Source organism: Polyangium spumosum (genome assembly GCF_009649845.1).
GTDB classification, from domain to species: Bacteria; Myxococcota_A; Polyangia; order Polyangiales; family Polyangiaceae; genus Polyangium; species Polyangium spumosum.
On the sequence record NZ_WJIE01000018.1, the window covers coordinates 57,672 to 115,342 of the forward strand.

Sequence of the window (57,671 nt, forward strand, 5' to 3'; positions counted from 1 at the left end):
GGCGGGCCATTGGATACGCGCAAAAAGCGGTCATGGGCGCGATGCAACGGTCGGCCAACCGGGAGGCGATCGTGCACGCCAGGCAGGCGCTGGGCTGGCTTTCGGCCGTCGAGGACGCGCGAGAGCGGGCGACCGTCGAGCTCGAGCTGAATGGGCTGTTGATGCCTGCGCTGATGGCCACGCGTGGCTACGGCGCCACGGAGCCCCTGTCGGTCGCGCGGCGCTCCCAGGACATCATGGCCGAGCTCGGCGATCACCCGCTCGCCTTCGTCACCTCGTGGACCTTGTTTTTTTATTATCACAACCTGGGGTCCCGCGAGGAGCCGATGTCGATGGCGCAAGAGCTGCACACCGCGGCGACACGCAGGAAGGAGCCTGCGGAGGAGGCGGCCGCCCTGATCGCGCTGGGGGAATGCTTCTTCTTCGCGGGTCGCTTCGAGGAGGCTCGGGCCCGGCTCGAGCGCGCCGTGTCGCTCTATGATCCCGCGGAGCACCGCCGGTATGCCGTGATCCTCGGCGCCGATCTCGGGGTCCATGCCCGAGCGATGCTCTCCCTGGTGTTATGGCTCCTGGGATATCCGGAGCAATCGCTCGCGCAGGGTGAAGCCGCCATTGCCTGGGCTCGCGAGCTCGAGCACGCCAACAGCCTAGGCCTCGCGCTGCTGTACGTCGGCGGCCTCTGGCATTATCGGCGCGAGCCGGAGCACGTCCGGGCGGTGGCGACCGAGCTCGTCGAGCTCGGCGAGCGGATGGGCCTCGAGCCCTGGAACGTCGGCGGGGCCGCCCTCGGCGCGTGGGTCGAGCATGACCTCGAAGCGGCTGCGCGCTGCCTCGTGAAGTTCGGCTCCTTCGGCGGGGATGCGGCGATCCCCTACTGGAGCTCGCTCGTGGCCGAGTCCGAGGCCGCGCGGGGGCGGCTCGACGACGCGATCGCGCGCCTCCGGCAGGCGCTCGCGCTCGCCATGAAGTCGCGCGAGTTTTATTACGTGCCCGAGCTGAACCGCTTGCTGGGTACGTACCTGCTTCGGCGCGGCGGCGACGCGATCGGCGAAGCGGAGCATCGCTTTCGGGAGGCGATCGACGTCGCCCGCGCGCAAAGGGCGCGAATGCCGGAGCTACGCGCCACGATGGCGCTCTGCCGTATCCTCGTGCCCCGGGGCCGGATCGACGAGCCGCGGCGGAGGCTGGAAGAGGTCCTCGGGGGGTTTTCGGAGGGCTTCGGGACCGCGGATCTGAAAGAGGCCCGCGCGCTCCTCGTGGAGCTCGGCGGCTCCTCGCAGCGCCGCTGAACCCGAGGAAACGGAATTCGAGGTCAAACGCTGGTCGCTTGACCGGCGGAGGCGCCGTCCCATGTTCGGCCCAGACGAACGAGCGGGCGACGTGGGGCGCAGCCGTTCGGAGACCGTGGAAAGGAGAGCTGTCATGAGAAGGAAGCCTGACCTCTGGGCGCTCGCGGCGATGGCGCTCGTGTTATCGTCCTCTGCCTCCGCGTCGGACACGGAGAAGCTCGAAGCTCCCGAGGGGGGAGCGGCCACGGAGACGGACATCGAGGACGTCGCGGTTGATGATTTCTCCGAGGTATGGATCAAGGCGGTCGTCAAGGCGTGGGACGACGAGACCTTCAAGCAGGCGCTGATCGCGGACCCTGCGAAGGCGCTCGAGGAGTACTTCGACTACAAGCTCCCGCGCGACATCCATCTGGAGATCGTGGACAGTCAACCCGGAAAACCCGCCCCCTACAAGCTGGCGCTGCCGGCGAAGCCCGACCTCCTTCCCCCGGGCCCTGACAGGAGGCAGAGGGCGCCGATGAAGGCGGCGATGGTGGAGATGGACATGGATATGATGAGGGAGGTGCCGGGTTTCTGGGTCCCCTGCTGAGTCATTGTACGCTGTAAAGGCGGGCCGGATTGTCCCACAGAATTTTCTCGAGCACGCCCCCGGGGAGCTGCTGGCCCAGCGGGGCGAGTTTTTCCGTGATGTCGCTGTCGTGATCGAGGTGGGGAAAGTCCGTCCCGAAGATCAGGTTGTCCTCGCCGAGATACCGGACCAGCTCCGGGAGATAGGGCTCGTCGGGCTCGATGGCGACGAAACACTGCCGCCGGAAATACTCGGAAGGTCTTCGGCGGACGTTCTCCGCGACCTCACCCGAGAGGTTCCGGTATTCGATCTCGTCGAGCCGCCACAACCAGTACGGCAGCCACCCGCAGCCGGCCTCGAGGAACGCGACGCGCAGGGCCGGGTGCCGCTCCAGCACGCCCCCTTCGATCAGCGCGAGCAGCGCCATCATTTGCTCCATCGGGTGCGAGCATGCGTGCAAGGCGAAGCGGGTCTCGAATCGATCCGCCCCCGCGCTGGGGACACGCGCGTGCGCGCCTTCGTGGAGGGCGACCGCCACGTCGAGACGCTCGCACGCGGCCCAGAAAGGCTCATGGGCGGGATCACTCAGGATTCGCCCCTTCACCGGGTTCGGCCGCAGCACCACCGCTCTCCACCCCCACGCCGCGAAACACGCGAGATCCTCGACCATGGCGGCCGGGTCGTGGACGTTCACCACCCCGACGCCTCGGAGCCGCGCCGGATCGTGAGCGCAGAAATCGTGCAGCCATCGATTGTATGCGCGGGTGATGGCGCCGGCCAAGGCGGGGTCGAGCGTGTCGATCCCGAGCAGGGAGAGCGTGTTCGTCGGAAAGAGGAGGGCGATGTCGACGTGGGCTCGATCCATCGCCCGTAGCTGCGCGGCGGGGTCCCTGCCCGCCCATAACTCGGGGCCTCGTCGTGTCCCGACGGCGGCGAGCTCGCGAACGGCGCGCTCGGAGAGCTTGTGATGGACGGGCTCGCCATCGAGCATCAGCCTGCGCGTCTGGAGGCCGCTGCCGACGTCGAGGAAATAGGGCGCGCGCTCGCGGAAGGGCTCTTCCAGGTAATGCGCCCACATGTCGATCGGCTCGATGACGTGACGATCCGCGTCGATCAGCATGCTCCCTCCTCAGGTCAAGAATGGAACCGGGTTGAGCTCGGCCTCGTCGAGGGCGCGATCTCGCCACCCCAGGCGCACCGGCACGTCATAAAGCCGCCCTGGCCCGAAACGAGGCCAGAAATGCCGGAGCCCGGGGACCGTCACCTTGACGACGCAGAGGCCGAGGTCGGGCCGCGTCTGGTCGAGCACGAGCGTCTCGAGGCCTGCGCGGGCCGCGATCTGCACGCAAGCAAGGACGTCCGCGGCGAGGTCGCTCCCCTCGAGGGCGCGCGGGGCCTTTTTGCCCCTCCGGGGCGGCGTGTCGTCGGCGGGGATCAAAAAGCTCCGGTCTTCGAGCATTCGCACGTCGAGGAGCGGCGGCCGTTGACCCGCGGGGTCGTGGACCTGGTTCAGCTCCGTGAGCGCGCGCTGCGCGGCCACATGGACGTCGAGATGACAGCCGAAGCCGGCATCGAGCCCTCCGTCTTCCCGCGCGGCCGAGAGCGCGGCGAAGACCGGGATTCCGAGGTCGGTCGTGATGTCGAGGACCCAGAGCGTCCGACCCGACGAACGGTATGCGGCCTCGACCTCCTCGAAAAAAGGATCACCGAAGCTCGCCAGATCGACCCCGGGTCGGCGCAGCCGGTTGTACCACCAGATGGCGACGGCGTCGCGCTCGACGAGCTCGAAGAAGCCGTGCAGGACGGCCTCCTCCAGGCAATTGCCGGCCGCGTGACCATTGGAGCTGTACACGCAGAAGCGCTCCCCGGGGGCGACCGGGACCTGATCATAACAACAAGCCGTCGGCAGATACCGTCGCCGCTGCGTCGCGAGGGACCATACCGGCGTCCAGTCGATCTCGCGCCGCTCGTCGAAGGGCAGCGGGACATGCCATCTGGCGCTCCGCGCGGCGGTGTTCCACGCGTCGCGCGTCCGGTACTGGGAGTCGCTGAAGCCGAGGAGCTCGTGCGGGTGGACGCCCTCGTCGCCCAGATCGGCCCATCGGGCGCGGAGGGTGGGCTCGTCTCCCTGGAAGATGGCGCTCACCCGCTCGATTCCCTCACAAAGCGCGCTCGTCCGCGCCTGCGCTGCGTTGCGCCCCTTGCCACCCGCCACGGCACGAAAGTACCTCGGAGCCCGCGCGCCTGTCGCCGGCGCCACGGGATAATGTGCCGCGTGGAGGAACCACGGCGGACCGTCGCGCCCGGCGACGGGCTCCACGCGGGAGAGGACCCCGGTCACGGGGCTGATCAAATGCCGATGACGCGCGAAGGTCTCCTCCGGCGAGATCACGCGGCTCCCCCCGTCCCGAGCGGCGAGCCGCGCGCGGCGCTCGAACACCATCGGCGCAGCGGCCCGCCGCTTCACGAGGCCCGGGTCTCCGCAGGTCGGGCATTGCGGGCGCCTCTGCGCGGCGTGTTTCTCGAGCGTGAGGCGACCAAAATCGAGGACGCAGACGTGGTCTTCGATCTCGCTCCACCCGCCGCCCGTGATCCATCGGGCGATCACGAGCGCCGCGAACGCGTGCGCCGCGGCCAGGCCGGCGGAGCTCGCCGGGCGCGGGGAGGACGACGCGGGCAGAGCGCCGTCACGCTCGAGGGACGTCTGGACGGGGCGATTCGCGCGAATCCGGAAGGCAATGCAATCCCAGCACGGTCCACCCGCGTGGAAGACCGGCCCCATCCAGGGCGCTGCCCCGGACGGCTTCACGGGCACCCAGCAGAGGCCCTCGGCGAGGGCCTGCCGATGGATCTCCGCGAGCTCGGGCGCGAGGTAATCCCCGACGAGCACGACCCGCAGCCGAGCCCCGGCCCCGACCCTCGCGCCCGCCGCCCGCAGCGATTCACAGAATGGACTCGAATCCAGGCCTGCGAGCGCCTCGACCGTCACGGGCGTCCCCGAGAGGCGCTCGGTCGCGGCTTCCCCGGAGGCCCCGAGCGAGCGCCAGAAGGCGTCCTCGCCCGGAGGCACGAGCGAGGCAGGGGTCAAATATCCGCTCCGCTCGAGCAGCGTGAGCGTGTAATACACCTCGACCGCAGTGGCCCTCCCCCGGAGGGCCGCGATGATCTGCGCATTCGTGCGTATACCGTCCACGAGGGGCGCGACGAGCGCGTACAGGCGCCCCTGCAGGATCTCCTCGTCGTGCTCCCCGAGGAGCACGAGCCCCTCCGTGCCCAGGCGCGCTGGGCGAACGTGCGGCGCGAATCGCAAGACTCTGTTCATATCGCCCATCCGTCGCAGATGGCGGAAGCAAGAGCGTGGTGACCCGAATACGAAGGCGGGGAGCTTAACAGAAATCGTGTCCCTCGCGAGGGCGGGGCGCGCCATTCTCGCCGAGGAGAACCTCCCCTGTGCGGGACGGTCTCGGGCCGTATGTCGGCGTCGCAAACCCTAGCCGTTCACCGGCTCGCCTCGCAGGAGGAAGACCTCGACGAGGCGGCCTTGCCCCTCGACAGGCAACGTCCCGCCACACACGAGCGCGAAATGGCCCCCGAGGAGCCGCGCGGTCGTGCTGCTGAGGACGATGGTGTCGGGGACCGCGAGCGCGCTCAGGCGCGCGGCGATCCCGGGGGTGGTGCCGAGCGCGTGTGCTGGGCCGCCGATGTCGCGGGTTCCTACGAGGCCCGTATGCAAGCCGATCCGGACCTCGAGGCGGATCCCTCGTTTCGCCGATAACCACGCGCTCTGGCTGCGCACCCTCGACAAGATCTCCTGCGCGGCGCGACAAGCGCGCAAGGCGCCGTCCTCCGGCGTGGTATCGCAGCCGAAGTAGCTGAGCACCTCCTCGCCGAGCGAGCCCGCGAAGCGCCCGTGGTGGCGGCGCACGACGTCCGCGCAGCTCGCCTGCTCGAGGCTGATGAGCTCCTCGACCTCCTCGATATCGATGGCTTCGGGGCCCGGCCCGAGCGCCGTCAAGCCATGACAGAGGGCAGTGAGCTGCCGGCGCTCGGCCTCGGGCGAACGCGCCGACGGGACGAGCCTCACGCCCGAGCCGCGGACCTCGGCCCGCATGGGCAGGGTCGTCGGCGGCTGCGCCCGCCCGGCGACGGGCTCGATGAAATCCTCCCGCTCGAGCTCGTTCACGTCGCAAGCCTGGAGCCTCCAGAAGAGCCCCTCGGCGTCGACATTACGCTGCCGGACGTCCTTGAGCGTCGCCTCCCGCAAGAGCTCGCCGAGGGGGTGGCCCCAGAGCGGCCTGGGTATCGGGACAGGCGCGCGGCTCATCTGCTTGAAGAGGCACTCTTGCAAGGAGCCGCCGGTGATGACCGGCTCGCCCGTGAGGCATTCGAGAAAAACGAGCCCCCAGGCATAAAGGTCGGAGCGAGCGGTCGGCCGCATCGCCTGAATCTGCTCGGGCGCGGCATACCCAGGCGTGCACACGGCGTCCTTCGTGGCAGCCGTCCTGTTCACCCTCGAGCCCGTGATCGCGTCGACGAGCGCGCCGATGCCAAAATCGAGCACCATCGCGTTCCGCCGCGCGCCGGTCGGGACCACCATGATATTCGCCGGCTTGATGTCCCGATGAACGACCCCCTGGGCATGCGCGCAGCTCAGCGCATCCAGGACCTGGAGCATGAGGTGCCTGGCCTCACGCGGATCGAGCGCGCCCTCCCTGGCAAGGACATCCGCGAGGTTCTCCCCCGGGACGAACTCGAAGACGGTATAAAGGAGCCTCTCCGCCGTGGTGCCCGAATCAACGAGCCGGACGATGTTGGGATGGTGGAGCCTCGCGCAGAGCCGGATCTCCCGCTCGAAGCGCGCGACGCGGCGATCATGCTCGCCAACCAGCCCCGTCTGCAAAACCTTGATCGCGACGAGCTGGCCCGTCGCGACCTGACGCGCCTGATAAACAGTCCCAAACCCACCCTGGCCGAGGACACACACGATCTCATAACGATCCTGGAACAACGAACCCGCCCCGATCGTCGCCCCAGCAGCACGCTCGACCAACCCGAGCCGAGGACGCGGGTGCTCGCTCTCGCGCCGGCCAACGCTCACCCGCTTGGGAGTCACCTGGAAAGTATATGCGGCGAAGCGCGAGACGAAATGGGCGGGGCGAAGGTCCTTGGCCGTTACGCTGGGGCGTTGCCCCAGGCCCCACCAGGGGCTGTCCGCCCCTGGACCCGGACCAGCCAGGGGCTGGACCCAACGTCGATGAACTGCGCTCCGCGCAGTTCATCGAACAGCCGCAGTCAAGACCAGCGACGACCCTGCCAGCCAAGACAGCCGCGCGGCTGGTTCTGCTGGCAACCCGGCCTCTTCGTCGGCCCGTTTGAAAAACTGCGCGGAGCGCAGTTTTTCAACCTGAGGTCCAGGGCTTGCCCTGGTCCGGGTCGAGGGGCGGACAGCCCCCGCGGGGTCCGGGGCGGCGCCCCGGCGAAACGTGCGCCCCTCGCGAGGCAACATCCTTGCCTCGCCCCTGCCTCTTCCCTTACCCTCCCGTGCATGCAACTTCCTCCTCCTACTTCTGCGTCGAAGGAGCGTGTCCGGACTGGGCGTTACGTCACGCGCATGTTACGCCGCGCCAAGCGTATGTCCCTCGCTGCCGACGTCGAGGCTGCCACCCTCAAGGTCCTCGCGCTCGCCCGCGCGCATGAGGACGCCAATGGCCCTGTGCAGGACGCCCTCGCCGATCGTGATGGCGCTGATGACGACCTCGACCTGACCGCGAAGAGCGCCCGCGGCACGCTCGCTGGTCGCGCTGTCGACGCTGCCCGCAAGGGGCCTTATACCCTCATCTTTCCCGACGGGATCGATTATTATACTGCGGCGCCCCTCGACAAGCAGGTCAGCCGTTATGGTGAGCTCATCGATCGCCTCGAAGAGCACCTGCCCGGCGGCGACCCGGTCCGTCTGGAGGCCGTCCCCGCGCTGAAGACGGGCATCGCCGCCTTCACGGGCGCGGTCGAGATGCTCGCCAAGGCCCGCACCGACGAGGCCCTCGCCGGCACGCGCCTCGAGGCTGCCGAGGATGAGTGGGCTCGCCTGCTGACGAAGGTCTACGGCTTCCTCCTCGCCGAGCTCGGCCGTGCCGCCGCCGAGCGTTTCTTTCCGAAGGCGAAGAGCGGCACCAAGAAGCCCGGCGGCGACCGCGGCTGAGTCGAGAGAACCCCCCCAGAAAGCAAAGCCGAAACGTCGATGCCGGTCTCCCGGGGGCCCGGAGGGCGAGATCGAGGTGTCGATGGCGGTCTTCGGGGGGCCTGGAGGGTGGGATCGAGATGTTGATGGCGGTCTCCGGGGGCCCGGGAGGACGACATCGAGAGGTCGATGCCGGGGATCCGGGGCCGGGGAGAGTGGGATCGAGGGGGCGATGGGGCTTTTCCGGGGGGGTGGGGAGCGGGCCGGCGGCCCCGTTGCTTGACCCCCTGGGGCTTCCCGTGTAGGGAATCTCGCGTGATCACCTCGATCCGTGTCGCTTCCTTTCGAGGCATACGAGCGGGCGGCCTCGAAGGGCTCTCACCCCTGACCGTGATCCTGGGCCCGAACAGCGCCGGCAAGAGCACGCTGCTCGATGGCATGGTCATCGGTGGCAGCCGCTCTCCCGGCGACGCGGTGGGGCGGGTCGTCGCGCGGCGCTCCGAGCTCTGGGACGGGGCGCGGTGGCTGTTCTGGCGGGGCGGGCGGGACGGCACCCCGGCGACGATCCAGGTGAACATCAAGGACATCGGCACGCGCAACGTGACGCTCTCGTTCTCGACGGATGTCTCCTCCGGGCTCGAACAGAAGCTCGACGAACGACGCGCGAGGCGGCCCTTCGTAGGCGAGGTCCTCGCGATCGCCCAGCTCGAGGGCGCGAGGGCCCGCACCGCGTTCGCGCTGGACAATGAATACGTCTTCGAACAGGAGGGCGGTTTCCGTCGTGTTCCCCTCGTCAAGCTCGTCGATCCGCGCCCGGGCGCTCGGCATGCGCTGCTCTCCCGCGTATATACCGAGGCTGTCGAGAGTGGCCTGCTCGACGAGAGCGTGGCCCTCGTATCCGCCGTGGTGCCGGGGCTCCGCAATATCGTCCTGACCGATCCCGGCGGGGCCACGGTGGTGCAGCTCCAGTTCGCCGACCACAGCGTCCCGGTCGCGCTCGCGGGGGACGGGGTGCAGAGCCTCGTCCGGATCTGCTTCGAGCTCGCTTCGCCCGCGGGCAGCACCGCGCTTCTGGAGGAGCCCGAGGCGAGCCAGCATCCGCGCGCATTGCGACAGACCGCGCGCGCCATCCGGGCGGCTGTCCAGCGGGGCGTGCAAGTCGTACTCTCCACGCATAGCCTGGATCTGCTCGACGCGCTCCTCCTGGAGTTCGAGGCCGAGCGCCCGGCCCTGACCGTGTTTCACCTCGCGCTCCACGACGGCGAGCTTCGGAGCACGCGGTACGAGGGGGCTGAGGCCGCCTTTGCGCGGGAAGGCGTGGGGGAGGACCTTCGATGAGCGCGATCGAGGCGATCGTGTTGTGCGAAGGCTACGACGATCGGTCCTTCTGGCAGGGCCTCCTGCTCTCCGTGGGCTGCAAGCCGGCGCCGCAGGCGAACCCGGTGCACAGGTTCCAGGGCGATTACATGTACGAGACGCCGGGCGGCGGGCTCCTGCACGTCGTGCCCTGCGGCGAGCAAAAACAAGTACGAGACGATCCGGCGCGGAAGCGGGACGCCGTGCGCACCATGGGGCAGCTCCTCTTGAGGGCCCGCGCGACGAGACCGCTCGCGCGCCTCGTGCTGAACCTCGATGTCGACACCAAAGCGCCCGCCGCCGTCCTCGACTCCCTTCGTTCGCTCGTCGGGGGTGATGCGAAGGAGACCTCGTCGGGGGAATTCGAGCTCGACGGCGGGCAAACCGTGGTGTCTCCGATTCTCTGGTACGTCCCCGATCCCGTGGTGGACGGCGTCCCCTCGCAGCAGACCCTCGAAAGAATCGTGTGCGCCGCTCTCTCCGCGGCCTTCCCCGAGCGGGGCCGCGAGGTGAAGGCATGGCTCGCGTCGAGGACCGATCCGCGAGGCAAGGAGCACAAGGCGCACGCCTGGTCGTTCATGGCCGGATGGCATTCGGATCACGGCATGGGCGACTTCTATGCGAGCCTCTGGCGGGATCCAGGCATCGAGAAAGAGCTTCGAGGGATCCTGACGAGCACGGGCACGTGGGCCGCGATTGAACGGCTGCTTGGTTCATGAAGATCCACAAGCTCGTGCCCCGCGCGCCCGAGGTGTGGGCTGATCACCACCACTCCTCCAGCTTGCGCCACTCGGCGGAGAGGGGCGCGTTCGTATCCAGCGGTGGGGTGCGGGGGAGGTGGAGGATCATGATCTCCTCGTCCGGCGTCGGGACGAGCCCCTCCGGGCCGCGGATCGAGAGCGGACCGCGCCAGAACACCCAGCCGAGCCGCTCGTAAATTCCCGCGGTCTTGGGGCTGAGCGCGCCGAGGTCGAAGTCGCCGATGGCCTCGGCCAGGCGCCGCATCACGGCGCTCGCGTGGCCCTTTTGTTGTTCCTCCGGGGCGGTGGCGACGAGCTCGACGTACGCCGTGCGCAGGAGCGGACCACCTTCGGGCTCGAGCCAGCGCGTCACCCACATGGCATGGCTGACCAGCCTGTCCCCGAGATATCCCATCACGTGCGTCCCGCTCCCGACGTCCCGGAGGTACGCCTCCAGATCCTCGCCATAAGCGCGGCGGCACAGGTCGATGAGGGCGGCTCGATCTCCGGAGCCGAGCTCGTCGGAATCGACGACTTCGATGCGCAGCATATCTCCCCTTCCCTAGCACCACCGGCGCCGCGCGCGCCACGAGCGCATTGACGGGGGGCTGCGAATGATGGAACGTCCCTGATCACAGATGGCGAACCCCCGTGGCCCGACGTGTACCGCGCGCGCCCTTGCCCCTCTCCTCGCGTCGATCGCGCTCTTCGCGTGCAGCGGTCCGCCCCTGCCTCCTCGCGTGGAGCCGACCCCGCCCAGGATGCCCGCGCCCGAGCCCCAGGCGAATGCACCACGAGCGGGGCCGCCCAGGCTGAGCCTGCTCGAAGACGACGGACTTGTCGCCATGGCCCTGGCCCCGGACCTGTCCGCGGGCACGGTGACCACGTTCGCGGGCCGCTTCGAGCCGGTGGCGCTGCCGCCCCGGATGCCCACGATCGTCGACGTGGAGGGGCGGAGCGAGCGGGACGTCTGGATGCTCGCGTCGGATGGCCATGTCCTGCGCTGGGACGGCGCGCGCGTGACCGATCGGGGCAGGCCTCGGTGCTTCACCGACAATTGTTGCGGCACGCTCATCGATTGCGCCAAGCAGCCCGCCCTGTGCGCCGAGGCAGGGCTCGATGTCTGCCTGCCCTTCGGCCCGGCTTGCGCGATGGAGGTCTCGTGGAGCGGGATCCGGTTCACGGCCGACGCGGTGATCGCCGTCGCCCGCGTGGAGACGGGCGGCATGCGCGCGAGCGTGGTGGAGTCGCGGCTCGGCAAGAACGGGCGCTGGACCTGCGAGCAAGGCGAGGACGATTTCGTCCGCCCAGGCTCGGCGGGTCGTGGTGATCCCGGGGGGCCGATCGAGAGCTCCGTCGACGGCGTCTCGTTTCAGTTCGAAGGCCCTGCCTTCCTCGTGAATCGATACGGCGGGCACATGCTGCTCGCCGATGGCCGCCGCGTGCCGCTGCCCGAGGACGTGCACGAGGGGTACACGACCAGCGTGGAGTTCACGGCGCGCGCGCCCGCCGACCTGTGGCTCTGGGGGTATGACGATGGGCGCGTGTGGCGAGGCAATGGGCTCGGCTGGACCATGATGTACTCGGGGCTCGGCTCGGTGCATCGGATATGGTTCGGCGCGCCGGCCTCGGCGTGGATCCTCGGCGCAATCGGTGAGGGAGAGGAGCAGCTCCTCCGCTGGGACCTCGACAAGGGCGGCGGGCAACGCTTCGAGGCGCCCGGCGCGACGTTCATGCGGGGCGACGGGCGAGATTTCTGGCTCGTCGGCAAGAGGGCGCTTTACCACGGGGATGGCGTGACGCTCCGCCGCGCCGAGCCGCCGCTCGGGATCGAGGACGCGTGGCGGAGCCCCTCGGGGGAGCTCTGGCTCGCGGGCGGAGACCTCTCGGTCGTGCTGAAAAAAGCCCAGGAAGAAGGCGAAGGAGACGTGCACAAGGGCGCCGTGTTCCGCGTGTCGGGAGGGCAGAAGCCGTGAGGCGCGCGCTCCTCCCGCTGCTCTTCGCGAGCGCTTGCAGCGCCGCGCCGAAAACGACGCCGCCGGCGCCGGTGCCTGCGCCTGCGCCCGCGATCACGGCTCCCGCGGCCGCGGCGCGCGCGCCGTGGCTCGAGCTGACCGGCACGGAAGCGAAGACGGTGCTCACCGGCCATGATCCCGACGGCCGGAAGCTCTACGAGGTGCCCCTCGGGAAACTGCTGGCGGTGACGGGCGCGCCGGACGGCGGCGCCTTCGCCGTCCTGCAGGAGCGCGACACCTGGGACGCCCCGCGATTCGTGGTCCACTTCGACGCCGGAGGCCGCGAGGCGTGGCGCGTCGACATGAAGCGCGGCGGTCCTCGATGGCACCTCTTCGTCGTCGATCCGGACGGCGCGGGCCCCGATGGAGGCCGCGTCCTCGCGTTCGAGATCGGCTTCAATGGCAAGAAGCACCTGCACGTGTTCGAGGCGGCGCGCGGCGCGAGCGTGCATGATCGCGAGCTCGAGATGTCCGACGTCGACGAGCGCGCCGGCGTCGTGATCGTCGCCGACGAGAGCGGATTGACGCGGCTCGGGCCGGAGGGGGATCCCGTGTGGCGCGTGTTCGTCCGCCGCTTTCCGTCGCTGGATCCGATGGCGGCCGCGAACGCGGACCGAAAGGTCGCGGTCGGGCTCGACGGCACGGTGCTCAGCGGCGCGTCCGATGGCTCGCTGGTCGCGCTCGACGCCGAGGGCAAGCCGCTCTATCAGCTCGGCGTGCGCGGCCCCGTGAGCCGCATCGAAGCCCAGGCAGGGGGCGGCTTCGTGGTGCATACGAAGGAAGGGCGCGTCGCCGTCGACCGCGGCGTCGTCCGGGAGATCGCGGAGGCGACGCCGGAGGGCGCGCGTGTCGTCGACCGCCGAAAAAAACAACCCGCCAGCGACCTCGCCCCGAAGCCGCCCTGGAAGCCGACGGTGGCCTATCGAGCGAGCCGCGAAGGTCCAGCCGAAGGCAAACCTTTCCACCACGTACAATCCGTGGCGGCGGCGCCCGGGGACGTCTGGGTGCTCGGCACGGGCAAACCGGGCCCCGAGGACCCGCATCTCTTCCATCACGACGGCCGCGCCTGGTCCGACCTCGGCGAGCCGTCGATGTCCTTCCCGAAGGAGGTCTTCGCCGAGGGGGCGCCGGCGAGCGCCAGTCGGTTCTTGCCTCTGGGGCTCGGGCGCAGCCCGACCGGCGCGTTGCTCGTGCTCGGCGTGCGGGCCGGCCGGGGCGCCTACCGCCTGTCCGTGATCGAGCGCGTCGGCGCGGGCTTCCGGGAGCGGCGAGAGTTACGCGACACGCTCGCGCAAATCCGGCTCGGGGAACGAACGAGTCCGACCTACGCGGCGAGCGCGGGGGGGCGCGAGGTCCTGTGCGACGCCGACCCTGACGTGCGGACCTGCGTCGAGTTCGGCCGCGGCCTCACCCCCAGGATCCTCGCCGACGACGAGGGCGAGGGGGCGCGCGGCAAGGCCGACGTGTGGAGCGTCGCGGGCACCACCCTCACGCACGGGAGCGGCGCCGCTGCCGAGGAGCACGAGAGCCCGCTGCGCCTCCACGCGGTGTGGGCGAGCGGTCGTGACGACGTCTGGCTGACGGGCGTAGAAGGCGGCGTCGCGCGCTTCGACGGCCAGCGCTTCTGGCGCATCCTCGGGATCGACGGCGCGACGAGGCTCTCCGTGACCGGGAGTGGTCGCGGCGACGTGTGGGTCTTCGGCGAGGCCGGCCTGTGGCACGTCACACCCGAGCCTCGGGCCGAGGCCGACCTCGAGGGCACGCCGTCGCCTCTCCCGAACGCGGCCGCGTCGAGCCTCGTGTTGTCCATCGCAGGCCCCGATCCTTCGTACCGCCTCGAGCCGGTGGTGCTGGACATCGACGGAGAGCGGCCGCTCCGCAGCGCCGTCGGCATCGCCGAGGGTCCGGGCGGGGTCGTCTGGTTGCACGAAGGTGCGCGGATCGTCGAGTACGACGGCGCCCGCGCGCGGGTGCTCTACCAGGCGCCCAAGCCGGAGCCGTTCTTCTGCTGGTATGCCCCCGAGCCGGATTGCAACCTCTGCGCGCAATGCACCGAGCGAAAGCCGAGAGCGCTCGATTGCCAGCGCTGCGTGGCGCCCGCCGCGAAGGGCGAGGGCGTGGCGCTCGCGATGGAAGGAGGCTTGTCCTTCCAGAATGGACGCTCGATGCCTGGGACCTCGCCGCTCGCCGGGCTACTCGCGGTCGCGGCCGGGCCGTCGGGCGCCATCTGGGCCGTCTCGGCGGCTGACGACGACCTGCCTCGCGCGATGATCCAGGGCCCGCGTGGGGTCCGCCTCGTGATGGGGTTGCCGAGGGCGGCTTATGCCGACGTCGCGGTCCGCGCCGACGACGAGGTATGGCTGGCCGGCGGCCTCACGACGGGCGCGGCCGGGGGGCGTACGGTGCCCGAGGGGGAAGGCACGCTCGTGCGGTTCGACGGTCGCACGTTCACGCGTCACCGCGCTCCCGACGGCGCGTTGCTCTCCGTGGCGGCCGCAGGCCCCGGCGAGGCGTGGGCGGTCGGCCTCGCCGGCGGCGTGCTTCACGTGAAGGGAGGCGTGGTGGAGGCGCTGCACCTCACGCGGGAGGACGGCGCGCGATGGCCGGCGCTCCTGCGAGGCGTGGCGGCGTCCGGGCCGAACGAGGTGTGGATCGTGGGAGACGGCTCGACGCTCCTGCGCTGGGATGGGAAAGGCTTGCGCCGCGTGGACGCGAGCGCGGCGGGGAGAGAGGCGGCGCTCTCGGCGGTGATCGCGCCTATCTCATCCAGGCCTGGATGGGTGGTTGGACCTGGCGGGATCTGGAAGGTGGTTCCTGCGCGGTAGGACGTCGCTCAGGCGACACGTGCCTTCGGGTCGGGCCTTCGTTGCTCGGCGAGGAGGCGCTCGCGCACCTCGGCCACGAGCTCGGGGAGCGCCGCGTCCCGGTCGGGCAGGAGCGCCTCGGGGACCTCGCCCGGCGAGAGGGACCACGAGCGGATCGCGTCCCATCGCGGTCGGATGTCGAAGACCTCGATCTCGCCGACCTCGAAGAACCCGCGCAAGCCCGCGCGCGTCTCGAGCAACACGAGCACGCGCTCCGGTGGTGCCGGGGCGAAGATCCACCGCGTCGTGCCTTCGTCGTCCTCGTCCGCGGCGACGCCCAGGAGGCTTCGCCCACGTTCGTCCACCGCGAGCACCATCTTGGGCCCGTCGAACTCGTAGAGGACGTGGCGAACCGCGGGGGCCGGTCGGATCTGTGTGCTGGTGGAGGGCATCCAGGGAAAGGTCATGGTCGAATCACGGTGAACTGTTCGTGGATGGATGCGGCGTACGTCGCCTCGACCCAGTAACTGTAGTGGTGTTTGTGCGGGCCTGTCTGTTTGATGACCCCATGGGCCCCCAACAGGAGGGCCCGCGCGACCAGACGTCTTTTGAACCATGGCATCGCCTTGCGTGCAAGCTCCACGTCTTCGAGGCTCCGTAACACGCTGAGCGCGCACGCGCCGCAGGCGTCGGAGCCGGGTTTGCCCTCGTCGGCGTAGGTCTTCATGTCCTCGGAGGTCGGCGGGTCGTTCCGTACGAAACGGAACACCTCGCCGGTCACCTCCTCCACGTCGTCGGGGGGGCAGCTCTTCGGGCAGTTCTCGGCAAACTTCATGTCCACACGCGTTCATCGTCCGGCGGGCGCGTGAGTTGCGTGAAAACGTCCAAGCGAGGAGCTTTCGAGCGATTTTCTTGCGCGCCAGGCTTGTCGACGCTGCCCATCGGCGCGATGTGCCCGCGCGCGGGGCGCGACGTGACGCTGTTCATCGGAACGAGCGGCTGGCAGTACACACACTGGCGGGGGACGTTTTACCCGGACGTGCTGCCGAGCTCGCGCTGGCTCGTGTATTACGCGGACAGGCTCCAGGTGGTCGAGGTCAACAACACCTTTTACCGCCTGCCCGAGGCGAACGTCTTCCGGACCTGGGCGGAGCGGACGCCCCAGGATTTCCTGTTCGCCGCCAAGATGAGCCGGTTCTTCACGCACATCAAGCGGCTCCGTGATCCCGACGAGCCGATCGCGCGTTTCTTCGATCGAGCCTCCGCGCTCGGCACGAAGCTCGGCCCCGTGCTCGTGCAGCTCCCGCCGGGGATGAAGCGCGACGCCGGGAGGCTCGACGCCGCGCTCGAACGTTTCCCGAAGAGCGCCCGCGTGGCCGTCGAGTTCCGCGACGAGACTTGGTTCTCCCCCGAGATCGAATCCCTGCTCGGACGCCACCGAGCCGCGCTCTGCGTGTGGGATCGCAAGGGATCGAGCGCGCCGCTCTGGCGCACCGCGGACTTCGGATACGTTCGTTTCCACGAAGGCAGCGCGAGCCCGGCGCCGTGTTACGGAGCTCGGGCCCTCTGCGTGTGGGCGCGGCGTTTGGCCAAAATCTGGCCCGAGCCGTGTGACGTGTTCGCGTTCTTCAACAACGACGTGAACACCTGCGCCATCCACGACGCGGGCCTGCTCGCGCGCGCCGCCGATCAGCTCGGGATCACGAGGACGCGGGTCCTCGTGGGGGAAACGCGGCGGCTCGTCGCCTGAGCCGCCGCCAATCAGCGAGGAAGCGCAGCTTCGAGCGCCCCGGCCAGGTCGCCGCGTTTCGCCACGGCGACCCCTTCCATCCCGAGCCACTCCGCCATACGCGAGAGCTCCGCGCCGAGCGCGGCGGGCGTGTCGGGCCCTGCGCCCGGCTCGGCGTGGGCGGCCTGCACCCGCAAGACCTTCTCCTTTCGATCGGCCTTCAGGTCCACCCGCGCGGTGATCGTGTCCCCCTCCAGGAACGGCAGGACGTAATAACCGTGGGTGCGTTTGTGCGCCGGGGTGTAGATCTCCAGGCGGACCTTCACGCCGAAGAGCCGCTCGGCGCGGTCGCGGAACCAGATCAGGTTGTCGAACGGCGAAAGCAAGGCGCGGGCGCCGATCCGACGGGGCGTTTGCGCCTCGGGATGGAGATAACCCGGCTTCTGGAAGCCCTCGACCTTCACCTGCAAGAGCTCTCCGGCCTCGACGAGCTCGCGCACCCGCTCGCGCGCTCCCGCGAGCGGCAGGCGGAAATAGTCGCGCAGATCGGCCTCCGTCGCGACGCCCATGGCGCGAGCCGCGATCCGGACGAGCTCCCGCTGGGCGTCGGCCTCGGAGGGCGTGGGCACGCGGAGGATCCCTTCGGGCAGCGTCCGCTGCGTGAGATCGTAGACGCGCTCGAAGCCGCGCCGCGTGGCGGTCGTGACGTATCCGGCCCAGAACAACCATTCGAGCGCCCGCTTGCCCTCGGACCAGGACCACCAGCCGGACGAACCCCGGGGCCCGACGGCGAAATCGCCGCCCGTGACCGGACCTCGCTTCTCGATCTCGGCCAGCACGGTCTTGATGTAATCACCTCGCTCCTTCGCGAACCGAGCGAGCCCGCCCCAGAGCTCGCCCGCCTCCGCGCGCGCCATGCGCCAGCGCAGCAAAGGCTGCAGCGTGAGCGGCATCAGGGAGGCCTCGTGCCCCCAGTACTCGAACAGCGACCGCTTCTTCCCCCACGCCTCCCGTTCGAGCAGCGCCTGCGGATAGGCGCCGAGCCGCGAGAATGCGGGCAGGTAATGCGTGCGGACGAGGACGTTGACGCTGTCGAGCTGGATCACGCCCAGCCGATCCACGAGCTCGACGAAGTGACGCCGGCTCGCGCTCGTGGGTCGTGCCTCGGCGAAGCCTTGGGCTGCCAGGGCGATGCGGCGCGCTTGTTTCGCCGAGAGGTCGAACTTCGACGTCATCGAGGGACGAGGATGGCCTTGCCGACGGCGTCGGTCCAGGCTGTCCCGTCGACCACGTGCTGCCGGTGCTGGCGGGTTTGCTTCACCATGTTCCACCCGAGCACCCCCTTGACCTTGCCGCGGCTTCCATACAGCGCGACAAACTGCCTCCGCGCCGGATCCCCCTCCACGATGGCCACCTCGGCGTCGCTCGGAAGGAAACCAAACACCTGGATCTTCGCGTCGAATTGATCGGTCCAGAAGTACGGCACCGGCGTGTAGGGCCTGTCCTTGCCGAGGATGTTCGCCGCCACGGTCATGCCCTGCTCCACGGCGTTCGTCCGGTTCTCCAGGCGCAGCCCCGTCCCGAGCCCCTCGTGGTGCCAGAACGCGACGTCACCCACGGCGTACACGCCCTCCGCAGCCTGGCACCGGGAATCACACACGATCCCGTCGGCCAGCCGGAGACCGCTGCCTTCGAGCCACCCGATCGCCGGCCGCGAGCCGATGGCCACCACGACCACGTCCGCGGGCAGCACCTCGCCGCTCGCCAGGCGCACCCCTCGTACCCGTCCGCCCTCGCCGACCAGATCGGAGACCGCCACGCCGAGGCGGAGCTCGACGCCATGATCGGCGTGCAAGCGGGCCAGATACCCGCCCACCACCGGCCCGAGCTGGCTCGCCATCGGCGCCGGTTGCGGGCCGACCACGGTGACCGTGAGGCCCATGCCCCGCGCCGTCGCCGCGATCTCCGTGCCGAGCACGCCGTCGCCCACGACGACCACGCGTGGCCCCGCGAGCAGGTCCGCGCGCAGCGCGAGCGTCTCGTCCACGGTGCGCAGGACGTGCACGCCCGAGAGCCCCTCCTGGGAAGGCAACCGGCGCGGCTCGAGCCCCGTGGCCAGCACGATCACCTCCGCGCGTAGGCTCCGCCCCGAGGCGGTCGTCACCTCGCGCGCCGCCGCGTCGAGGTGAACGGCGGCGTCCCCGAGGACGAGCTCCGCGTCGAGCTTCGCGAGCTCCGCCTCCGAGCGGAGCCGGGCCTTGTCCGCCTCCCACGCGCCGGACAGCACCTTCTTCGACAGCGGCGGCCGGTCGTAGGGCAGGTGCCGCTCCGCGCCGAGCAGCGTCAGCTTCCCCGCGTACCCTTCGCGCCGCAGCGCCTCCGCGACGGCGAGGCCGCCTGCGGAGGCGCCGACGACGAGCACGCTCGCCGGGGCGTTCATTCGCTCTCTTCCAGCCGGATCGCGGCCCCGGGGCACACGTTCGCCGCTTCGCGGACGGCGGCGTGCAGCTCCTTCGGGGGCTTCTCGTCGAGCAGGATCACGATGCCGTCGTCCTGCTGATCGAACACCTTGGGCGCGATCATCACGCATTGCCCGGCGCCGCAGCATTTCGGAAGGTCTACGATCACGCGCATGAAAACATCCTCTCTTCCTGGGGTTGTCGTGCCAGGTTCGTTCGTCATTTCGTGGGGGTGAAGGGGGCGCGCCACAACCCGACCAGGGCGTCCACGAGCCCCACCGCGGCGGCCTCCCAGCTCGCGCGCGGCGTGGGGGTGCCCGCTTGCAGCGCGCGCTCCCGCTCGGCGCACATGTGCACGATGAGCTGCCGGCTCATGTCGCTGCGCTCCTCGTGCACCTCCGCGGGCAGGACCGGCATGAGCCGGCCCAGCCCTTCGAGGGTCTCCAGCATCGAGGCCGAGGTGCTCGACTCGGCGATCACGAGCTGCCGCAAGGCGGGGTCGGTCGTCGCCTGCGCGATGAAACGTGCATACCAGCTCGGGCTCCCCAGCGAGGCGAGGTGCTCCGTGATGGGCCGAACGAGGCAGCCGATCCAGTCGCAGAGCTCGGACGAGCCCTTGATCTCGGCGAGCATCTCCTCGCGCCTTTGCTCGATGGAGGGGGCGTGCCGGCGCACGATGGCGAGCACGAGGTCGCCCTTGGTGCCGAAGTGGTACCCGACGGCGAAGTTGTTCGCCTGTCCTGCCGCTTCGCTCACCTGACGGTTCGAGACGGCCGCGACCCCTTGCTCTGCGAAGAGCCGCTCTGCCGCGGCGAGGATCACCTCGCGTGTCTCGCTCCCGTGCGTCTGCCGGGCCTTCGCGCTCGCCATGGCGCCCATGACTACCAGCGGACCAGGACGCGCTCAATACCGCCGACGAGCAGACCTTCGCGGCGGGGCAGCTCGGACGGCGCGACGGCGAGCTCGAGCGTGGGCAGGCGGCGCAGGAGCACGCTCAGCACCGTCTGCAATTCCGTCCGCGCGAGCGCCTGTCCCACGCAGGAGTGGGCGCCCGCCCCGAACGTGATGTGCGCGTTCGGCGAGCGGTTCAGCACCATCTCGTCGGCCCGCTCGAAGGCCTTCTCGTCCCGGTTCGCCGCGGCCATGTTGCAAATGACCGTCGTGCGGCTCGGCACCTTCGTGCCCGAGAGCTCGATCTCCTCGGTGACGAAACGAGGCAATCCGAAGCCCGCATTGGCGTCGAAGCGCAGGACCTCCTCCACCGCGCTGCGGACGAGGGACGGCTCGGCCAGGAGCTGCTCCCAGCGCTTTCGATCCGAGAGGAGCATGCCCATCATCTTGCCGATCATGTTCGAGGTGGTCTCGTGGCCGGCCACGAGGACGCCTTGCGCCGTCATGAACAGGATCTTTTCGTTGATCTGCTCGCCCTGGTCCGCGGCCCGGATGAGATCGCTCAGCAGATCGTCCCCGGGCTCCGCGCGTTTCTTCGCGATATGGCGCGCGAGGTACTGATGGAACTCCATCTGCGCGTTGTTCACCTCCTCCTGGGTGAACTGCGTCAGGGTGAGCATCGTATTGGACCAGTAGGCGAGCTTGTCGCGGTCCTCCACGGCGATACCCAGGATCTCGGCGATCACCCAGACCGGCAAGGGGAAGGCGAGCTCGCTGACGAGGTCGGCGGGTGCGCCCTTCGCGACCATGGCGTCGATGAGCTGGTTGGCCATCGCCTCGATGCTCTGCTGCATGGCGGCGATCCGCTTGACGGTGAACCACCGCATGATGAAGCGCCGCCATTTCTCGTGCGCCTCGCCGCCCGCGAGCTCGGCGGCGTCCTTGCTCTCGAAGGCGCTGCCTCCCTCGTTGGTCGTGATCCGCGAGGCGCCCTCCTGGGCGAGGCTGCGGGTGAAGCGCGGATCCGAGAGCACCTGCCGCACGTCGGCCATACGCGTGACCAGCACCGCCGGGTCGCCGCTCGGCAGCCGGATGTGGGCGACCGGGCAACCCTGGCGAAGCTTCGCCCACTCCTCCGGCGGATCCACGGCGTTGGGGGCGCGGAACGGATACTCCAAGACCTGCTCGCTGATGTCGGTGGTGCTCATCAAGACCTCAAGACCTCCGCGGGGAGCTTTAAGGCAACCGACTTACCAAGTCAAGCGACTTAGACGCGAGGTGAGGTAGGGGTGCGTGTGGTTGGCGTGGGAACGCGTGGGGCTGGCGCCGGAACGCGTGGAGCTGGCGCGGGCACGCGTGGAGCTGGCGCGGGCACGCGTGGAGCTGGCGCGGGCACGCGTGGAGCTGGCGTGGGAACGCGTGGAGCTGGCGCCGGAACGCGTGAGGTTCGCGAAGGAACGCGTGGGATCGGCGTCCGAGGCGCGTGGAGCTGGCGAAGGAACGCGTGAGGTTCACGAAGGAACGCGTGGGATCGGCGCCCGCCGCGCGTGGAGTTGACGAAGGAACGCGTGCGGTTCGTGAAGGAACACGTGGGTTTCTCGTGAGGGCCGCGTGGACCCGAGCGAGGCGCGGCTGTGGTTCGCGACGCCGCGCACGGAACCGACCATGACGAATGCAGTTCGTTGTGGACGCCGCGCGCGAACTTGCGCGAAAGTACCTCCGTGACGAGCCCGCAACGCCCCTTGGATCGCGCCCCGTGGAGCCAGGAGGCGGCTCCCGAGGGACCTCGCTCGAACCGCGAGGGCCAGCCCATCCCGTCCTCGTCCTCGTCTGCGCCCGTGAGCGCGTTCATGCCGAGCTTCGAGGTCGCGCCCTCGTCTTCTTTGGCGCCCTTCGACCGCAACCCGCCGCAGAGCGGCGTGAATGCGCTCTCCCCCGCCTCGACGCCGGTCGGGAGCGGGGTCACGCGGCGCTCGCTCGGGGGCATCTCCGCGGTGGTGCGGCAGCTCGACCGGAAGCACGGCGCGTTTTTCATCTCGCGCCTCATCCTCATGACGGGCATCAACCTGCGCACGTACGACGCCGCGACCTACGACGATCCGCAGGCGGTCACGAAGCTCGTCCGGGCGCTGCGCTCCCTCGTGCCCGCCCCCGAGCTCGACTCGTTATTGCAGTTCCTGCCAAACCAACGATAAAACACTCCCATCGATGATGCAGGGAGGAGGACCATGAGCGATCTCGTCATGGGCGCTGGACACAGCGCCGCCCAGGAGACCCGAGCCGCCGTGCGCGAGGCCGTGGATGTCGCGCGGCGCGCGCTCGGGGGCAAGGCGCCGCGGCTCGCCATCGTGGCGGCCACCGTCGATCACGACGCGAGCGCCGTACACGCGGCGTTCCGCGAGGCCCTGCCCGGCGTGCCCCTGCACGGCGCGACCACGTCCCTCGGGGTGCTCACGGGCAGCGGCGTGGTGATGGGTTCGAACGGCGGCGTGGGCGTGCTCCTTTTCGGCTCCGAGAAGGACGCGTCGTTCGCCGCAGGCAGCGCCGATTTCGCCGAGGGCGCGCGCGAGGCGGGCCGCAAAGCCGCGCGGGCGTTGCAATCGAGCTCCGGCGAGGCCCCGCGGCTCGTGTTCATCGCGGCCACGCCCGGCCGCGAGGAGGAGGTCCTCGCCGGCATCGGCGACGTCCTGCCCGGCGTGCCCGTCTTCGGCGGCAGCGCGGCCGATCACGCGATCGTGGGCCAGTGGAGCGTCTTCACGAACGGGGGCGCCATCAAGGAGGGCGTCTCGCTCGCGGGCCTCTGGGGCGCGCCGCTGCGCATCGGCGCGGTCCTCGAGGGCCCGTACGAGCCCACCGACAAGCGCGCGGTGATCACCGCGTCGAAGGGCCGCGCCATCGAGACGCTCGACGGCCGCGCGGCGACCGAGGTGCTGCACGGCTGGATCGGCGACTCGATCGCCCACGAGGTGCGCGAGGGCGGCAACCTGCTCATGCAGACCGCGATGACCCCGGTGGGCATCGCGCGGGGCGGCGACGAGGCGCGCCCGTTCTACCTGCTCTTGCACCCGGCGCAGGCGCACCCCGCGGGCCCGGTCGACGTCTTCGCCGAGGCGCCCGAGGGCGCGACGATCTGCCTCATGTCCGGCAGCGCGGACTCGCTCGTGGGTATCGTCGACCGCCTCGTCGACCGCTGCCTCGCGACGGCGAACCTCGAGCCCAAGGACGCGCGCGGCGCATTCTTGATTTATTGCGCGGGCTGCGCGGGCGCGGTGGGCGGGCGCATCGAGGAGGTGCTCTCGCGACTGAAGAACCGCCTCGGCGACGTCCCGCTCCTCGGCTTCTGCACCTTCGGCGAGCAGGGCCACGTCCCCGGCGTGGGCAACGTCCACTCGAATCTCTCGGTCGCGCTCGTGATCGCGGGCTGAGATCCTCCCGAGGCACGAACGTCATCCCGCGGCGCGGGGCCCGTCAGGCGAGGCCCCGCGCGATTTTCCGCGCCCGCTCCGCGAGCCCCTGCACGACGGAGTGAAAACTCCTGAGCTTGCGGAGCTTCGTTCGCCCGAATCGCTCCTCGAGCGCCCGCGCGAGCCGTGGGACCCGCGCCGTACCTCCGGTGCAGCAGACCACGTCGATCGCCGCGAAATCGAGCCCCGCCGCTTCGAGCGTGCGATCGAGCGAGCGCAAGATGGCGTCGATCGGGCGCTCGGCGCCTGCCTCGAATTCGCCGCGGGTGATCCGCTCGTGGATGTTCATCGTGGGGTAATCGAACACGAACCGGGTCTCGACCGCCTCGGAGAGCGCGCATTTGCTGTGCTCGATGGCCTCGAACACCTGAAACGCGAGCGAGTCCTCGACCAGGCAGAGGAGCTGGTCCATGCGCCTGCGATCGTCGCCCCCGAGCGACCAGGCCTGCACGTCCTTGAGGAACGCGAGCATGTCCCGGTGCTGGAGCACGGCCATGTCCGCCGGTGAGCAGAGTTTTTCCATGATCCCCCGAGGCATCGTCAGGAGGTTCTTCCCGAGCGGGACCTGGTAGGTCACCTCCGCGCCGAAATGGCGGGCGATCTTGTGGCGCATCAGGCTCCCGTCGAGCGCGTCGCCGGCCACGGAGACGCCCCCGAGCGAGAGGACGTCGCTGGCCTCGAAGCCCTCCGGCCGCATCCGCACGACCGTGTAGTCACTGGTCCCGCCTCCGAAATCGGCGACGAGCACGGTCATCGGTCGATCGAGCGCGAGCTCGAAATCGTGGGCGGCCGCGACGGGCTCGGGGCAGAAGGCGACCTCGGAGAACCCCGCGCTCCGGGCGGCGCGCTCGAGGCGCGCCTGGGCGAGCCGATCCTCCTCGGGATCGAGCGAGAACATGGCCGGCCTGCCGAGGACCACGCGGTCGACGTCGGCGTCGAAATGGTGGTTGGCGCGCTCGCGCATCCGCCGCAAGAAGCGAGCGATCAGGTCCTCGATGGTGACGACCCGGCTGCCGATCTGGGTGCCGGAGAAGCCGCGATCGGGGAGGAATTTCTTGATCGAGCGGATGAGCCGGCCTTGCATGCCGCTCTCCACGAAGTCGCGCACGGCCACGGCGCCGCAGGAGAACGTGTTCTGGCCGAAGAAGAGCAGGCTGCGCAGGATGGTCGGATCGGAGGCGGCGTCGTCGAGGGGGATCGGGGGGCAGGTCTCGGTGGCGCTCGCCGCGGCGAGCAGCGAATTCGTGGTGCCGAAATCAATGGCGTAAACTTCGGGCCTGAATCGTGAAGACATGGGTCGACCTCCCGGGGTGCGTCGCAGGCCCGGGATGAGGCCACCACACGAGCCCCTTTACAAGCTAGAAAATTCGTGAGACAATTCGCGGAGGCTCTCCGGAGGGCCCGGATTTTTCAGCCCGGACGACGGAACGACGGCGCGACGGAGCCTCGAAAAATCAGGGATTGAACCGCTCGACAGCGCCGCGGCAGTGGACGAAGATCTGCACGTGGAACGTGATATCCCGCCGCCGCGCCGAACGCCAAGTCTTCGTGCTCTCCCGTGGTGCCTCCTCCTCGCCGCGGGCCTCGCGGGCTGCGTGGCTCCGCCGGGGGAATCACCTCCCTCCCCCGCCCCGCTCTCCACGTGCCCGATCGACGAGCTCGCGTTCACGCAGGCGACCGGCTGCCTGAATGACGGATCCGTCGAGTTTTGCTTGCCCTCGGGCGACGAGGCGCTCGTCGCGCGTGTCCGGGAGATCGCGCCGACGATCAAGGCGGGATCGTCGGCGGGCCGCGCGGGCTGCGATCTGCCGGAAGAGACGCTGTATTTTTTCCCCACGGGAGACGCCGAATGCGTCGCGCACCATGGCGCGCTCGTGGACGCCGCGTGGGAGAAGCTCTGCCGTATCGCGACGCTGCCCGAGGTCCGGGCCATCGTGCCCACGTGGTACGAATGACCCCGCTCGTCCCCGTCCGCTGGCACGTCGCTTGATTGGACCTCGACGCCATGGCCGAGATCCACGTCTTCCTGTGCGGCGACGTGATGACCGGGCGGGGGATCGATCAGATCCTGCCGTTCCCGAGCGATCGGCGGCTCCACGAGCCCTACGTCGAGGACGCGCTCGATTACGTGGCCCTCGCAGAGCGGAGAAGCGGCCCGCTCCCGAGGCCCTTCGCATTCTCGTACGTATGGGGCGACGCGCTCGGAGAATGGGCGGCGAGGGCGCCGGACGTCCGGCTGGTGAACCTCGAGACGAGCGTCACGACGAGCGACGAGGCCTGGCCGAAGGGGATCAACTACCGGATGCACCCCAAAAACGTGCCCTGTCTGCTCGCCGCGCAGATCGATGGTTGCTGCCTCGCGAACAATCATGTCCTCGATTGGGGCCGAGCCGGCCTCCTCGAGACGCTCGATACGTTGCGCGGGGCCGGCGTGGCGACCGCCGGCGCGGGGCGTGATCTCGACGAGGCGGAGGCGCCGGCGATCTTCGAGGTGCCCGGTCGAGGCCGCGTCCTCGTGTTTTCGTTCAGCGAGCCGACGTCCGGCAGCCCGCGCGCCTGGGCCGCAGGGGCGCACGAGCCAGGGCTCGCCGTGCTCGAGGATCTCGGCCCGCAGACGGCCCGGCGCGTGGCCGCGAGGGTCTCCGCCTGGAAACGCGCGGGCGACGTCGTGATCACCTCGATCCACTGGGGAGGCAACTGGGGGTACGAGGTGCCCCGCGAGCAGGCCACGTTCGCCCGCGCCCTCATCGACGAAGCGGGCGTGGACGTGGTCCACGGGCATTCGTCCCATCACCCGAAGGGAATCGAGGTGCACGCGGGAAAGCCGATCCTGTACGGATGTGGAGATTTCCTCGACGACTACGAGGGCATCAAGGGCCACGAATCGTACCGGGGTGATCTCACGCTGATGTATTTCGTGCGCCTCGACGCCCCGAGCGGCAGGCTGATCGAGCTCCGGATGGTGCCGCTCCGGATTCACCGTTTTCGCCTGAACCACGTGGCCCACGCGGACGCGCGCTGGCTCGCGGAGACGCTGCATCACGAAGGGCAACGCTTCGGGACCGAGGTCGTCCTCGACGAGGACGACACGCTGCTCCTGCGGTGGACGCCCTGATCACGTCACCCGCCAATCGCCACCTGATACGGCACCACCGGCAGCGCCCGCCGCTCGCCCACCTCGGGCACGACGAATTCCACGAATCGATCCTTCTCCCAGGAGACCCACACCATCGACGGATCGTCCAGCGATCGGTCGAATCGAAAATCGATCTGCTCCGGCAACGTCCCATCCTCGGTCAGCGACACGATCTCGGCCACCATTCCGTCGACCGCGACGCGATCCCCGACGGAAAACTTCGCCTTGTCCGGGTCGCGGAACACCGCCGCCGTCACCTCGTCGAAGTAGCCGGCCGAGAGCGTCACCGAGAGCGTACGCTCGTCTTTGCGCTCCACCTCCAGCGTGCCTCGCACCACCGTGGACAGCACGCGGAGCAGCGAGGGCAGCGGCGCATTCTCGTTGATCCACGACGCGAGCACCGTATTCACGATCACGCTGTCGGGCGCGCTCACCACCACGAGCGTCTTCCCGGAGACCACGTCGCCCCTGGGCATACTCGCGATGGCCCGCTCCGTGTAGCCGTGCAACATCGAGCCCGTCGACCACGCGCGCAGCGGCAAGAGCAAGGGCGCGAGCACGACGTGCAGGAGCACGAGGAACGCGGCCACGCCGCCCACGTACACGCGCGCCAAGCGCCCGAGGTGCGCCCGCGAGGCGGCGAGCATCGACGCGACGAGCCCCGCGCCTCCGATCCCCGAAAAAAGCAGGAGCCGATCGCCGGGGATCACCGCGCACGCCGGCACGAGGGAGAGCGTCATGCCGACCGCGAAAAACGCTGCATTACGATCGCGGCGCAAGACGGCGAAGATCCCGCCCCCCACGACGAGCAGGACCACGAGGCAGATCACGACGAGGCTCCCGAGCTCGCCGCGTGGCCAGACCATCCCCACGTCGGCCGGCGGCGCGGCCATCTGCCCGGCGAGCAGGATCGGCAGCCGCGTGGCCATCGCGCGGGCGAACTCCCCCATCTGCCCCAGCGGGTCGATGTAAAACGCGCCGCCCGCCGCGCCATACCCGCCGAGCTTGTACGCGGCGAACCACATCGCCACGGCCCCGACGTGCGGGACGAGCGCGGCCACGCGAGAGCGGAATGGCGCGTGGTCGAGGAAGAGGGCGTGCGCGAAGAGATACGCGAGCGCGCCGATCCCGCTCTCCCCGGAGAACATGGCCCCGAGCAGCGCGAGCGGCGCGAGGTAGACCCCGGGCTTCCAGCCGTCGCGGCGGGCGCGATCGTGCGCGAGGAGCGCCAGGACCCCGAAGAAGGTCGAGAGGATCGCGTGCCTGTTGGCGATCCAGGTGATGACCATCGAATGGGCGTCGTCGACCGCGAAGATCAACGTGGCGAGCCCCGCCGCCGCCGTGGCGCCGAGCAGCCGGCGGTAGAGGTGACCCACGAAAAACGCCGTCGCCGCGAAGAGGAGCACGCTCTCGGCGTGCATGAGCCAATGGACCTCGGGCCAGGCGCGGTAATCGAGGGCGTGCCAGAGCGACGCGAGCGGGCGGAGGAACGCGAGCTTCGAGCCGTCGACGGTCCACCACGGCCACATCCCGCGATCCCGGAGGTACACGAGCGCGGCGGGATCGTCCTCGAGGAAGCGGAAGAGATCCCAGTCGCCGCGTGGCCCGCCCGGGCGCTCGAACGTCGGATGAAAGGACATCCGATGGGCGTGATCGTCCATGATCGCCCCGGTGCCCAGCGTGGGCAGCAGCAGGAGGACCGCGAGGAGCGCGAGGACGAGCGGGGCGCGTCGGTCTGCGAGCCATGCCTTGGCGCGGGCGAGCATGGCAGCCGTGTATAGGGGATCGCGCGAGCGCCGACCAGAGGCGTCGCGAGGCGCCGTGGTTTCAGGCCGCGATACCCTCGAGGATCGTGACGGTGCCCCCGGTGGGGATCACGCGGGCGAGCGAGAGGCCGGCGGCCTGGAAGAGGGAGGCGAATTCGGGCTCGGTGCGCTCGCGGCCGGGGCAAGCCGCGAGCATGCAGAGATCGAGCCCCTTGGCCGGGTGTTCTCCGTTTCCGAGAGGGATGAGCCCGTCGATGACGAGCACGCGCCCTCCGTCGGCCATCACGCGCCGGCAATTCTTCAGGATGGTCACGCAGGTATCGTCCGCCCAATCGTGCAGGATGTACTTCAGCAGGTAGACGTCCGCGCCGCCCGGCACGGAGCCGAAGAAGCTGCCGGCCACGCGGTCGACCCGCGCGTCGAGCCCCGCCTCCGCGACGCGCCCGGGCCGACCTACGACCTCGGGCCGATCGTAAAGGATTCCGCGCGCCGAGGCATTCTTCCGGAGCACCTCGACGAGCAGCCCTCCGAGGCCGCCGCCCACGTCCACGACGCGCGTGGCGGCGCTGAAATCATACGCCTCGACGATGGCCCGATTGTCCTCGTCCGAGACGCCCGCCATGCCTCTGTCGAAGGCGTCGCCGAGCTGCGGGTGCAGCTTCATGTACTCGAAAAAGCCGACACCATGGCGATGTTCGAACGCGCATTCCCCCGTCTTCACGGTATGCGGGATATGGAGCGCGGCCTCGATCGTGGGCATGAACGTGGCGAGCTGCACCGAGCCTCGCAGGGAGAACGGACCTTTGCAAAGCAACTCGGCCGCGGGCGTGAGGTGGAATCGAGCCTCGCCGTCCTCGGCGAAGACCCCCTTCGACGCGAGCGCGCGGAGGACGCGGTAGAGCGAAGGGGCATGGGCGTCCGCCTCGGACGCGAGCTCCGCCGCGGTCTTCGGGCCCGACGCGAGGCGGTCGGCGATCCCGAGATCGGTGACGGCGCTGAGGGCGCTCGCATAAAAGCATCCCCAGGCGAGATCCATGATGATTCCAGCGGGCGCGTGCGTGGGCTCCATGTGGTGCAGCGTACCAAACGGCCGGGCTACGAGCAAGAATGGAGACGCCCGACGTGCAGGTGTTCCGTGATCCGGTGAAGGGAAAGGAGTTCCCTCTCTCCGGGCGTCTCCGGTGCGCGCGGGATGCGCTTGCTTCTCGCATCGAGCGCGCCCGCGCGTCACGAATTCGTCTGGGCACCTCCGGAGATCATCCACGGGACGCCGAATCGATCGGCCACCATGCCGAACGCCTCGCTCCAGAACGTCTTCTGGAGCGGCATCATGACCTTTCCGCCGTCGGCCAGGGCGTCGAAGACGCGGCGCGCCTCGTCCGTCGAGGCGTAGCCGAGCGAAATGGAGAAGCCCTTGAAGCCCTCGTGCGGGTACTTGGGCACGGTGTCGGACGCGAGCAACCTGCGGCCGCCGCCGAGGGCGAGGCTCGCGTGCATGATGCGCCCGGCGCCGCCCTCGGGGCACGGGGCCGGCCCCTCGTCGAACCGCATCATCGCCTCGAGCTTGCCGCCGAGCGTCCGCTCGTAGAAGCGCATCGCCTCCGCGCAGTTGCCATCAAAAAACAGGTAGCTGTCGAGCTCGTTCATCGTTGCCTCCATGGGTCTCGCGGGCTTGGACTCCCGAGGGCGCGTGAACTCATCGGCGCTCGACGATTTTTTTTCCGGCCCGCGGGCAGCCGGGCCGAACGTGGAACTTGATGCGCGAAAGGCGCACCCCCATCATCGCGGTCGTGCAACGTGTACAGCTCGTCGAGCTCGAGGACCTCCCCTTCCTGCCCGCCGCGATCCGCGACGGGGGCACCGATCTGCTCGACTTCGGCTTCGATCTCGCAGGGTTCTACCGCGGCGTCGCGCCGAAGCTCGTGTCCCTGCTCGACCGGACCGGCATGACGCAGGTGATCGACGTGTGCTCGGGCGGCGGCGGCGGCGCGCTCCAGGCGTTCCGCGCGCTCCGCGACGAGGGGCGCGAGGACGTGCGTTTCGTCCTGACCGACCGGTACCCGAACGAAGCCGGCCGCGCCCGCGTGGCCGCGCTCTCCGACTTGCGGCTCGTCTACCGCGAGGACCCTGTCGACGCGCTCGCCATCCCGCCCGAGCTCGACGGCGTCCGCACGATGTGGAGCGCGCTGCACCACTTCCCGCCCGAGGCCGTCGCGGCGCTCGTGGCCTCGATCGTCCGCGACGGCAGGCCGCTCGCGTTTTTCGACATCGCGGCGAATCCCATGCTGCGGCGGATGCCGGTCGTGTTCGCGCCGCTCGCGCTGGGCTTCAACATGGCGACGCTCTTCGTGGGCTCGCTCGTGCTGGTCCCCTTCGTGCGCCCGCTCCGCGCGTCGCGTTTTGCTCTTTCGTACCTCGTCCCGCTGATCCCGGCGCTCGTCGCGTGGGACGGCACGGTCTCGGCGCTGCGCGCGTACACGCCCGACGAGCTCCTCTCGATCGCGCGCTCGGCGCCAGGCAGCGAGGCGTACGATTGGGAGGCGGGCGTCAACGGATCGGCGCTTTATTTCACGGGGTGCCCGCGGAAAGCTTGATGTAGAACGAGCGCATGCACCACCAGCAACGCGACGAAATCGTCGAGTCGGCCGACCAGATCATCCGCATGTGGACCACCTTCGCCAGCCGGTTCCCGGGTGGGACCGTCGAGGCATTGCCTGGGATCACCGTGGGCTTCTCGGGCACGCCGCTGCCATTCGTCAACGTGGTCCATCTCTCCTCCCCCGTGCGTGATCGTGACGATCTCGCGGAGCGGTGCCGCGTGGCCGTCGCGCGGGGAAAGGCGAGCGGGAGGCCGTGGCTGTTTTCGGCCTGTGACGCGTGGCTCGGCGATCCCGCGGTCGTGTCCGAGGTGTTCTCGGGGATGGGCCTGAACAGGCTGCTCTCCATGACGGGAATGGTGACCGACGCGCTCCTTCCGCCGCAGAGGCCCCTGCCCACGGATCTCGTGATCCGGCGCGTGAACGACGAAGAGACGCGTCATGCGCTCTCCGACTTGAACATGCGCTCGTACGAACTGCCGATCGAGCTCGGCCGCGAGGCCTCCGCGCGCGAGGTCTTCTGGGATGCGTCTTTCTACGGGCACGTCGGTTACGTGGGCGGCGAGGCCGTGAGCTGCACCTTGACCGCGCCCATCGATGGTTGTTTGTACGTGTCGTGGGTGGCGACGCACCCCGATCATCGCCGGAGAGGGTATGCCGAGGCGGTCATGCGCCACTCGCTGGAGGAGGCGGCGGCCGCGACGGGCCTGCGTCGCACGGTGCTGCACGCGTCGGAGATGGGCCGCCCGGTGTACGAGGCGATGGGGTATCGTCCCGTCGCCGCGTTTACCTGGTTCGCGCTCGGATGAAACGTCAGGGGGCGATCACCACCCGTGTCGTGGCCGTCGCGGCGTCGTCGTTCGGGTCCGAGAGGACGAGCTCGACGTCGAGCGGCAGGCCGCGGATGGCCTCGACCGGGACGCCTCGGTCCACCTGAAAACGGACGCCGTAGAGCTCGCAATGGTCTCCGGCTTTGCGCAGCGTGACCTGCGAGGTGAACGGAGGCACCTCGTAGCCGAGATCGGGGAAAAGACCTCCGACGCGGAGGCGCGAGCCCATCTGCCGCAGGCCCGTCACGCGGAGCGCGAGCCAGACGTGGTGGCCTCCTTGTGGGCCCGGCTCGATGGGCACCACTTCGCCCTCCGCGAGCGGCGCGAACGCGTCGTGCCCCTGCCCGATCTCGACCGTCGGCTCCCCTGACGACCTCGTCTTGCACGCGTCCTCGGCGGTCGTGATCCACGCGGGATCGTGGTCTTCGAGGGTGCCTTGGGCCAGGAAGGGGTCGAGACACGCCCCCTCCACGCAGGTCGTATGGCCTGCACAGGAGACCCCCGCGCACGCCTCGTCGAGGGAGACGGGCAAGAACAAGGTTCGCCCGCCCTGCGCGCGCGTCCCGGCCAGGCGCGTCACGACGGGGGAGGCCTCGCCTTTGCGGAAGGCCACGAGGGATACCTCGATGGCGGCGTCGTCACGCGCGACGATCGGGAGCTCCGCCGGCAGCGAGAGCTCCCCCGCTCCATACGAGAGGCGCTCGGCGTGCGTGACGACGCCGTCCACCTTCGTGGTCCGCTCGATTTCGTGAATGTCAAAGCCGACGGCCATATCGGTCGTGAGGCCGACGATCACGCGCGCGTCCTCCTCCTCCTCGCTCCCGCAGGCCACGAGGAAGAGGGCGAGCAGCATTCGCGACGGGAAGGTCGGCCGCACGATCATGGGATCAACGCGATCCGCGCTTGCGACGCCGCGCGAGCCAGCCTGCCGCCGCGGCGAGTGCGGCGAGCGGCGCGGCGATCGAGGCCGCCTTGGTGCCGGGGCTGTAGCTGCAGACGCCGGCGGCGAGGTTGCCATTGATGCCGTCGGGGCCGATGGTGACGCTGCCCTCGGCCTTCACCGAGATGCCCTGCGCTGCGAGGGCCTGCATGCAGGTCGGGAGCTGCGAGCCGGAGATGATGTACTTGTCGTTGCAGAAGAGCGCGCCGTCGCCGCTGCAGGACGCGTTGCAGCTCGCGCGGAACTCTTGCTCGCACTCCTCGAACTCGACGTCCTGACACGTGTACTGGCAATCCATGTTGGCGTCGGCCGTGCACGATCCGTCGCAACACTCGATGCAATGCGTGTAGCAGTCGCCGTTGACGGTCGTACACTGGGCGTCGCACTCGGCGTCGCAGTTCGCGTCCCAGGTCGCGGCGCACTGCGCGGGGTCGGATCGGGCGGCGCACGCGGTGTCCCGGTTCGTCGTGCACTCGGTGAAGCAGTTATGGGCGCAGATCACGTTGATGCCGTTGTCGCAGTCGGTCTTGCACTGCGTGGTGCAGTGGTCCGTGCAGGTCGGCATCGCCGAGAGGGTACACTGGTTGCCGCAGACCGTCTGGAGCTTCGTGGCGCACGCCGTCTTGTAGATCCCGAGCTCGCTGCAGCCCGCGGTGCAAGCGGCCGTGACGCGCACCTCGCAGTTCGAGAGCCCCTCGAACCGGATGTTGCCGCACTCGGGGATACCCGCGCTCGCCGGCAGAGCGGTCGTCAAAGAGAAGGCAATGCCGAGGAGCCCGAGAAGGCTCGTATGTCGCATGGGAGGTCTCCTTTTTCGTACCAGGGAAGCGCCGCCGCTCATGCAAGGCCCCTGCCACGGAGGCGACATTTCTCTGCGCGCGGGTGGTCGTGGCCGCGCCGGTGCCCGTGTGTAAACGCCGGGTGATGGGGCCACGTGAACGGCGGGCGACAGACGGGGCGCGCGTGCTCTTCCCGCGTCCGACGAACTTTGTTATGCGGGAGCCATGCAAAAGCACGTCCCGTCCCGCTTTGGTTGCTCCTTGATCCTCGCCACGTTGCTCACCTGCGCGGCCGGATGCGCCGATCCGCCGAAGGACTCGGGGACCGGCGGCGCGGGCGGCGCGGGCGGCGCGGGCGCCAGCACGGGCGGGGGCGGCGGCGCCGGAGGCATCGGCGGAATGGGTGGAATGGGCGGCGCCGGAGGCACCGGCGGAATGGGCGGACTCGGCGGCGCGGGAGGCGTCGGCGGAATGGGCGGCGCGGGCGGCGGCGAGCCGGCGAGCGTCTGCGGAGACGGTATGGTCGAGGGGCCCGAGGCCTGCGACGACGCCAATACGGCAGCCGGCGATTATTGCGCGGCTGATTGCCTCTCCGTGACCGGCGCGTGTGGCGACGGCATGTTGCAATCGAACGAGACCTGCGACGACGGCGCGGTGATGGAGGGCTGCGACGTGCTCGTGAATGGCGGCGACGGCGCGTGTGTCCCCGCCGGGACGTGCTCCCCCGGCCACGTGAACGTGCCCGGGAAGGGCTGCCAGCCCGAGCTCGTCACCGCGCACGTGCACGTCATGGTCGACAACACCTGCAAGATGACCGTCGATCCCATGGAATTCAGCGTCGCCGCGGGGCAGAAGCTCAAGCTCAGCTACCACAACCACAGCCAGTTTTACCCGATCGACGTGTGGATGATGTACGGGGGCGGGTATACCGAGCTCCAGCCGGGCGCGACGTGGAACGAGACGTACGAGCATTGCTTTGGGCCGAGCGCGTCCGAGGGGTATGCGGACATCTCGACGGCTTGCTCGGAGTTCAGGCTGGAGATTCATTGCCTCTGAGCGGCCCCTGTGCCGGGCGCCCGCGCCCGACCTCGAGCCGTCGGGGCCGACCACGGGCGTCCGGTGGTGGCGGACGCGGAGGTGGTGGCTTATGGACCCGGCCGCGGGAGGCATGACGTTGGTTTCCCCGCCGCGTGCGTCCGATGGTACAGAGAGAGGCAGCAAGGGTGGGACCCGAGCCCCGGGAACCGGTGCTTTTCATGTACACACTGACAGAGACGCTCTCCGAGCACGACGGAGTCGGCGTCTATCGCGGACGCAGGGATGCCGATCAAAGCCGCGTGGTCATCAAGATGCTCGACCCGCGGCGGTGCCGGCCGAGGGATCTGGAGCGCCTGAAGAACGAGTACGAGATCGGCAGGACGCTCGACATCCCTGCGGTCGTGAAGCCGCTCGCGTTCGAGTCCCTCGAAGGGTCGCCTGCGCTGGTCACCGAGGACGCTGGCAGCGTGCCGCTGCGCGACCTGCTCGGAGCGCCGATGAGCTTGGAGAGGTTCTTGCCCCTCGCAGTGGCCATCGCGCAGGCGGTCGCGGAGATCCACGCTCGGAACGTCATCCACAAGGACCTCAAGCCGGCGAACATCCTCGTTCATCCCACGTCCGGCGCGGTCCAGATCGCCGACTTCGGCATCGCGTCCAGGCTCCCGCGCGAACCACAAGCCGCGCAGCCCCTTCGCCTCATCGAGGGCTCCTTGCCTTACCTCTCGCCCGAGCAGACGGGGCGGATGAACCGCGCGATCGACAGCCGCTCCGATCTGTATTCCCTCGGCGTCACATTTTACGAGATGTTGACGGGGAGGCTGCCCTTTCAGGCGACCGACCCCCTGGAGTGGGTGCATTGCCACATCGCGCGGGCCCCCGCGTGGCCCGCGGAGCTCGTGGCGCCCGTGCCGGAGGCGCTCGCTCGTATCGTCATGAAGCTGCTCGCGAAGGGAGCGGAGGAGCGCTACCAGAGCGCCGCCGGGCTCGGTCACGACCTCGCGCGTTGCCTCGCGTCATGGCGAGCGAAGGGCCAGATCGAGCCCTTCCCCCTGGGCGATCGAGATGTGCCGGATCGCTTCCAGATCCCTGAAAAATTTTATGGTCGTGACGAGGAGCTCGCCGTGCTCCTCGGGGCATTCGAGAGGGTCGCCGCCTCGGGGACCCTCGAGCTCGTGCTGGTCTCCGGCTACTCCGGCGTCGGCAAGTCTTCCCTGGTGCACGAGCTCTACAAGCCGGTCTTCCGGGAGCGTGGCCTCCTCGTCTCCGGGAAATTCGACCAATACAAGCGCGACATTCCTTATGCCACGGTCGCCCAGGCCTTCCGGGACCTCGTGAGCGAGCTGCTCGCCCAGTCCGACGAGCGGATCGAGGCCTTCCGGCAGCGGCTGCGGGCCGCGCTCGGGGTGAACGGTCAGCTCATCGTCGACGTGATCCCTCAGATCGAGCTCGTCATCGGCCGGCAGCCGCCCGTCCCGGAGCTGCCCCTCGCCGAGGCGCAGAACCGCTTCCACATGGTGTTCCGGCAGCTCGCCTCCGTCTTCGCGCGCGAGGAGCACCCCGTGGTCGTTTTTCTCGACGACCTGCAATGGGTCGACTCCGCGAGCCTCGAGCTCCTCGAGCACCTCGTCACGCACCCCGATACGAGGTATCTCCTCCTGATTGGAGCGTACCGCGACAACGAGGTCGATCCTTCGCATCCGCTCATCCTCATGCTCGACGAGGTGCGCAGCAGCGGCGTCGCCGTCCGTAACGTCGTCCTCGCGCCGCTCTCCCCCGCGCACGTGGCCGAGCTCGTCGCCGATACGATCCACCTTCGCCCCGAGGAGGTCGCGCCGCTCGCGGAGCTCGTGCACGAGAAGACCGCCGGCAATCCCTTCTTCGCGATACAGTTCTTGACGACGCTGCACCAGGAGGAGCTGATCACGTTCGATCCTGGGACGGCGTCCTTTCGCTTCGACGTCGACAAGATTCGAGCCAAGAATTTCTCCGACAATGTCGTCGACCTGATGGTCGGGAAATTGCGGCGCCTCGCGGCGACCACGCAGAACGCGATGAAGCTCGCCGCCTGCATCGGCAACGTCGCGGAGACCCGCGTCCTCTCGATGATCGACGGCCACGCGGAGGGCGAGACACACGCCGCGCTCTGGGAGGCGGTCCGCGAGGGGCTCGTCCTGCGCCTCGAGGACACCTACAAGTTCCTCCACGATCGGGTGCAGGAGGCGGCGTACTCGCTCATCCCGGAGGACGAGCGGGCCCTCTTGCACCTCCGGATCGGCAGGCTGCTCGTCGCGCACGCGTCCAGAGAGGAGCTCGAGGAGCGCATCTTCGACATCACCAACCAGCTCAACCTCGGCGCGTCCTTGCTCTCGTCCCGCGACGAGAAGGACCACGTCGCGGGGCTCGACCTGATCGCCGGGAGGAAGGCGAAGGCGTCCACGGCCTACCTCGCGGCCATCAAGTATTTCTCGGCGGGAATGGCGCTGCTCGGCCCCGATAGCTGGGAGAAACGGTACGACCTCACGTTCGGCCTTCACCTGGAGCGCGCCGAGAGCGAGTTCGCGAGCGGCGGGTTCGCCGCGGCGGAGGAGCTGCTCGCGGTGGCCCTCCGTCACGCGAGGACGAACGTGGACCGCGCGCGGGCGACGACCGTGAAGGTGTACCTCCACGCGATCCAGGACCAGTACGAGCGGGCCGTGGAGGCGGCGATCGCGGGCCTCTCCCCGTTCGGGGTCGTCCTGTCGCCGCACCCCGGCCGGGACCAGGTCGACCGGGAGTACGGGAGGATCTGGCAAATGCTCGGCGAGCGGCGGATCGAGGACTTGCTCGACCTGCCGACCATGACCGATCCGGACGCGAAGGCGGCCCTCGACATCCTGGTGGCCATCAATTCGCCGGCGCTTTATACGGACGAGAACCTCGTCTGCCTGACGACGTGCCACAGCGTGAACTTGAGCCTCCAGCATGGGAATGCCGCGGGTTCGAGCTTCGCGTACGTGTTCTTCGGCATGCTCCTCGGGCCCGAGTTCGGCCAGTATCGCCTGGGGTTTCGCTTCGGGAAGCTCGGGTATGATCTGGTCGAGAAGCGCGGCTTGACCGGCTACAAGGCGAAGGTACTGCTCGAGTTTTTCCTCCTCTCGTACTGGGCGCGGCCCGCCTCCACGCGCCGCGCCCTGGTCGACGGCGCCTTCGCCGCCGCGCTCGAGGTCGGTGACCTGACGTTCGCCTGCTACGCCGGCAACAACCTCATCACGTATCTCATCGTGAAGGGCGAGCGATTGGACGATGTGTACCGCGAATCCGAGCGGGCGCTCTCGTTCGCGCGCAAGGCGAGGTTCGGCATGTTCGAGAGCGTCATCGTCGTGCAGCAGCGCCTCATCCAGGGCCTGCGCGGCCTCACGGCCCATTTCGGCTCGTTCGACGGCGCGGGGTTCGACGAGGCGGGGCACGAGGCCTTCCTGGCCGAGCGCGAGGAGAGCATGGCGATCGCCGTCTGCTGGTACTACGTCTGGAAGTCGCAGGCGCGCTTCATGTCCGGCGATTACGAGGAGGCGACCTCCGCGGCGGCGAAGGCCCGCTCCCTCCTCTGGTCGTGCCCTTCGTTCGACGAGGTCTCGGAGTGCCATTATTATGGTGCGCTCTCGCTCGCTGCCCGTTATCACAAGGCGCCACCCGAGGAGCAGGCGGCGGCCATGGAGACGCTCCGCGCCGACGCGCGAGCGTTCCGCGTGTGGGCGGACGGCTGCGCCGAGAGCTTCTTCAACAAGTACGCGCTGCTCTCGGCCGAGATCGCGCGCCTCGAGGGCCACGATCAGGACGCCATGCGCCTCTACGAGCAGGCCATCCGCTCGGCGCGGGAGAACGATTTCGTGCAGAACGAGGGGATCTCCTGGGAGCTCGCCGCCCGGTTCTATCGTGATCGCGGGTTCGAGGTCATCGCCGACACCTACTTCCGCGAGGCCCGCGCCTGCTACGTCCGCTGGGGGGCCGACGGCAAGGTGCGCAGCCTCGACCGCTTGCATCCGCACCTGCTCGAGCGGAGGCCCGTCGCGCCGACGGCCACCCTGGCCGTGCGGGTCGAGCAGCTCGACCTGCTCGCGGTGGTGAAAGCGTCGCAGACCATCTCGGGCGAGATCCTGCAGGAGAAGCTCGTCCACACGTTGCTCCGGGTCGTCCTCGAGCAGGGCGGGGCCCAGAAGGCGTACCTGCTCCTCTCCCGCGGCGGCGCTTTGTGGCTCGAAGCGGAGGCCACGCTCGACGTCGAGGGGGCGCGCGCGAAAATGCTCCCGCACCTGCCGGTCGAATCCTCGGCGCTCGTCCCCGTTTCCATCGTGCAGTACGTGCGTCGCACGAGGGAGCGCCAGATCCTCGACGACGCCGGCGCCGAGGCGGGCAGGTTCGCCACGGACGCGTACATCCAGCGGATCAGGCCGAAGTCGGTGCTGTGTTTGCCGATCCTCAGGAAGGGCGACGTCTTCGGGCTGCTCTACCTCGAGAACAACCTCGCCCCGGGGGCGTTCACGGCGGAGCGGCTCACCGCCCTCGAGCTCGTCGCCTCGCAGGCCGCCATCTCCCTGGAGAACGCCCGGCTGCTCTCGAGCGAACAAGCCGCGCGGCAGGCCGCCGAGCAAGACGAGCGCCGCGCGGCATTTCTCGCGGAGGCGAGCGAGAGCCTCGGCGAGTCGCTCGAGCACGGGCAGGTCCTCCGCCGCCTCGCCGAGCTCTGCGTCCGTGGCCTCGCCGACTGGTGCTTGATCGACATCCTCGACAAGGGTCGGCTCCGGCGCGTCGCGGGCATCCACAAGGACCCGGCGAAGCAACCGCTGCTCGACGAGCTTCAGCGGCGCTACCCGCCCTCTCCCGGCTCGCCGCACCCCGCGTCGCGGGTGCTACGGACCGGCGCGCCGCTCCTCCAGCCCGAGATCACGGACGCGACGTTCCGCGCGAGCTGCGTGGACGCGGAGCACGCCCGGATCCTCCGCGAGCTCGGGACCCGCACGGCGATACACGTGCCGCTCGTCGCGAGGGGGCAGATCCTCGGCGCCGTGAGCCTCGTCTCCGCCGAGCGGGCCCGCCCCTTCGGGCCGGCCGATCTCGTGATGGCCGAGGAGCTCGCGAACCGCGCCGCGATCGCCATGGACAACGCGCGGCTCTACAGGGCCACGCAGGAGGCCGTCCGTGTCCGCGACGAGTTCCTCGCGGTCGCCTCTCACGAGCTGCGCACCCCCATGACGTCGCTGGGGCTCTCCTTGCAATCCCTCCTTCGGTTGATCCGGTCGGAGAGGCCCGCCGATCGCAAGGCGCTCGACGATGCGGCGCAGCGGGCCTGTCGCCAGAGCGATCGAATGAACAGGCTCATCGACGAGCTCCTGGACGTGTCGCGGTTCGACTCCGGGCACGTCACGCTGGAGACCACGGAGGTCGATCTCTGCGCGCTCGTCCGGGACGTGGTCGCGCAACTCGAGCTCGATTTGAATCGGTCCCGCTGTCCGGTCCGGCTGGTCGGAGACAGCGCCGTCATCGGCGTCTGGGATCGGTCCCGCCTCGAGCAGGTCGTCACGAACCTGCTCTCGAATGCCATCAAGTTCGGGGCCGGCAAGCCCATCACGATCGACGCCCGCAAGGAGATCGGCAGCGCGAGGCTCGAGGTCACGGACCAGGGGATCGGGATCGCGCCGGACCAGCAAGCGCGTATCTTCGAGCGCTTCGGTCGCGCCGTGTCGGTGCGCCATTATGGTGGGCTCGGCCTGGGCCTGTACATCTGCCGCAGGATCGTCGAGGCGCACGGCGGCTCGATCCGGGTCGAGAGCGGGGAAGGCATGGGCTCCACGTTCGTGCTCGAGCTCCCGTGTGGCACGTAGCGGCCGTCTCCGCGTCTCCAGAGGTTCGATCCCCCTCGCGTGACCGTCCCTTCGCCGCCCCCGCGCCCGGCCACGCCCTCCAGCGCGGGACGTGGTAGGAATGCCGGGGGTCGATATGAAGCTGGGGGATTACACGCTCGGGGAGCTTTTGTACGAGGGAGCCGAGACGCGCGTCTGTCGCGCAATCCACGCTCCCTCCGGCGCGCGTGTCGTGGTCAAGTTGCCTCGTCCAGGCGCGCCACGCGCGCGCGTCCGCGGCCGGCTCGCGCACGAGCACGAGGTGCTCGCGAGGCTCGTCGATGTCCCCGGCGTCGTGCGATCACGCGGGCTCGTCGAGGAGGACGGGGTCCCGGCCCTCGTGCTCGCGGATCCGGGGTTTCGATCGCTCGATCGTGTCCTCGCCGAGCGCGGGCGGCTCCCGCTCGCCTCGGCGCTCGCGCTCGCCTCGGGCCTCGCGCGTGTGCTCGAAGGCGTACACGCGGCGGGCGTCATCCACAAGGACGTCAAGCCGCAGAACGTGCTCGTCGACGAGGCGCTCGAGGCGGCCGTGCTGCTCGATTTCGGCATCGCCTCGCCGCTGCCACGCGAGGCCACCGCCGCGACCGTGCCCGAGCAGCTCGAAGGGACCCTCGCGTACATCTCGCCCGAGCAGACCGGGCGCACCGCCCGCGCCCTCGACGCGCGTACCGATCTTTATTCGCTGGGCGTGACGCTCTTCGAAATGCTCGCCGGCGGGCGCCCGTTCGACGGCAAGGACGCGCTCGCGCTGGTGCACGCGCACCTCGCCAAGAGCCCGCCGGCCCTCGACAGCGTGGCCCCCGGCGTGCCCGCCGCCGTGGCGGCGATCGTCGCGCGTTTGCTGGAGAAGGAGCCGGATCGCCGGTATCGCTCGGCCCGAGGCGTCGCCGAGGACCTCGCCGTCGCGCGGCGTGAGCTCGCGGCGCGGGGCGCGGTCGCGCCGTTCGAGCTCGGGACGCGGGATTTCTCGTCCGAGGTGCGTCCGCCGCAGGTGCTCATCGGTCGCGAGGCCGAGCTCGCGCACATCGAGCAGGCCTTCGAGCACGCGGCCTCCGGCGGCGTGTCGCTCGTGCTCGTCGGTGGCCCCTCCGGCATCGGCAAGACCGCGCTCGTGCGCGCGGTGCACCCGAAGATCGCGGGCGCGGGGCGCGGCACGTTCGTGTCGGGCAAGCACGATCAGCTCGCGCGCTCGACGCCCCTCGCGGCCATGGCGCAGGCGTTCGGCGGGCTCGCGCGGCAATGGTTGTCGAGCTCCGACGCGGCGCTCCGATCGATCTGCGATCACCTCCAGAGCCGCGTCGGCGACAACGTCCGGCTGCTCGCGGACGTCGTCCCGGAGCTCGAGCTCGTGCTCGGCGACGTAGCGCCCGTCCCGCCGGCCCTCGGGGATCAGGTCCTGCATCGCCAGAAGCTCACGTGGCTCGCGTTCGTGCGAACGGTGACGTCGTTCAGCGAGCCGCTCGTGATGTTCCTCGACGATGTGCAATGGGCGGACGGCGCGACGCTGGTGATCCTCGAGGCCTTGCTGACGGACGTGGAGAGCCGATCGCTGCTCGTCGTCGCGGCCTTCCGCGACAACGAGGCCCCGCCCGAGCACCCGCTCTGGAAGCTCGTCGCGGCGGTGGAGAAGGGCCACGCGAAGGTGTCGCGGCTCTCGGTGCGTCACCTCGACGAGGACGAGACGCGGCGGTGGACGGCGCACGTGCTGGAGTGCCCCGCCTCGGATGTCGCGTCTCTGTCGCGTTTGCTCTGGCAGAAGACACGCGGCAACCCGTTTTTCCTGGAGCAGCTCCTGCTCTCGCTGCATCGCCGAGGCCACGTGCGGCGGGATCGGGAGGGCGGCGCGTGGTCCTGGGATCAGGCGGCGATCGAGCACGCCGACGTGACGGACAACGTGATTCACCTGCTCACGCGCGAGATCGCGACGATGCCGGCGGAGACGCGGAAGCTGCTCGGCTTCGCCGCGTGCGCCGGGCACGTGTTCCAGCTCCAGGACCTCGAGCGGCTGAGCGGGCTCTCCCCCGAGGTGGTGACCGGCGCGCTCTGGCCCGCGCTGCGCGAGGAGCTCGTGGTGCCGGTGGGCGCGGACTACCGCCTGGAGCTGGCGCTGCCCGGCGAGGACACGCGGCGCGGGCGAGCCACGTACCGCTTCCTGCACGATCGCGTGCAACAGGCGAGCTACGAGGGCCTCTCCGCCGACGAACGCGAGAGGGCGCACCGGGAGATCGGAGAGCGCTTGCTCACGCGTCACCGCGCCGAGGGGGGATCGGCGCAGAGCCTGCTCGAGCTCGTCCGCCACGCGAACCTGGGCGCGCGGCTCGCGACGGACGACGAACGCAAGGAGCTCGCGCGGCTGAACCTCGAGGCCGCCCGCGCGGCGAAGGCCGCCGGCTCGCACCGGCTCTTCGCGAGCCTGCTCGACACGGCGCGATCGCTGCTCGGCGAAGCGGGGGCCGCGGCGGAGCCTGCGCTCGCCGTGGAGATCACGATCGAGCGGATCGAAGCGGCGTACCTGCTGCGGGACTTCGACGACGTGGAGGCGTGGGCGACGGCGCTGCTCGTGTTGCCCCTGCCCGCGGCGGCGCGGCTCGCGGCCCACGAGGTGCGCGTCCGCTCGTGCCTGGCCACGAGCCAGTATGCCCGCGGGGTCGCGATCGGCCTCACGGCGCTCGCCGAGCAGGGCATCACGTTCCCCGAGGACGAAGAGAGCTGCCTCGCGGCGGTGATGGCCGAGTCGGCGGCGATCTCCGCGCGGTTCGACGCGGATCCCGGGGTCTTCGATCGGCTGCCGATCGACACGTCGGTGGAGAACCTCCTGCTCGACGCGATGCGCGCGCAGATGCTCCTCTGCGGCGCGCTCGGCGGGCGGCAGGCGCTCGGCATGCTCCAGCTCGTGCGGGTCGTCGCGCAGACGCTCGAGCGCGGCGCGATCACGCCCGTCGCGCCGCTCGTCATCAGCTCGTTCGGGCACCTCTGGTCGGCCCTCACCGGGCAGTACCGCGAGGCCGCGCGCTGGGTCGCGCCGGGGCAAGACGCCGCCCGGCGCGCCCGTTCGCCGTCGCTCGCCGAGTGTTTGTCGTATCAGGCCGTGTACACGACGTACTTCCGGCCGGTGGACGAGTCGCAGCCGATCCACGAGCAGGCGACGGCCACGGGGCTCCGGCTCGGCTCGGTCCAGGGGACGAGCTGGGGGCTCGGCAACGAGCTCTTCTCGTACCGGCTCTGGCGTGGCCAGCCGCTCGCCGCGGTCGAGGCGTTCCGGGCGACGAACCTGCCGATCATGCTGCGGGCCGGCGACACCCACGGCCGCAACCACTTCGAGCTCGCCGCCGCGTATTGCGCCGCGCTCATGGCCCCGACGCCCGAGCGCTTGCTCGCGGACGAGCCACTCGCGACGAGCTCGGGCGCGCTCGCGGCGGAGGGCGAACACATCGTCGCCGTGCACGCGCGTATCCTCGAGGCCTACGTCTTCCTCGTGGTGGGCAAGTACGACCGCGCGCTCGCGCGGATCCTCGAAGCCGACGCGGGCAAGGCGCTGCTCTATGGCCTCACGCCCGTCACGTACATCCCGCTCTGGCTCGCGCTCGCGGCGGCGCGGATGCTCGAGAGGACGACGGACGCCGAGGCGCGGCGCGGGCTCCTCGGCCACGTCGAGCGTGGGCTCGAGACGTGGCGGTACCTCGCGGAGGGGAACGCGGAGAACTTCCTCCACGGCCTGCGCCTGATCGAGGCCGAGCACGCCCGGGTGCACGGGCGGATCGAGGAGGCGATGGCCCGGTACGACGAGGCCATCTCGCGCGCCGCGCGGCAGGGGTTCCTGCACATCGCGGCCCTCGCGGCGCTGCTCGCCGCCGACATGCACGCGGACGCGGGCCGCGGGCGGATCGCCTCGACCTACTTCGTGATCGCGCGGGACGCTTGTGATCGGTGGGGCGCGCAGGCGCTCGTCGCCCACCTCGACGCGACGTACCCCGAGGTCCAGCGGGCAGGCCGCTCGCCGGCCACGTCCGCGGCGCTCATGACGAACCACACGACGACCACCACGGCCGGCACCCTGGCCCTGGAGCTCTCGACGGTGGTGCAGGCGGCGCAGGCGCTGTCGAGCGAGCTCGATCCGGATCGCGTGGTCGCCCGCTTGATGGAGCTCGTCCTCTCGAACGCGGGCGCCGAGCGTGGGGCGCTCTTGCTCGGCGACGGCGAGGCGCTGTCCGTCGTGGCGCGGCTCTCCGTGGAGGGGCCACGTATCGAGGCGGGCCTGTCCGAGCCGCTGGAGCGGAGCCGCGGCCTGGCGGTGACGGCGGCGCATTACGTGGCGCGGACGCGGGAGCCACTCGTGTCGAGCGACGCGGCCGCCGACACGCGTTTCGCGGGGGACGAGCACGTGGCGCGTGAGGGGATCCAGTCGATCCTCTGCTTGCCGCTGCGCCACCGCGCCCACCTCGTGGGCGTGCTCTACCTGGAGCACCGGACGCGGTCGGCGTTCCCGGCGTCCCGCGTCGAGCTCCTGTCGATCCTCGCGTCGCAGGCGGCGATCGCCGTGGAGAACGCGCTTCTCTACCGGGACCTGGAGACGAAGGTCGCCGAGCGGACGGCGGAGCTCCGGGTCGCCAAGGAGGCCGCCGATCGGGCGAACCAGGCGAAGAGCGCCTTCCTCTCGAACATGAGCCACGAGCTACGCACGCCGCTGAACGGCATCCTCGGCTACGCGCAGATCCTGGAGCGGTCGGAGGGGCTCTCGCCCAAGGACCGCGCCGGCGTCGGCGTCATCCGCAAATCGGGCGAGCACCTGCTCGGGCTCATCAACGAGGTCCTGGACCTCGCGAAGATCGAGGCGGGCAAGGTCGACTTCGCGCCCTCGCCCGTCCACTTCCCGGACTTCCTCCCGACCGTGACGAGCCTCTGCCAGGTCCGCGCCCAGCAAAAAGGGATCTCGTTCTCGTGCGTGCAGGCCGGCGCGCCGCTCGCGTGGGTCCACGTGGATCCGAAGCGGCTCACGCAGGTCTTGCTGAACGTGCTCGGCAACGCGATCAAGTTCACGGAGCGCGGCGGCGTGGTGCTGCGGGTCGAGGCCGAGGCGGGCGCGCCGGGGCGGCGGACGGTGCGGTTCCGGGTCGAGGACACGGGGCCAGGGATCTCGAAGGAGGACCTCGTGTTGATCTTCGAGCCCTTCGAGCAGGTCGGCGACAAGGCCACGCGGCGGGAGGGATCGGGGCTCGGGCTCGCCATCACGAAGACGCTCGTCGAGCGGATGGGCGGGCGGATCGAGGTGGAGAGCGAGGTCGGCCGGGGCAGCACGTTCCTCCTCACGCTGGAGGTCGAGGAGCTCGCGAGCCCGGCGGCGCCGCAGGCACGACCGAACCCGAGCGCCATCACGGGTTATCGCGGCGAGCGCCGGCGCATCCTGCTCGTGGACGACAACGACGACAGCCTCGCCTGGCAACACGACCTGCTCGGCAAGCTCGGCTTCGAGGTCGCGACGGCCGGCGACGGCGCGGCCGCGATCGAGGCGGCGGGCAAAGCGCGGCCTTCCCTCGTCGTGATGGACCTCATGATGCCCGGCGTCGACGGGCTCGAAGCGACGCGGCGGCTGCGGGCGACGCCGGCCTTCCGGGATCTGCCGATCGTCGCCTGCTCGGCGAGCGTGAGCGAGGAGCAGCGGCGAAGGGCCCACGAGGCGGGCTGCGACGTGTTCTTGCCGAAGCCGATCCGGATCGACGTGTTGCTCGAGGCGCTGGAGAAGCAGCTCGGGATCACGTGGATCCACGCGGAAGGCGCGGACGCGGGCCCGAGCGAGCCGCGGGCGGAGGCGGCGTCCACGAAGGAGCGTCCGCCGGCCGGGACGATCACCACGCTGCTGGATCTGGCGCGGCGTGGTCGGATCCGCGCGGTCGTCGAGGAGGCGCGCCGCCTCGAAGCGGCCGAGCCCGCGCACGGGCCGTGGTTCGCCGAGGTGCGGGCGCTCGCGTCGTCCTTCCAGGTGCCGAAGCTCCGCGAGCTGCTCGGCATCGACCCGCCGGCGGGTTGATCAGCGAAGCGCGGCGCCGCACTCGCGTGTCGCGAGCCGAATACCTTCCTTCAGCGTGGCGCGCGTGGGGATCCCGCCGAGGTCGATCCCTTCGTGGATGATCGTCCGCGCCGCGTTGCCCGACATGCCCGTGAGCACGACCTGCGTGCCGAGCAGCGCGAGCCCGTCGCGGAGGCGCGGCAACATCGGCGCGACGCGCGTGCCTCGGCCTCGTAGGCCCGTGAGGTCGACGATGACGAACCGGGCCCGCGCCTCCGCGGCCCCCTGCAGGGCGGCGTCGAGCATCTGGGTCGCCCGGTCCTCGTCCATCGCGCCGACGATCGGCATCACGAGCACGCCCTCCGAGATGGGCACGAGCGGCGTCGAGAGCTCGAGCAACCTCGCGCGCTGCGCCTCCACGATTTGCTGGTGGAGCTTGCAGCGCTCCTCCTCGGCCATGCGCCGCTCGGCGAGCTCGGCCTCGAGCCGGGTGCGTGTATCGTCGAGCTCCGCGTTTTTCTCGCGCAGGGCCTTCGTCGTCTTGCAGAGCGAAAAATGCAGCCGGAAGCGCGCGAGCAGCTCCTCCACGTCGAAGGGCTTGCCGATGTAATCGACGGCGCCCATCCGCAGACCCTTGAGCTTGCTCTCCCGGTCGGAGAGCGCCGTCATGAAGATGACCGGCACATCCTGGGTCTCGGGACACTGCTGCATTCGCTGGCAGAGCTCGAAGCCATTCACGTCCGGCAGGTTCACGTCGAGGAACACGAGATCCGGACGCTCCTCGCCGAGCATCTGCCAGGCGGATCGGCCGTCGGTCGCGACCGCGATCTCGGTCCCTTCGTTCTGCAGGACCATCGTGAGGACATCGAGGTCGACGTGGTTGTCGTCGACGACGAGCACGAGCCCATCGAGCGCAGCGGTCATGCTTCTCCCATCCGATGAGGTCAGCCGCCTTCCCCGCCGTCGCCCCGGATCGCGACGATATGCGACGGGCACGCCCATCGCAACGATGGCGACGACGAGAAGAGCATTTCGCAGCGGCGAGAAGGAAGGTTCCACATGGCAGACCAGGGAGCTCAGGGGGGCGCGCGGCTCGACCACGTCTCGCGGCGCATCGTCGAGCACATCGAGCAGGTCGGCGGGTTGCCGCAGAAGGTGCGCACGCCGGAGGCCGCCGCGGCGGTGCTGTGTGTGCTCTCGCGCCGCCTGAGCAAGGGGCAGGCGCAGGACCTCGCGAACAACCTGCCCGAGGCCCTGCAGGCCCTCGTGCAGCCGTGCGCGGCGCACCGCGGGCTCGCGAGTGACGTCTTCGACCGGGACGAGTTCCTGCGCCTGCTCGCCGATCACCTGCAGATCGATGTGGCCGATGCCGAGCGCGTGGCCCGCGCGGTGCTGCAAGGCGTGCACGAGGTCCTCCCGCAGGGGGAGCTCGAGCACATCCGCGGCCAGCTCCCTTCGGAGCTCTGGCAGCTCTGGGGGCCTCGCCGCGCCGCCGCCTGACGCCGCGTCAGTCCCCCACCTCGGCGACGAACCTGCTCACGTCGTCGCCGTACCCGACCAGCAAGAGCGTATCCCCCTCCTGGATCACGTACTCGGGCATCGGCGTCTCCAGCCGGGTGCGCTCGCCGGGCACGCCCGTGCCGTGCCGGCGCACCCCGAGGACGTTGATCTGGTACCGCCTCCGGATCTGGGCGTCGGCGAGCGTCTTGCCGACGAGCGAGCCGCGGGCGTCCCAGGGCACCACGCGGTAATGGCTCGCGAGATCGAGCAGGTCCTGCGCGAGCGGCATCGTGATGTCCGCGCCGACCCGGCGGCCCATCTCGGTCTCGACCTGGATGACCCGCTTGACGCCCACGGCCCGCAAGATGTCGGCCTTTCGCTCCGTGGCGGCGCGCGCGATGACCTCGGGCACCCCGAGCCGCACGAGCGACGCGGCGCAGAGCACCGAGGGCTCGAAATGCTCGCCGAACGTCACCACGGCCGTGTCCACGTATTGCGCGCCGATGCCCTCGAGCACGTTGGGCATCGTGGCGTCACCCACGAAGGCCGCGGACGTCTTGTCCTTGATGGCGTCGACCGCCGCGGGGTCGTTGTCCACGGCGATGACCTCGGCGTGGCTCTTCCACAGGGTCTCGACGATCGACGTCCCGAACCGGCCGAGGCCAACGACGAGCACACTCTTGGCTTTCATGGTGGCAATTTCCGCCCTGCAGCAGGAGCCGCGGGCCGCCGCAGCTTGGCACGAGGCGCGGGATCGCCGCCAGCGAGCGTCGACGTGAAAAGGAAAAGGGAGACGCGGCGGGCTGCGGGCTCGCTTGACAGCCGCGGGGTCGCCTGTGTGAATGGCCGCCATGGCAGCACCGGTTCCTTCCCCCGGCGCGGGGGCCGCGATCGTGGCACCGCGGCCCCCCGTCCGATGGGCGGCGCCGGCCACCCTGCTCACGGGCAGCGCGGTCTTGCTCGGCGTGGACCTCGCGCTCGCCGTGAGCCCGACGCTCTCGGTCGTGCTCACGGCCATCGAGACCTTGCTCGTGCCTGCCTGGCTCGCCGCGGTGATCAAGAAAGAGCGCCAGGCCGGGCGCCGAGGCGCCATCCCGGCCGCGTCGACGAAGCCGCGGTGGGGGGCGTACGTGGTCTTGCTGGTCCTGCTCCTCGCTTGCATCGCGGAGAAGTGGCTGCTCTTCCGCCACCCAGCCGGCGGCGACGACCCGCACCTCGTGGCGCTCTACCGGACCTACACGGTCCTCGCCTTCGTCCTCGCCAACGGCAGCCTGCTCGGACGCCGGCCGCTCGAGCGCCTGCTCGTCAGCACGATGGATCATCCGGCGCGGCTGATGCTCCTGTCGTTTGGCCTGGCGGCGGTGCTCGGCGCGTTCCTCCTCACGTTGCCCCAGGCGGTGCACGACATCGCCCATACGTCGTTCGTCGACGGCCTGTTCATGGCGACCAGCGCGATCTGCGTGACCGGCCTCGCGGTCCACAACGTGGCGGACGTCTACACGCCGCTCGGGCAGGTCATTCTCTTGCTGCTGTTCCAGGTGGGCGGGCTCGGGATCATGGTGCTGTCGACGTTCTTCGTCATCGTCGCCGGGCGCAAGATCCACCTGCGGGACGCCGCCGTCATGGCCGAGATGATCGACGCGGAGTCCTTCTCCAAGCTGAGGCGCAGCGTGGCCGCCATCGTCGCGTACACGTTGATCGTCGAGGCGATCGGCGCGGCGGCGCTTTACGCGACCTTCCGGCATTACCCCGACATCGCCACGCCCGCGGGTGCGGGCGCCCCGCTCTCCGGCGCGGGAGACCACCTCTGGGCCGCGGTCTTCCACGCCGTGAGCGCGTACTGCAGCGCGGGCTTCTCGCTCTTCCGCGAGGGGATGGCGCCGCTCGTGTCTTCGGTGCCCGCCAGCGGCGTCGTCATGGTGCTGATCGTCATCGGCGGGCTCGGCTACCCGGTGCACGACGAGCTCGTGCGCTGGGTGGTCGTGCGTGTCCGCGGGGGGCGCCCCCCGCGGCTCAGCCTGCACACGCGCACGGTGCTCGTCACCTCGGCCGTGCTGATCGTCTCGGGCCTCGTGGGGTTTCTGGTGCTCGAAGGGGGCCGCTCCATGCGGGAGCTCTCGTGGCCGACGCGGGTGCTCGCCGCGCTCCACCAGTCCATCACCACGCGGTCCGCGGGCTTCAGCACGGTCGACTTCGGCGCGATGAGCAGCGCCACGTGGATGATGACGTGTGTCCTCATGTTCATCGGCGCCGCGCCCGGCTCGACGGGCGGCGGCGTGAAGGTCACGACGGTCGCGGTCCTCTTCGCGACGTTACGCGCCGAGCTCCGCGGCTTCGAGGCCCCTCGACTGCTGGGGCGCACCGTCCCGGCCGCCCTGGTGCGGCGGGCCATGGGCGTCGCGTTCCTCAGCGTCCTGCTCGTCGCGGGGTTTCTCTTCCTGCTCCTCCTGGTCGAGCCCCATGATCCGTTCGCGATCGTCTTCGAGACGGTGAGCGCCTTCGCGACCGTCGGGCTCAGCACGGGGATCACGTCTTCGTTGAGCACGCCGGGGCGGCTCCTGGTCGCGGTCATCATGTTCATCGGCCGCATCGGGCCGCTGACCCTGGCGCTGGCGCTGGCGAACCAGTCGGGCGCCCGGGGCTTCCGGCTGCCGGAGGAGCGGGTGGGGATCGGCTGATCGCGGAGCGGGTCGATCAGCGGCGGCGCAGGAAGATCCGGCTGCCCTTCGAGTACGGGGAGAGGTGCTCGTTCAGGTCGTGGACGAGTGGCCCTCGCACGCCGACGATCACGCGTGTCCCTTCTTTCGTCCCCGCCATCGCGAGGGCGACCTCGTCCGTCGCGTCGCCGAAGGTCGAGGTGGTGTTCGCCGCGTCGTCCCATTCGAGGTGCGCGTCGAACACGTCGAGGCCGCCGCTCGAGCTCGCCATGGCCTTTCCGTGCACGAGCAAGGTATCGTCGAAGAAACCCACGGCGCGTATGCCGCCGCTCCCGTCGGGGGCCACGCCGGAGACCACGGCGGCCGAGCCGCCCGTGAGGGATGCGGCGAGCATGGGCTCGCCCTTCGAATCGATCCGGCCCACGAACGCCTCGCCGAACATGCCGATGCCGGGCCACGTCAGGATCCCCTGCCCGCCCAGGACCAGGCCGCCGTCGTCCGAGAGCGCAACCGCGCCGCCGAAGGGATCGAGCGCCGACCCCTCGAAGACCTTGCTCCAGACGACGTCGCCGCCCGGCGAGAACCTCTTCACGTGCAGGCCGGCGGGCTCCCCTGCGCTCTCCATTTCGCTGAATTGCGTGTAGAGGACGACCGTGTCCCCGCTCGGGCTCACGTCGAGCCCCGCCGGGAAGTCGGAGACGTCGCCGCCGAAGCGCTTGGCCCAGACGAGGCCGCCGCTCGTGTCGTAGCGCGCGACGAACACGTCGGGTTTGTAGTTCGTGAAGAACGGGTCCGATATCTGGGGCGTGCTCATCAACGTGACGCCGCCGAGATCGAGATGGCCGAGGAACCTGCCGGTGATCACGAAATGGCCCTCGGCGTCGAACGAGACCCCCTCGATGGCCCGGTGGAAGTTTCCCTCGTAATCGAGGTCGTCGGGCAGGTTCCCGTGCAGGCGCCGGCTCCAGACGTGGTGGCCGTCGGCGTCGAGCTCGAGCAGGAACGGGTGCTCCGCGCGCACGTATTCGCCGCCGAGCGGGCCTCCTCCGAAATCGACGTCCGCGTGCAAGCTGCCGGCGACGAGGACCCTGCCCTGCGCGTGCACGGCGATCACGTCCTTGCCCGGGAAGGACGCGCCGACCGGGAGCGCGCGGCTCCAGAGGTGTTTGCCCTGCGGGTCGAGCTTCGCGACGAACGCGAACGGGGCGCCGGTTTCGCCGACGGGGCCGCCGCCGAAATCGATCGGGCCCTCGGTCATCCCCGCGAGGTACGTGTTGCACGACCCGTCCACGGCGACCGAGAGGCCCACGAGGGGGGTCCTGGATTCGGCGCTGCCGAACACGAGATCGAGCGGCTCGGCGCAGAGCGGCTCGGGCGTGGGCGCGGGCGGGACGACCTCGCGGACTTCGTTTGCGCAACCAAGGAGGAAGAAGGGAGCAAGAAGGAAGAAACGTAGGCGGGTCATGGGGCCATGGTATCAGGTGAGCAGCCGGATCGGCGCTCCCGCGTGCCACGCGAGGATGTCGTCCAGGGCGTCGCGATAAAACACCACGTAGTTTTCCCGCGTCACGTAGCCGAGGTGTGGCGTCAGGACGACGTTCGGCAAGGCGAGCAGGGGGTGGTCCGCGGGCATTGGCTCCTCGGGGAAGACATCGAGCCCGGCGCCGGCGATACGCTCGGCGCGCAGGGCGGCGAGCAACGCGTCCATGTCCACCAGGCCCGCGCGGGCCGTGTTGACGAAAAACGCCGTCCTCTTCATGGCCGCGAGCTCCTCCGCGCCGACGGTCCCGCGCGACCGTTCGCTCAGCACGAGGTGCAGGCTGACGACGTCCGAGGTCGCGAAGAGCTCGCGTTTCTCCACGCGCCTCGCGCCCGCCGCTGCGGCCCGCGCCTCGTCGAGGTTCTGGCTCCAGGCGACCACGTCCATCCCGAAGGCCTGGCCCACGCGCGCGACCTGGGAACCTAGCTTGCCGAGCCCCACGAGCCCGAGCCGCTTTCCGGCGAGCCCCTCCGTCAGCCCCGTCTGCCAGGCCCCGGCCCGGAGCGCTCGATCCTCCCTTGGGATACGCTTCACGAGGGAAAGGATCAGCCCCCAGGTGAGCTCCGCCGTCGGCGTACCGACGTTCCCGGTCCCCGAGACCGGGATGTTACGCGCGCGGCAGGCTTCGAGGTCGATGGCGGCGTTGCGGCCGCCCGTGGTGACGAGCAGCCGCAGGTTGGGGAGGTTCTGGATGCGCGCCGCCGGCATCGGGGTGCGCTCGCGCATGAGGACGAGCACGTGGAAGGGGCGCAGGGTGGTGATGAGCTCCTCGGGATCGGCGAGGTGCCGGTCGAAGACGACGAGCTCGCTCCCGGGCGGGAGGCGGCTCCAGTCGGCGAGGTCCTTCGCGACGCGCTGGTAGTCGTCGAGGATGGCGATTTTCACGGGGGTCATGCTGGGTACGGGTTCGGGCGGAGGCGTCAGGCGGAGCGCTGGAGCTTTTGTTCGACGACGCCGACGAACTGCCGGAGCTTTTTCCCGTCGAACCGCCACTTCTCCAGGAAAGAAATCCTCGTCGCGTGATCCCAGTGCTTGCTCGGATGTGCACGTTTCACGGCCGCCAGGAAAGCGTCCCATGTGGTCTGGCGCAGCTCGGACAGGTTCCCGTCGTTCAGGCCCAGCGTCTGCTCGACATCGACCTTCAAAGCCGCGTCGTCGGACGTGAGGAAGAGGCCCCGCTCCTTGCCTCGCCGCTCCAGTTTGAGGCGCGCCACGGAAGACGCCTTCGCCGGGTCCACCGTGAGAGCCGTGCTGCGCTGGCGGAGGTCACACGTACAGTACAGGCCGCCGGAACGCTCGCCGCCGTCGCATGAGCCGAGGAGATTCGTCCAGTCGAGGGCGCGGCGCGGGTCGACGTCGAGGGGCACGCGGTGCGCGATCTTCATCGTCGTCGTCCTCGACGTCTCGCGATCGCCCTCGTCGATCCTCCGCATGCAGAACGCGCAGAGCCACCCCTGCTCCTCGACGAGGGCCTTGCGCGCCTCCTCTTTGTCGATCTGGTCGAACGCGGTCCTCGCCGTGTCCTTTCGCGCGAGGTTCGTCGTCGTGGCTTCGCGCGTCTCCGTGACCGTCCGCGGCTCCGTCCGCTTGTGGATCGGCCTCATCCGGAGGCCTCTTCGCCGGCGCCGTCCTCCGGAGGGAGCAGCCCCTCGTAAAAGACCACGTCCGGATCGTCGCCGCCCGGCAAGAGCGCGCGGAGCTCCGCGATGAGCGCGCGCGCGGCGGGGTATCGCTCGTCGTCGATCGCGTCCCGCAATTCGTTGAGCTTCTCCGCGACCTCCGGCGGACGCCCCGGATCGTCGAAGACCGAATCGAGGATGCGGTTCGTGTCACGCCGGAACGTCTCTCGGTCGAGCCTCCGGACCTCGAAGTCTTCGAGCAGCCGCACCTGCGACGCCCGCACGGATGAGAGGACCTGCGGGGAATGGGTGCTCACGATGAACTGCGCCCGCGGGAAGACCTGGCGGAGCCGCGGCAGGAGGGTGCGCTGGAGGCCCGGGTGCAGGTGGAGCTCGATCTCGTCGATGAGGACGACCACCGGGCGCTGCAACGGATCCGGGTCCGTGGGCGCGGCAATGGCCATCCGTCGCGCGAGGTCCCCCGCCATCGCGAGCAGGCATTTCTCCCCGTCCGAGAGCTGCGCCACGTCGAGCGCCACGCCGTTCTTGGTGAGGAGCATTCGCTGGGGCTGGCGTTCGATACGAAGATGACTCGCGCCCGGGACCAGCGTGGTGATCGCGCGCCGGACAGCTTCGAGTGAGGGTTTCAGCGGATATGCCCCGTCCTCGGTGAGATACGCGACGTAAAGCTGGAGCTCGTGGTCTTCTTCCTCGCGAAACCACTCGAAGAACGCGCGGAAATTCCGCTCTCCGGCGTCGAGCGCTCCATCAAAGGAGTTGATGGGTTCGAACTCGCTGTGCTTGCGAATTCGATCCGGGATGTCGAGCGCGTTCCGGTTGGTCGGGAAATAAACCACCAGCGGCAAGTCGGGGGCCCCTCGCGCGATGGACGCCTGCGTGGCTTCAATGGGCGCGGAGAGCCCCGCGAGCGAGCTCTCTCGGTCCTTCGGATGGCCCGGCCGCGTGGCCGCGACCTCCCAGGCCACCTCTCCGATCCCCTCGAACGTCGCCGAGAGCCGGATCGACGCCGAGCTTGCGCCGCTCTGGATGTCCTCCGCGCGCAGCCTCTTGCCCGCGGCGCGACCCGTGCGGATCCCCGCGACGAGGTAGGACAGGAGGAGCGCCGTCGCGTCGAGGAGCGCCGTCTTGCCGGCGCCGTTCACCCCCACGAACACCGTCACGTCCGGCTCGAACGGGACCGTGGCTTGCTCGAAGCCCCGGAAGTCCTGGACCGTGAGTGACTGGAGCCTCATGGGAACCTGGTCCTAGCAAAGCCCCGTTCCGCCGGGCAAGAGACACGGCCCGTCCGGGCGTGGATCCACGCCTCCAGACCTCGAACTCCACGAATCGCCGCGTGGCTCTCCGTCTCCCGAGCTCCGGAAGCCAAAATCCACGCGTCGATCTCCTCCTCCGGACCCCCCGGAAGCAAACATCCACACGTCACTTTGTGTCTTCGGAGCTGCGGAGGAGCGGATCGACGCCCCGATCCTCCGTTCTGGACCTCTGGAGGACACGTTCGCGTGCTCTTTCGGCTCACCCCGTGGGATCGTCGTCCTCGTCCTTGCGCACCTTGTACTTCGGGAAAAAACGCTCCGCGGCGGCGCGGCCGAGATCGGCGATGAGCAGGCCGTAGACCTTCGTGAGCAGGCGCTCCCAGGCCTCCTCGGCGGCGTCGAGGCGCGTGCGGGCGAGCGCCTCGTTCGTGCGGGCCTTGCCGAGCTGCTCGCTCCCCGCCGTGAACGCGACGATGCCCGCCTCGATCGCAGGCACGGCCTTCACGCGGACCTCGTCCGCCCCCGGCAGGTGCTCTTCGAGCCGGTCCTTGAGCTCGCCGTATCGCTTGGTCTCCTCGGTGAGCGTGGCGGCCGTGTAGTACCCGATGCCCTGGGGGAAGATCAGCTTGTACGGCGCCTTCTTCACGGCGTCGGCGCCGCGCCCCGCGAGCGCCGCGCGGGCATCCTGGGCCGTGTCGTCGAGGTCGTCGTCGGCCCCGTCGCGATCGGCGAGCGCACACTGGACGGCAGTCTCGTGATCCTCGAGGCCGCGGCCGTACACGAGGACGTCATTCGTCGCGGCGGCGACGCTGTCGGCGAGCTCCGTGTATTTCGCGCGGCGGAGCCTGCGCTCGACATACCCACCACAACGAACACGGTGGCGGAAATGAGCGGAACGAGGGGGGAGGCGCATGGTGGGCAGGAGGATACGAACGCAGGCCTCGAAGGCCAAATCTTCGTCTTCACCCCCGCGGCAACGTCACCGTGAACGTCGACCCTTCTCCCGGCGCGCTCACCACCACGATCGTGCCGCCGAACGCCTCCACGATCCGGCGCGCGATCCACAACCCGAGCCCGAAGCCGCCGAAATGGCGGACCGACACCGCCCGCTCGAAGCGCTGGAAGATCCGCTCCTGATCCTCGGCGGGGATCCCGATGCCCCGGTCCCGCACCCAGAACCTCGCCTGCGCCCCGTCCCCACGGACGCAGACGTCGATCGGCTTGCCCGCGCCGTATTTGATCGCGTTCGACAGCAGGTTCATGAGCACCTGCTCGAGCCGCGAGCGATCCCATCGACCCACGACGCTCGCCTCGAGGTCGAGCCGCACCTCGCAGCCCGCGCGTGTCGCCGTCTCCTGCATACGCTCGAGCAGGTCCTCCACCACCGCGGAGAGATCGAGCTCCTCGATCCGTAGCTCCAGACGGCCCTGGGTGATGCGGGAGACGTCGAGCAGCTCGTCGACGAGCGTGTTCAGGCGCCTCGTCTGCCGCAGGGCCACGTCGAGGGAGGGCGCGATCTTATCTGCGAGATCGGGGGCCTTCCGCAGGCTCCGGGCGAGGCCCTGGAGCTTGAGCGAGAGCGAGGTGAGCGGCGTCTTCAGCTCGTGCGAGGCGATGGAAAGGAACTCGTCGCGGGCGCGGATCGACTCCTCCGCCTCACGATAAAGCGCCGCGTGTTGCTCCTCGATGTGCTTGCGCCGGGTGATGTCGCGAAAGATGATGAGCAGCGCGTGTTTCCTCCCCGCCGGCACGCGGGCCAGCACGATCTCCACCTCGAGCAGGCTGCCGTCCACGCGCACGACCCTCCCCTCGACCGGGCCCACGCTGCCGTGCTCCAGCGCGTCGCGGAGCCTCTGGCGCGCGATCTCCTCCCGCCCGGGGGGGATGAAATCGAAGGTGGGCCTGCCGATGAGCGCGGACGTGCTCTCCAAGCCGAGCAGGCGCGACGCCGCGGCGTTCGCGTACACCACGCGGAAGACGCCGTCTTCGGCGGGCTGCTGGAGGAGGGTCGCGTCCGGCGAGACCTCGACGAGCACACGATAACGCTCCTCGGACTCCGTGAGGTCGGCGGTCCGCTCCGCGACGCGTCGATCGAGCTCGTCGCGGGACCGCGCGAGGGCCGCCTCGGCCTGGCGACGCTCGGCGATGACCGACGCGAGGACCAGCGTGGTCAGCGCCATGCTGCCGACGAACACCTGCACGAAGAGGAGCGTGGTCTGGGTCGTGGAATTCGTGAATGGCGTCGCGCCTTGCGCCGCCCCCAAGGTCACGACGAGCGAGACGCTGAACACGGAGAGGGCCGCGCCGAAATGCCCGAGGCGCACGCCGGCCCAGACGAGGAACGGGGTGATGAGGTGACCGAGCGGATAGGACGGGCCGTGGGCCGGGAGCCTTCCGGAGAGCAGGAGAAGCTGAAAGCCCTGCAAGGCGAGCTGGTGGAGCACGAGCTCCACGCCGCGGCCTCGAAAGACCCACTGGCGAGGCCGCGCGGCCGCGAGGAGGAGCGGCGTCAACACCAGGATGCCCACGGCGTCGCCGAGCCACCACGTGAGCCAGCTCGAGCCGAAGCCGTCCCACGAGAGCCTGGAGCCGGCGATCAGGCTCGTGGTGCCGAACGTGGCG

At 69.8% G+C, this 57,671-nt stretch carries 44 protein-coding genes (2 of these 44 cut by a window edge); 19 read left to right on the plus strand and 25 right to left on the minus strand.

The window, feature by feature from the left end:
- A protein-coding gene (locus GF068_RS37210) for a TOMM system kinase/cyclase fusion protein (protein WP_153824308.1) crosses the window boundary here: on the plus strand, nt 1-1,289 show its end. 2,761 nt of this gene lie to the left of the window's left edge; only the last 1,289 of its 4,050 coding nucleotides appear in the window; its start codon lies beyond the left edge, outside the window; it ends in the stop codon at nt 1,287-1,289.
- Nucleotides 1,290-1,422: 133 nt separating this feature from the next.
- Nucleotides 1,423-1,878 (plus strand): BMA_0021/BMA_0022 family TOMM bacteriocin, encoded by a 456-nt coding sequence (locus GF068_RS37215; RefSeq protein ID WP_170319896.1) that lies wholly within the window; start codon nt 1,423-1,425, stop codon nt 1,876-1,878.
- Between the two features lies 1 nt (nt 1,879).
- Here GF068_RS37215 and GF068_RS37220 read toward each other — a convergent pair whose 3' ends face one another.
- The 3 genes from GF068_RS37220 to GF068_RS37230 all read right to left on the minus strand — a co-directional run bounded on the left by GF068_RS37220 (nt 1,880) and on the right by GF068_RS37230 (nt 6,970).
- The gene (locus tag GF068_RS37220; RefSeq protein WP_153824310.1) at nt 1,880-2,977 is read right to left on the minus strand and encodes an amidohydrolase family protein; all 1,098 of its coding nucleotides are present in this window, start codon (nt 2,975-2,977) and stop codon (nt 1,880-1,882) included.
- Nucleotides 2,978-2,986: 9 nt separating this feature from the next.
- Nucleotides 2,987-5,179, minus strand: coding sequence for a TOMM precursor leader peptide-binding protein (locus tag GF068_RS37225; RefSeq protein WP_240807988.1), 2,193 nt, complete (start codon nt 5,177-5,179; stop codon nt 2,987-2,989).
- Nucleotides 5,180-5,347: 168 nt separating this feature from the next.
- Nucleotides 5,348-6,970: a protein kinase domain-containing protein gene (locus GF068_RS37230; RefSeq protein ID WP_153824312.1), complete on the minus strand. Its 1,623-nt coding sequence runs from the start codon at nt 6,968-6,970 to the stop codon at nt 5,348-5,350.
- A 498-nt stretch (nt 6,971-7,468) separates the two neighbouring features.
- Between GF068_RS37230 and GF068_RS37235 the strand changes: the two genes are divergently transcribed.
- The 3 genes from GF068_RS37235 (at nt 7,469) to GF068_RS37245 (ending at nt 10,110) form a co-directional block, all read left to right on the plus strand.
- Nucleotides 7,469-8,056, plus strand: coding sequence for a hypothetical protein (locus GF068_RS37235; protein WP_153824313.1), 588 nt, complete (start codon nt 7,469-7,471; stop codon nt 8,054-8,056).
- A gap of 294 nt (nt 8,057-8,350) precedes the next feature.
- Entirely contained in the window at nt 8,351-9,373 is a 1,023-nt protein-coding gene (locus GF068_RS37240; RefSeq protein WP_170319897.1) for an AAA family ATPase, read from the plus strand.
- Nucleotides 9,370-10,110, plus strand: a complete 741-nt coding sequence (locus GF068_RS37245; protein WP_153824315.1) for a hypothetical protein — start codon at nt 9,370-9,372, stop codon at nt 10,108-10,110. Before GF068_RS37240 ends, GF068_RS37245 begins: the two co-directional genes overlap by 4 nt.
- 43 nt (nt 10,111-10,153) lie before the next feature.
- Here the strand turns inward: GF068_RS37245 and GF068_RS37250 are convergent, their stop codons facing one another.
- The gene (locus tag GF068_RS37250; protein WP_153824316.1) at nt 10,154-10,681 is read right to left on the minus strand and encodes a GNAT family N-acetyltransferase; all 528 of its coding nucleotides are present in this window, start codon (nt 10,679-10,681) and stop codon (nt 10,154-10,156) included.
- A 295-nt stretch (nt 10,682-10,976) separates the two neighbouring features.
- On the opposite strand from GF068_RS37250, the gene GF068_RS37255 reads away from it, so the two are divergent.
- Entirely contained in the window at nt 10,977-12,107 is a 1,131-nt protein-coding gene (locus GF068_RS37255) for a hypothetical protein (RefSeq protein WP_170319898.1), read from the plus strand.
- Nucleotides 12,104-14,971 carry a beta propeller repeat protein gene (locus GF068_RS37260; RefSeq protein ID WP_153824318.1) on the plus strand — a complete coding sequence of 956 codons (2,868 nt, stop codon included), beginning with the start codon at nt 12,104-12,106 and terminating at the stop codon, nt 14,969-14,971. Before GF068_RS37255 ends, GF068_RS37260 begins: the two co-directional genes overlap by 4 nt.
- 8 nt (nt 14,972-14,979) lie before the next feature.
- Here the strand turns inward: GF068_RS37260 and GF068_RS37265 are convergent, their stop codons facing one another.
- Nucleotides 14,980-15,417: a hypothetical protein gene (locus GF068_RS37265; protein ID WP_153824319.1), complete on the minus strand. Its 438-nt coding sequence runs from the start codon at nt 15,415-15,417 to the stop codon at nt 14,980-14,982.
- Nucleotides 15,414-15,785, minus strand: a complete 372-nt coding sequence (locus GF068_RS37270) for a hypothetical protein (protein ID WP_153824320.1) — start codon at nt 15,783-15,785, stop codon at nt 15,414-15,416. The genes GF068_RS37265 and GF068_RS37270 overlap by 4 nt, the downstream gene beginning before the upstream one ends.
- A gap of 90 nt (nt 15,786-15,875) precedes the next feature.
- Between GF068_RS37270 and GF068_RS37275 the strand changes: the two genes are divergently transcribed.
- Nucleotides 15,876-16,700 (plus strand): DUF72 domain-containing protein, encoded by an 825-nt coding sequence (locus GF068_RS37275; protein WP_240807990.1) that lies wholly within the window; start codon nt 15,876-15,878, stop codon nt 16,698-16,700.
- An 11-nt stretch (nt 16,701-16,711) separates the two neighbouring features.
- Here the strand turns inward: GF068_RS37275 and GF068_RS37280 are convergent, their stop codons facing one another.
- From GF068_RS37280 to GF068_RS37300, 5 genes are read right to left on the minus strand one after another with little or no spacing between them, the layout of a single operon-like run.
- On the minus strand, nt 16,712-17,914 hold the full coding sequence (locus GF068_RS37280; protein ID WP_153824321.1) for a winged helix-turn-helix domain-containing protein: 1,203 nt from the start codon (nt 17,912-17,914) through the stop codon (nt 16,712-16,714).
- Entirely contained in the window at nt 17,911-19,119 is a 1,209-nt protein-coding gene (locus GF068_RS37285) for an NAD(P)/FAD-dependent oxidoreductase (RefSeq protein ID WP_153824322.1), read from the minus strand. Before GF068_RS37285 ends, GF068_RS37280 begins: the two co-directional genes overlap by 4 nt.
- A complete protein-coding gene (locus GF068_RS37290) occupies nt 19,116-19,313 on the minus strand; it encodes a ferredoxin (protein WP_153824323.1) in 198 nt (65 codons plus the stop codon). The genes GF068_RS37285 and GF068_RS37290 overlap by 4 nt, the downstream gene beginning before the upstream one ends.
- A gap of 44 nt (nt 19,314-19,357) precedes the next feature.
- The gene (locus GF068_RS37295) at nt 19,358-20,017 is read right to left on the minus strand and encodes a TetR/AcrR family transcriptional regulator (RefSeq protein ID WP_420814145.1); all 660 of its coding nucleotides are present in this window, start codon (nt 20,015-20,017) and stop codon (nt 19,358-19,360) included.
- Nucleotides 20,018-20,019: 2 nt separating this feature from the next.
- Entirely contained in the window at nt 20,020-21,237 is a 1,218-nt protein-coding gene (locus GF068_RS37300; RefSeq protein WP_153824325.1) for a cytochrome P450, read from the minus strand.
- 534 nt (nt 21,238-21,771) lie between these two features.
- Here GF068_RS37300 and GF068_RS37305 point away from each other — a divergent pair.
- Nucleotides 21,772-22,224, plus strand: coding sequence for a hypothetical protein (locus GF068_RS37305; RefSeq protein ID WP_170319899.1), 453 nt, complete (start codon nt 21,772-21,774; stop codon nt 22,222-22,224).
- Nucleotides 22,225-22,257: 33 nt separating this feature from the next.
- On the plus strand, nt 22,258-23,454 hold the full coding sequence (locus GF068_RS37310; RefSeq protein ID WP_153824327.1) for an FIST signal transduction protein: 1,197 nt from the start codon (nt 22,258-22,260) through the stop codon (nt 23,452-23,454).
- Between the two features lie 43 nt (nt 23,455-23,497).
- On the opposite strand, the gene GF068_RS37315 is transcribed toward GF068_RS37310, so the two are convergent.
- Complete coding sequence (locus GF068_RS37315) at nt 23,498-24,787, minus strand: Hsp70 family protein (protein WP_153824328.1); 1,290 nt, start codon at nt 24,785-24,787, stop codon at nt 23,498-23,500.
- A gap of 211 nt (nt 24,788-24,998) precedes the next feature.
- On the opposite strand from GF068_RS37315, the gene GF068_RS37320 reads away from it, so the two are divergent.
- On the plus strand, nt 24,999-25,448 hold the full coding sequence (locus GF068_RS37320) for a hypothetical protein (protein WP_240807992.1): 450 nt from the start codon (nt 24,999-25,001) through the stop codon (nt 25,446-25,448).
- Nucleotides 25,449-25,498: 50 nt separating this feature from the next.
- On the plus strand, nt 25,499-26,608 hold the full coding sequence (locus tag GF068_RS37325) for a CapA family protein (RefSeq protein WP_153824329.1): 1,110 nt from the start codon (nt 25,499-25,501) through the stop codon (nt 26,606-26,608).
- Nucleotides 26,609-26,613: 5 nt separating this feature from the next.
- Here GF068_RS37325 and GF068_RS37330 read toward each other — a convergent pair whose 3' ends face one another.
- The 3 genes from GF068_RS37330 to GF068_RS37340 form a co-directional block, all read right to left on the minus strand.
- The gene (locus GF068_RS37330) at nt 26,614-28,395 is read right to left on the minus strand and encodes a hypothetical protein (protein ID WP_153824330.1); all 1,782 of its coding nucleotides are present in this window, start codon (nt 28,393-28,395) and stop codon (nt 26,614-26,616) included.
- Between the two features lie 61 nt (nt 28,396-28,456).
- Nucleotides 28,457-29,464 carry a methyltransferase gene (locus GF068_RS37335; protein WP_153824331.1) on the minus strand — a complete coding sequence of 336 codons (1,008 nt, stop codon included), beginning with the start codon at nt 29,462-29,464 and terminating at the stop codon, nt 28,457-28,459.
- Nucleotides 29,465-29,622: 158 nt separating this feature from the next.
- Complete coding sequence (locus tag GF068_RS37340) at nt 29,623-30,042, minus strand: VOC family protein (protein ID WP_153824332.1); 420 nt, start codon at nt 30,040-30,042, stop codon at nt 29,623-29,625.
- A gap of 110 nt (nt 30,043-30,152) precedes the next feature.
- Between GF068_RS37340 and GF068_RS37345 the strand changes: the two genes are divergently transcribed.
- The gene (locus GF068_RS37345) at nt 30,153-30,989 is read left to right on the plus strand and encodes a hypothetical protein (RefSeq protein WP_153824333.1); all 837 of its coding nucleotides are present in this window, start codon (nt 30,153-30,155) and stop codon (nt 30,987-30,989) included.
- 14 nt (nt 30,990-31,003) lie between these two features.
- Nucleotides 31,004-31,801 (plus strand): GNAT family N-acetyltransferase, encoded by a 798-nt coding sequence (locus GF068_RS37350; protein WP_153824334.1) that lies wholly within the window; start codon nt 31,004-31,006, stop codon nt 31,799-31,801.
- A 4-nt stretch (nt 31,802-31,805) separates the two neighbouring features.
- On the opposite strand, the gene GF068_RS37355 is transcribed toward GF068_RS37350, so the two are convergent.
- Nucleotides 31,806-32,705 carry a hypothetical protein gene (locus GF068_RS37355; RefSeq protein ID WP_153824335.1) on the minus strand — a complete coding sequence of 300 codons (900 nt, stop codon included), beginning with the start codon at nt 32,703-32,705 and terminating at the stop codon, nt 31,806-31,808.
- A 4-nt stretch (nt 32,706-32,709) separates the two neighbouring features.
- On the minus strand, nt 32,710-33,561 hold the full coding sequence (locus GF068_RS37360) for a hypothetical protein (protein ID WP_153824336.1): 852 nt from the start codon (nt 33,559-33,561) through the stop codon (nt 32,710-32,712).
- A gap of 205 nt (nt 33,562-33,766) precedes the next feature.
- Between GF068_RS37360 and GF068_RS44585 the strand changes: the two genes are divergently transcribed.
- The 3 genes from GF068_RS44585 (at nt 33,767) to GF068_RS37375 (ending at nt 46,480) form a co-directional block, all read left to right on the plus strand.
- Nucleotides 33,767-34,597 (plus strand): DUF4215 domain-containing protein, encoded by an 831-nt coding sequence (locus tag GF068_RS44585; RefSeq protein ID WP_206079635.1) that lies wholly within the window; start codon nt 33,767-33,769, stop codon nt 34,595-34,597.
- Nucleotides 34,598-34,797: 200 nt separating this feature from the next.
- On the plus strand, nt 34,798-40,437 hold the full coding sequence (locus GF068_RS37370) for a sensor histidine kinase (protein WP_170319900.1): 5,640 nt from the start codon (nt 34,798-34,800) through the stop codon (nt 40,435-40,437).
- Nucleotides 40,438-40,552: 115 nt separating this feature from the next.
- Complete coding sequence (locus GF068_RS37375; protein ID WP_153824338.1) at nt 40,553-46,480, plus strand: AAA family ATPase; 5,928 nt, start codon at nt 40,553-40,555, stop codon at nt 46,478-46,480.
- Here GF068_RS37375 and GF068_RS37380 read toward each other — a convergent pair whose 3' ends face one another.
- Nucleotides 46,481-47,383 (minus strand): response regulator, encoded by a 903-nt coding sequence (locus GF068_RS37380; RefSeq protein WP_170319901.1) that lies wholly within the window; start codon nt 47,381-47,383, stop codon nt 46,481-46,483.
- 135 nt (nt 47,384-47,518) lie between these two features.
- Here GF068_RS37380 and GF068_RS37385 point away from each other — a divergent pair, with 135 nt between their 5' ends.
- Complete coding sequence (locus GF068_RS37385; protein WP_153824340.1) at nt 47,519-47,959, plus strand: DUF2267 domain-containing protein; 441 nt, start codon at nt 47,519-47,521, stop codon at nt 47,957-47,959.
- A gap of 7 nt (nt 47,960-47,966) precedes the next feature.
- Here the strand turns inward: GF068_RS37385 and GF068_RS37390 are convergent, their stop codons facing one another.
- Nucleotides 47,967-48,650, minus strand: a complete 684-nt coding sequence (locus tag GF068_RS37390; protein WP_153824341.1) for a potassium channel family protein — start codon at nt 48,648-48,650, stop codon at nt 47,967-47,969.
- Between the two features lie 160 nt (nt 48,651-48,810).
- Here GF068_RS37390 and GF068_RS37395 point away from each other — a divergent pair, with 160 nt between their 5' ends.
- Complete coding sequence (locus tag GF068_RS37395; protein ID WP_240807994.1) at nt 48,811-50,637, plus strand: TrkH family potassium uptake protein; 1,827 nt, start codon at nt 48,811-48,813, stop codon at nt 50,635-50,637.
- Nucleotides 50,638-50,653: 16 nt separating this feature from the next.
- Here the strand turns inward: GF068_RS37395 and GF068_RS37400 are convergent, their stop codons facing one another.
- From GF068_RS37400 to GF068_RS37425, 6 genes are all read right to left on the minus strand, one after another.
- Entirely contained in the window at nt 50,654-52,081 is a 1,428-nt protein-coding gene (locus tag GF068_RS37400) for a hypothetical protein (protein ID WP_153824343.1), read from the minus strand.
- Between the two features lie 12 nt (nt 52,082-52,093).
- Nucleotides 52,094-53,041 carry a D-2-hydroxyacid dehydrogenase family protein gene (locus GF068_RS37405; RefSeq protein ID WP_420814146.1) on the minus strand — a complete coding sequence of 316 codons (948 nt, stop codon included), beginning with the start codon at nt 53,039-53,041 and terminating at the stop codon, nt 52,094-52,096.
- Nucleotides 53,042-53,076: 35 nt separating this feature from the next.
- Nucleotides 53,077-53,760 carry an HNH endonuclease family protein gene (locus tag GF068_RS37410; protein WP_153824345.1) on the minus strand — a complete coding sequence of 228 codons (684 nt, stop codon included), beginning with the start codon at nt 53,758-53,760 and terminating at the stop codon, nt 53,077-53,079.
- Nucleotides 53,757-55,028: an AAA family ATPase gene (locus GF068_RS37415; protein WP_153824346.1), complete on the minus strand. Its 1,272-nt coding sequence runs from the start codon at nt 55,026-55,028 to the stop codon at nt 53,757-53,759. Before GF068_RS37415 ends, GF068_RS37410 begins: the two co-directional genes overlap by 4 nt.
- Before the next feature lie 280 nt (nt 55,029-55,308).
- On the minus strand, nt 55,309-55,962 hold the full coding sequence (locus tag GF068_RS37420) for a hypothetical protein (RefSeq protein WP_153824347.1): 654 nt from the start codon (nt 55,960-55,962) through the stop codon (nt 55,309-55,311).
- Between the two features lie 49 nt (nt 55,963-56,011).
- Nucleotides 56,012-57,671: the 3' portion of an MASE1 domain-containing protein gene (locus tag GF068_RS37425; RefSeq protein WP_170319902.1), read on the minus strand. 377 nt of this gene lie beyond the right edge of the window; only the last 1,660 of its 2,037 coding nucleotides appear in the window; the start codon falls outside the window, past its right edge; its stop codon occupies nt 56,012-56,014.

Excerpts from the sequence above, each read along its gene's own strand:
- GF068_RS37215 (WP_170319896.1), top strand. The coding sequence starts at position 1,423 with ATGAGAAGGAAGCCTGACCTCTGGGCGCTCGCGGCGATGGCGCTCGTG.
- GF068_RS37220 (WP_153824310.1), bottom strand. The coding sequence starts at position 2,977 with ATGCTGATCGACGCGGATCGTCACGTCATCGAGCCGATCGACATGTGG.
- GF068_RS37225 (WP_240807988.1), bottom strand. The coding sequence starts at position 5,179 with ATGAACAGAGTCTTGCGATTCGCGCCGCACGTTCGCCCAGCGCGCCTG.
- GF068_RS37235 (WP_153824313.1), top strand. The coding sequence starts at position 7,469 with ATGTTACGCCGCGCCAAGCGTATGTCCCTCGCTGCCGACGTCGAGGCT.
- GF068_RS37245 (WP_153824315.1), top strand. The coding sequence starts at position 9,370 with ATGAGCGCGATCGAGGCGATCGTGTTGTGCGAAGGCTACGACGATCGG.
- GF068_RS37250 (WP_153824316.1), bottom strand. The coding sequence starts at position 10,681 with ATGCTGCGCATCGAAGTCGTCGATTCCGACGAGCTCGGCTCCGGAGAT.
- GF068_RS37255 (WP_170319898.1), top strand. The coding sequence starts at position 10,977 with ATGGCCCTGGCCCCGGACCTGTCCGCGGGCACGGTGACCACGTTCGCG.
- GF068_RS37265 (WP_153824319.1), bottom strand. The coding sequence starts at position 15,417 with ATGACCTTTCCCTGGATGCCCTCCACCAGCACACAGATCCGACCGGCC.
- GF068_RS37270 (WP_153824320.1), bottom strand. The coding sequence starts at position 15,785 with ATGAAGTTTGCCGAGAACTGCCCGAAGAGCTGCCCCCCCGACGACGTG.
- GF068_RS37280 (WP_153824321.1), bottom strand. The coding sequence starts at position 17,914 with ATGACGTCGAAGTTCGACCTCTCGGCGAAACAAGCGCGCCGCATCGCC.
- GF068_RS37285 (WP_153824322.1), bottom strand. The coding sequence starts at position 19,119 with ATGAACGCCCCGGCGAGCGTGCTCGTCGTCGGCGCCTCCGCAGGCGGC.
- GF068_RS37290 (WP_153824323.1), bottom strand. The coding sequence starts at position 19,313 with ATGCGCGTGATCGTAGACCTTCCGAAATGCTGCGGCGCCGGGCAATGC.
- GF068_RS37295 (WP_420814145.1), bottom strand. The coding sequence starts at position 20,017 with ATGGGCGCCATGGCGAGCGCGAAGGCCCGGCAGACGCACGGGAGCGAG.
- GF068_RS37300 (WP_153824325.1), bottom strand. The coding sequence starts at position 21,237 with ATGAGCACCACCGACATCAGCGAGCAGGTCTTGGAGTATCCGTTCCGC.
- GF068_RS37310 (WP_153824327.1), top strand. The coding sequence starts at position 22,258 with ATGAGCGATCTCGTCATGGGCGCTGGACACAGCGCCGCCCAGGAGACC.
- GF068_RS37315 (WP_153824328.1), bottom strand. The coding sequence starts at position 24,787 with ATGTCTTCACGATTCAGGCCCGAAGTTTACGCCATTGATTTCGGCACC.
- GF068_RS37325 (WP_153824329.1), top strand. The coding sequence starts at position 25,499 with ATGGCCGAGATCCACGTCTTCCTGTGCGGCGACGTGATGACCGGGCGG.
- GF068_RS37330 (WP_153824330.1), bottom strand. The coding sequence starts at position 28,395 with ATGCTCGCCCGCGCCAAGGCATGGCTCGCAGACCGACGCGCCCCGCTC.
- GF068_RS37335 (WP_153824331.1), bottom strand. The coding sequence starts at position 29,464 with ATGGAGCCCACGCACGCGCCCGCTGGAATCATCATGGATCTCGCCTGG.
- GF068_RS37340 (WP_153824332.1), bottom strand. The coding sequence starts at position 30,042 with ATGAACGAGCTCGACAGCTACCTGTTTTTTGATGGCAACTGCGCGGAG.
- GF068_RS37345 (WP_153824333.1), top strand. The coding sequence starts at position 30,153 with ATGCGCGAAAGGCGCACCCCCATCATCGCGGTCGTGCAACGTGTACAG.
- GF068_RS37350 (WP_153824334.1), top strand. The coding sequence starts at position 31,004 with ATGCACCACCAGCAACGCGACGAAATCGTCGAGTCGGCCGACCAGATC.
- GF068_RS37355 (WP_153824335.1), bottom strand. The coding sequence starts at position 32,705 with ATGATCGTGCGGCCGACCTTCCCGTCGCGAATGCTGCTCGCCCTCTTC.
- GF068_RS37360 (WP_153824336.1), bottom strand. The coding sequence starts at position 33,561 with ATGCGACATACGAGCCTTCTCGGGCTCCTCGGCATTGCCTTCTCTTTG.
- GF068_RS44585 (WP_206079635.1), top strand. The coding sequence starts at position 33,767 with ATGCAAAAGCACGTCCCGTCCCGCTTTGGTTGCTCCTTGATCCTCGCC.
- GF068_RS37370 (WP_170319900.1), top strand. The coding sequence starts at position 34,798 with ATGTACACACTGACAGAGACGCTCTCCGAGCACGACGGAGTCGGCGTC.
- GF068_RS37375 (WP_153824338.1), top strand. The coding sequence starts at position 40,553 with ATGAAGCTGGGGGATTACACGCTCGGGGAGCTTTTGTACGAGGGAGCC.
- GF068_RS37380 (WP_170319901.1), bottom strand. The coding sequence starts at position 47,383 with ATGACCGCTGCGCTCGATGGGCTCGTGCTCGTCGTCGACGACAACCAC.
- GF068_RS37385 (WP_153824340.1), top strand. The coding sequence starts at position 47,519 with ATGGCAGACCAGGGAGCTCAGGGGGGCGCGCGGCTCGACCACGTCTCG.
- GF068_RS37390 (WP_153824341.1), bottom strand. The coding sequence starts at position 48,650 with ATGAAAGCCAAGAGTGTGCTCGTCGTTGGCCTCGGCCGGTTCGGGACG.
- GF068_RS37395 (WP_240807994.1), top strand. The coding sequence starts at position 48,811 with ATGGCAGCACCGGTTCCTTCCCCCGGCGCGGGGGCCGCGATCGTGGCA.
- GF068_RS37400 (WP_153824343.1), bottom strand. The coding sequence starts at position 52,081 with ATGACCCGCCTACGTTTCTTCCTTCTTGCTCCCTTCTTCCTCCTTGGT.
- GF068_RS37410 (WP_153824345.1), bottom strand. The coding sequence starts at position 53,760 with ATGAGGCCGATCCACAAGCGGACGGAGCCGCGGACGGTCACGGAGACG.
- GF068_RS37415 (WP_153824346.1), bottom strand. The coding sequence starts at position 55,028 with ATGAGGCTCCAGTCACTCACGGTCCAGGACTTCCGGGGCTTCGAGCAA.
- GF068_RS37420 (WP_153824347.1), bottom strand. The coding sequence starts at position 55,962 with ATGCGCCTCCCCCCTCGTTCCGCTCATTTCCGCCACCGTGTTCGTTGT.